Origin of the sequence: Pseudomonas sp. TWRC1-2, assembly GCF_049896685.1 — a bacterium.
In the GTDB taxonomy this organism is placed as follows: Bacteria; Pseudomonadota; Gammaproteobacteria; order Pseudomonadales; family Pseudomonadaceae; genus Aquipseudomonas.
This window is the reverse complement of sequence record NZ_JAFCUU010000005.1, coordinates 344,415-402,085: the sequence shown is the minus strand read 5'-3', so window position 1 is coordinate 402,085 and position 57,671 is coordinate 344,415. Positions and strand designations below refer to the sequence as shown.

Genomic DNA, 57,671 nt, shown 5'->3' with positions numbered 1-57,671 from the left:
AGGCCCGGCACATAAAACGGCCCGGTCTTCTGATCGGTGTAATTGACCACGATGCTGCCCAGCACCAGCAGCGCAATCGAGCCTCCAGGGCTGCGCCAGGTCACGCAAACGGCAAGGGCGAGGGCGATCGGCAGGCAGGCCAGGATGAAATACACCGCAGCGCCGGCATCGGTGTCCAGCATGCTGGTGAGCCAGTGCGGCGCTGCCCCGAAGACGTACCAGGTATTCAATGCGAGCAGCAACAGCCACCCTGCGCCGGCGAGTTTCTCCCGTGCGCTGACGGGAAATTCGCGCAGGTTGCTGTTCAGCACGTTCATGACCACAACGGTCGCAAAGAACACGCCGTTAACGCCAGACATCCAGTTGGTCATCAGCGTATGGGGTGATGTTTCCCCGGCCAGCATCAGCCAGCCCTTCCTGATCAGCGCCTGCACGCCACAAATGGCCACGGTCGCCAACAACCACAGCACGATGGCGTGCAGGTCGTCGCCACGGCGCGCGAAACGCCGTACCAGCCAGGCAATGGCAATCGAACCTGCCAGCGCCTCAGCCGAAAGCGCGATGGCGGCCGGTGACTCCTCCCAGCCGTGCGCACCGAGCAGCACCCGCGCGATCAACAACACAAGAAACAGCATCGGCCAGTGCGCACGGCGCGAGCTCAGGAAGGCCGACACCGAGACGCCCGCCGGAAACCAGATAATCGCCATCTTCGAGACGGGGTCATCAAAGGCCAGCGAGGCCATGCCGGTCACGTAGTAGGTCAACGCCCACAGGAGGAGAATGCCGCTGCGCCGTAAGACTCTGGGTATCGTCACTGTTCAGTATTCGTCAGGTTTTAAACATAGCGCTCATGTTACAGCGAAGCCGGCGCTGGCATTTGGCTAATATGCCGGGCGCACCATCCTGGAGCATGCACTTGTATGCACATGTCTAGCGCCGACAGTCCATCAGTCTTATCCCCTTCGATGTTTCTGTTTAGCGCCCGCGCCCCTATAATGGCTGCCTTTTTCGCCCAATGATTTTGCGGAGCTGGTGATGGCCGAACGTAAGGCGTCCGTCGAGCGCGACACTCTGGAAACCCAGATCAAAGCCTCGATCAACCTGGATGGCACCGGAAAGGCCCGATTTGATATCGGTGTACCTTTTCTTGAGCACATGCTGGACCAGATCGCCCGTCACGGGCTGATCGACCTGGATATCGTCAGCAAGGGCGACCTGCATATCGACGACCACCACACGGTGGAAGACGTCGGTATCACGTTGGGCCAGGCGTTTGCCAAAGCCATCGGCGATAAGAAAGGCATCCGTCGCTACGGCCATGCCTATGTCCCGCTGGACGAAGCACTGTCGCGTGTGGTCATCGACTTCTCCGGCCGCCCAGGCCTGCAGATGCACGTGCCCTACACCCGCGCCACCGTGGGCGGCTTTGACGTTGACCTGTTCCAGGAATTCTTCCAGGGCTTCGTCAACCACGCACTCGTCAGCCTGCACATCGACAACCTGCGCGGCACCAACACCCACCACCAGATCGAAACCGTGTTCAAGGCTTTCGGCCGCGCGCTGCGCATGGCCGTGGAGCTGGATGACCGCATGGCCGGGCAAATGCCCTCGACCAAGGGCGTTCTGTAATGCAGACGGTCGCGGTTATCGATTACGGCATGGGTAACCTGCACTCGGTGGCCAAGGCCCTCGAGCACGTAGGGGCCGGCAAGGTGCTGATCACCAGTGATGCCAACGTGATTCGCGAAGCTGACCGGGTGGTATTTCCTGGGGTTGGCGCGATTCGCGACTGTATGGCCGAGATCCGCCGCCTGGGCTTTGACAGCCTGGTGCGCGAAGTCAGCCAGGACCGCCCGTTCCTCGGCATCTGCGTGGGCATGCAAGCCTTGCTCGACAGCAGTGAGGAAAACGACGGCGTTGACTGCATCGGCCTGTTTCCAGGCCAGGTGAAGTTCTTTGGCAAGGACCTGCACGAAGACGGTGAACACCTGAAAGTCCCGCACATGGGCTGGAACGAGGTGCGCCGCACCGTCGACCACCCGCTGTGGCACGAAATCCCGGACATGGCGCGTTTCTACTTTGTGCACAGCTACTACATCGCCGCCGGTAACCCGCGCCAGGTGGTCGGTGGCGGGCACTACGGCGTCGACTTCGCCGCAGCGCTGGCCGAAGGTTCGCGTTTTGCCGTGCAATTCCACCCGGAGAAGAGCCATACCCATGGCCTGCAGTTGCTGCAGAACTTCGCCGCCTGGGATGGGCGCTGGTAAATGGCCAGGAAGCCGAAGCAGCCGATCTTGAACCTCACCCCCGAGCAGGAGAGTGAGGCTACCCTCAAGATCAAGCGCTTCATGGAGGACCGCTTCGAGCTCAAGTTGGGCTCGTTCGAGGTCGCCGAGATTCTTGAGTTGTTCACCACCGAAGTGGCGCCGCACTATTACAACAGGGCGATTTTCGACACGCAGACGCTCCTTAAAGAAAGGTTCGAAAGCATCGAAAGCGACTTGTGGTCGCTTGAGAAACCCTGATTTCCCAAGCATTGCTGAATATCGAATAAGGTTTGCCAGATGCTGATTATCCCCGCTATCGATCTCAAGGACGGCGCTTGTGTACGCCTGCGCCAAGGCCGCATGGAAGACTCCACCGTGTTCTCCGATGACCCGGTGAGCATGGCTGCCAAATGGGTAGAAGGTGGCTGCCGTCGTCTGCATCTGGTGGACTTGAACGGCGCCTTCGAAGGCCAGCCGGTCAACGGCGAGGTGGTGACCGCCATCGCCAAGCGCTACCCGAACCTGCCGATCCAGATCGGCGGCGGCATTCGCTCCCTGGAAACCATCGAGCACTACGTCAAGGCCGGCGTGAGCTACGTGATCATCGGCACCAAGGCCGTGAAAGACCCGGCGTTCGTTGCCGAGGCCTGCCGCGCGTTCCCGGGCAAAGTGATTGTCGGCCTGGACGCCAAGGACGGTTTTGTCGCCACTGACGGCTGGGCTGAAATCAGCACCGTGCAAGTGATCGACCTGGCCAAGCAGTTCGAAGCCGACGGCGTGTCCGCCATCGTTTATACCGACATCGCCAAAGACGGCATGATGCAGGGCTGCAACGTGCCGTTCACCGCCGCGTTGGCTGCCGCCACCAGCATTCCAGTGATCGCTTCCGGTGGTATTCACAACCTGGGCGACATCAAGTCGCTGCTGGACGCCAAGGCGCCTGGCATCATCGGCGCCATCACCGGCCGCGCGATCTATGAAGGTACCCTGGACGTCGCCGAAGCCCAGGCTTACTGCGATGCCTACAACGGCTGAGGACTGACCATGGCGCTGGCCAAACGCATCATCCCTTGCCTGGACGTCGACAACGGTCGCGTGGTCAAGGGCGTCAAGTTCGAGAACATCCGTGACGCCGGCGACCCGGTGGAAATCGCCCGTCGCTACGATGAGCAAGGTGCCGACGAGATTACCTTTCTCGACATCACCGCCAGCGTCGACGGCCGTGACACCACGCTGCATACCGTGGAGCGCATGGCCAGCCAGGTGTTTATCCCGCTGACCGTGGGCGGTGGCGTGCGCACCGTGCAAGACATCCGCAACCTGCTCAATGCCGGCGCGGACAAGGTCTCGATTAACACCGCCGCCGTGTTCAACCCGGAGTTTGTCGGCGAAGCCGCGCAGCACTTCGGTTCGCAGTGCATCGTGGTCGCCATCGACGCCAAGAAAGTCTCAGGGCCTGGCGAAACCCCGCGCTGGGAGATCTTCACCCATGGCGGTCGCAAACCTACCGGGCTGGATGCGGTGGAGTGGGCGATGAAGATGGAAGGCCTGGGCGCCGGTGAGATCCTGCTGACCAGCATGGACCAGGACGGCATGAAAAACGGCTTCGACCTCGGCGTGACCCGCGCCATCAGCGATGCGCTGGGCATTCCGGTCATCGCGTCCGGCGGTGTCGGCAACCTGCAGCACCTGGCCGACGGCGTGATCGAAGGCCACGCCAGCGCGGTGTTGGCGGCGAGTATTTTCCACTTTGGCGAATACACCGTTCCGGAGGCCAAGGCCTACATGGCGGCGCGCGGTATCGTCGTTCGCTAAACGCTGCTGGACACCATGGCGAGCGCGCGGCACTCTCTGCGCTTGCCATGGATTCCGGTAACTTTCATGTTCAAACACCTGCTGCTCGCCCTCGCCAGTTCTTCCATGCTTTTGGCAGGCTCGGCCCGTGCCGAAGAACCGTCTGACGCCTCTTTGGTGTTGCTGACGGAAAACTTCCCGCCGTACAACATGGCAAAAAACGGCAAGAACTTCGCCAAGGACGAGAACATCGAAGGCATCGCCGTGGACATCGTGCGCGAGACCTTCAAGCGTGCCGGCATTTCCTACAACCTGACCCTGCGTTTTCCTTGGGAGCGAATCTACAAACTCGCCCTGGAAAAACCTGGTTATGGCGTATTCGTGATGGCGCGCCTGCCGGACCGTGAAGCCCTGTTCAAATGGGTCGGCCCGATCGGCCCGGACGATTGGGTGTTGCTGGCCAAGGCCGACAGCAAGATCCAGCTGGGTGACCTGGAGCATGCGCGCCGCTACAAGATCGGCGCCTACAAAGGCGACGCCATTGCCGATACGCTGGAAAAGCAAGGCCTCAACCCACTGGTGGTATTACGCGATCAGGACAACGCGCAAAAGCTCCTGGATGGCCAGATCGACCTGTGGGCCACCGGTGATCCCGCCGGGCGTTACCTGGCGCGTCAGGTGGGCGTGACGGGGCTCAAGACCGTGTTGCGCTTCAATAGCGCGCAACTCTACCTCGCGCTGAACAAGGACGTGCCGGACGAACTGGTCGCCAAGCTTCAGGCCGCGCTGGATCAGCTGCGCAAAGACGGCGTGGTCGACGAGATCATGGCGCGCTACCTCTAAATACAGCTATGTAGCGCACGGTAATCAGCAGAATAAACACGGTCAAATGTGGGAGCGGGCTTGCTCGCGAAAGCGGTGTGTCAGCCACTCAATCTGCTGACTGACCCACCGCTTTCGCGAGCAAGCCCGCTCCCACACGGGAATGTCGCCATCTGATCTAACGGTACTGACCGTTCTTGCCATGCCCGGCCATGGCCTGATTGCCGCGCACGCTGATCATCAGCTTGATATCAATCCAGTCGATGCCCTGCGCCTTGAGCTTGGGCAACTCGCGCTCCAGCACCGCCAGCGTCTGCGGATAAGGGTGGCCGATCATCACCACCGAGCCCTGCTTGTGCGCCAGCTTGATCGCGGTTTGCAGTTGCGTGGTAATGGCCGCCTCGGTGCGCTCGTCATCAAGGAATACATCCCGCGAGACATGCGCCAACCCAATCTTTTGCGCTTCGGCGGCGGCAACGGTCTGCGCGCTGGTGCGGCTGTCGACAAAGAACTTGTTACGCCGCTGCAGCTCGCCCATCAACCAGGCCATGGCGTCCCGTTGGGCTGTCATGCGGCTGCCCATATGGTTGTTGATGCCAGCGGTGTAGGGCACGGCCTTGAACGCAGCGTCCAGGCGTTTGCCGAGTTCTTCGATCGGCAGCTCGGGGTGCCAGGCGAACGGGCCGGTGGCCGGGTCCATGGGCATGTGCAGGATCACAATCTTGCCGGCCTTGTGCGCTTCGCGGGCGAATTCGGCGGCGTGGGGCGTGTCCGGCATCACCGCCGTGGTCACCGGCCCGGGCAGGGCCAAGACGCGACGATCCCGAGGCAGGTTTTGCCCCAGGTCGTCGATGATGAGGGTCAGGTAGGCTTTGTGTGGCTCGCCGTCAGGCGTCGCGTGGGCGACGCCTGCCAGGCTGCACAGCAGGGCGATGATCAGGGCAAAACGCATATCAACGGCTGCGCGTGATGCTCAGGCCTTTCAGCAGGCTCAGCGCCTGGGCCAGTTGGTAATCGTCGTCCTGCGGCATCGGCTTGGCTTTGGCGCCGCTGCCGGTTGGCTGGTCGGCACCGCCGTTGCCATTGCCCAGGTGACCTTGCAGGTCGGCCTCTTTGTAGTACTCGCTGTCGATCTCGTTGGTGATCTTGGCTTTACGCACTTCGATGTCCGGGACGATGCCCTGCGCCTGAATCGAACGGCCGTTCGGCGTGTAGTACAGCGCCGTGGTGATCTTCAATGCGCGGTCATTGTTCAGCGGCAACACGGTTTGTACCGAGCCTTTGCCGAAGCTGGTGGTGCCCATCAGTACGCCGCGTTTCTGGTCCTGCAGGGCACCGGCGACGATTTCCGACGCCGAGGCGCTGCCGCCGTTGATCAGCACTGCCAGTGGCACGCCTTCGCTCAAGTCATTGCCGGTGGCCGAGAAGCGCAACTCGGAGTTGGCGATGCGGCCTTTGGTGTAAACGATCAGGCCCTTGGTGATGAAGTGGTCGACCACTTCCACCGCCGACTGCAGCACGCCGCCCGGGTTGTTACGCAGGTCGAGCACGATGCCGTTGAGTTTCTTGCCGTTGTCTTTGCGCAGCTTGGCCAGGGCCTTGGCCACTTCGTCGCCGGTCTTGACCTGGAACTGGGTGATACGGATGTAGCCGTAACCGGACTCCAGCAGTTGGCTCTTCACGCTCTTGACCGTGATGGTCGCGCGGGCCAGGGTCACGTCAAACGGGTTGCCGCCGTCGCGCACCAGGGTCAGGGTGATTTTCTGGCCGAGCTTGCCACGCATCTTGTCGACAGCTTCGGTCATGGTCTGGCCGCGAGTCGGTTGACCGTTGATCTTCACGATCAGGTCGCCAGCCTGAATGCCAGCTTTGGACGCCGGCGTGTCGTCGATCGGCGAGACCACTTTGATCTGGCCGTCTTCGGAGCCCACTTCGATGCCCAAGCCGCCGAACTCGCCGCTGGTGCTTTCCTGCAACTCGGCAAAATCTTCCGGGCCCAGGTAAGCGGAGTGCGGGTCGAGGTTGCTAAGCATGCCTTTAATGGCATTTTCCAGCAGGGTTTTATCGTCTACGGGTTCGACATAGGCTGCCTTGATCCGGTCCATGACCTCGGCAAAGGTGCGCAACTCGTCCAGCGGCAGCGGGGCCTTGGTGGTCGCAGCCGTGGTCGCGGTCGTGGCGGCGGGTGCAGCCCCAGCGGCCTGGTCGGCAAAAGCCAGAGGCGCGCCGATCACCAGGGCGATCGTCAGGGCCAGCGAAGTGAGGCGGGACAAATGCAGCATGTCGAACGAACTCCTAATGTAGATGCGGCCCTATCCTTGGGAACGGCACCATTGTGCAGGGTCGCTCGGGCGGCCCTGCTGACGAATAGCGAAGTACAGCGCCGGAGTGTCCTGGCCACCACTGTTACCGACAGTGGAGATGGATTCACCGGCTTTTACAACATCACCTGCCGACTTGAGTAAAGTCTGATTGTGGCCGTAAAGGCTCAAATAGCCATTACCGTGGTCAAGAATCACCAACAAACCGGCGCCGCGCAGCCAATCGGCAAACACCACGCGCCCACCGTGAACGGCATGAACCTGGCTGCCGGCGGCGGCGCTGATCATGACCCCGTCCCATTTGGCGCGGGTATCGTCACCTCGGGTTTCACCGAAGCGTGCCAGTAGTCGACCATCAACAGGCCATGGAAGTTTTCCACGCGCTGAAGCAAAAGGTCCGCCGAACGACTCGCCGGCGCTGGAAACCAGCGGGCCAGGCGCTGCGTGCGCCGGTTTGCGTGGGGCCGGAGCGTCGGTGGTGGCGGCCAGTTCGGCTTCACGCTGACGCTTTTTTTCCGCTTCCTGCTGGGCGATCAGCGCTTTCTGCCGCGCTTCTTCGGCCTCACGTGCCTGGCGAGCCAGGGTTTCCTCGATGGTTTTGAGCACTTTGCCCAGGTCAGCCTGGTCTTGCTCGCGGGCCTGCAGTTTGGCGTCGCGGGCCTTCACATCGTCGTTGAGCTTGGCCAGGGCGAGCTGGCGCTCTTTGCGGACCTTGTCCAGCTGGTCGCGCTGGGTGTCGAGGGCGGTTTTCTGGTCGAGCAGTTGCGATTGCTGGTCGGCAATTTCCTGCTCGACGTTGGCCAGCTGGCGCAGGGTTTCGTTAAAACCCTTCAACTGCGCCAGGCGTGCCTGGCTCAGGTAGTCGTAATAGGTGAGGGTGCGCGCGAATTTTTCCGGGTTCTGCTGGTTGAGCAGCAGCTTGAGGTATTCCTGGCGGCCGCTCTGGTACGCGGCGCGGGCCTGGATCGCAATCAGGCGTTGCTGTTCAACGCGTGCGCTCTGGAGTTTTTTTTTCTCAGCGTCGAGTCGCTCCAGTTCCGACTCGCTCTTCTTTAATTCTTTTTGTAGCTCCTGGACCTGCTTCTCGAGCTTGCCCATTTCGGTTTCGGTACCGCGCAGGTCTTTCTGCACCCCGGATTTCTCTTCCTGGAGCTTGCCGAGCAGTTTCTTCAGCTCGGTAATGTCCTGACGCGTAGCGTCCAACTGTTGTTGGGTTTGTGCGCGCTCATCGGCAAATGCCGGTTGGAGCAGGCAGACTAGAGCGAGGGTAATCAAGGCGCGAAGCATAGAGGCGGGCGACACCAGGGAAAGGGACGGCCTAGTATGCCCGCCAAGCGCCGCAAAAAAAACGCCCAATTCGGGCTGGAAGGCAAGATAGGTGCCGAGTGGCGCTGGTATGGCGAAAAGATATCTACCAAACACAGGAGATCCAATGTGGGAGGGGGCTTGCCCCCGATAGCGGTGTATCAGCCACCTCTGTGTCAGCTGACCCACCGTAATCGGGGGCAAGCCCCCTCTCACACTGTTTTGCGGTGATGCTGGGGATCAAACCAGAATCGACGTGCCGGTCATCTCTTTCGGCTTCTCCAGCCCCATCAGCATCAACATGGTCGGCGCCACGTCCGCCAGCACGCCGCCGTGCCGAACTTTGAAGTCGCGCTTGCCAACATAGATGAACGGCACTGGCTCGGTGGTGTGCGCGGTGTGGGCCTGGCCGGTGGATTCATCCGACATCTGCTCGCAGTTGCCGTGGTCAGCGGTGATCAGCGCTTCGCCGCCGACTTTGTCCAGGGCGTCGACGATGCGGCCGACACACAGGTCCAGGCATTCCACGGCTTTTACGGCCGCTTCCAGGTTGCCGCTGTGGCCAACCATGTCGCCGTTGGCGTAGTTGACCACGATCACGTCGTAACGCTGGTGCTCGATGGCATCGACGATCTTGTCGGTCACTTCCGGCGCGCTCATTTCCGGCTGCAGGTCATAAGTGGCGACTTTTGGCGACGGAATGAGGATGCGTTCTTCGCCCGGGAACGGTTCTTCACGCCCGCCGGAGAAGAAGAAGGTGACGTGAGCGTATTTTTCGGTTTCGGCGATGCGCAGCTGGGTCTTGCCGTTCTTGGCCAGGTAATCGCCCAGCACGTTTTCCAGGCTGCCTGGCGCGAACGCTGACGGGGCCGGGATGTTGGCGGCGTATTGGGTGAGCATCACGAACTCGACCTTCGGCTGGCGTGCGCGCTCGAAGTCTTTGAAGCCGGCATCGACGAATACATGGCTCAGCTCACGGGCACGGTCGGCGCGGAAGTTCATGAACACCACGGCGTCGCCGTCTTCGACTTTCACTGGCTCGCCGATGGTGGTGGCTTTGACGAATTCGTCGCTCTCGCCACGCGCATAGGCGGCTTGCAAGCCTTCCTGGGCGGTGGCCGCGTTGAATTCGGCCTGGCCGTCGACGATCAGGTTGTAGGCCTGGGCCACGCGGTCCCAGCGGTTATCGCGGTCCATGGCAAAGTAACGGCCGACCAGGCTGGCGATGCGGCCTTTGCCGAGGGCGGCGAAGGTGGCGTCGAGCAGTTCAATGGACGACTGGGCGCTTTTTGGCGGTGTGTCGCGGCCGTCGAGGAAAGCGTGCAGGTAAATTTTGTCGGCGCCGCGCTTGAAGGCCAGCTCGGCCATGGCGACCAGGTGGTCCTGGTGGCTGTGTACTCCGCCGTCGGACAGCAGGCCCATGAAGTGCACGGCCTTGCCGGCCGCAACTGCTTTATCCACCGCCGCGCAAATGGCCGGGTTCTCGAAGAACTCGCCGTCACGGATCGATTTGGTCACGCGTGTGAAGTCTTGGTATACCACTCGTCCGGCGCCGAGGTTCATGTGGCCGACTTCCGAGTTGCCCATCTGGCCGTCCGGTAGGCCTACGTCCATACCGGAACCGGAGATCAATCCGTTGGGTACTGTGGCGCTCAGGCGGTCGAGTACCGGCTTCCTGGCCGAGTACACGGCGTTGTCGTGGTGGCTTTCACTGTGTCCGAAGCCATCGAGAATTATCAGGACCAAAGGTTTAGGCGTAGTAGTCATAGATCCTCTCGCGGCGGTAATAAAGGAAGGCAATCTAAAAGGGAGTGGCAGTTTAAAGCGAAGTTCCGACCACGTCACCGCTTTACGGGGGTTGGCCCCCCCTGACGGCTGTGTATACTTACCGCCATTTTAACGCCCTGGAACCTCCTTGATGGTTGATCACCTGATTGCATTTGCCACTGCCCACTACCTGCTCGCGGGTGCCTTCGTCATCCTGCTGGCGCTGCTGATCGCTCATGAAATGAGCCGCGGTGGCCGCAGCCTGAGCACGTCGGAGCTGACCGCACTGGTCAACAAGGATGAGGCCGTTGTCGTGGATATTCGCCCGGCCAAGGATTTTGCCGCCGGCCATATCGTCGGCGCCCTGAACATTCCGCAGGACAAGCTGATCGCACGCTTGCCCGAGCTGGAAAAATACAAAGGCAAGACCATTATTCTGGTCGACGCCCAAGGCCAGCACGCCGGCACCCACGCCCGCGAGATGCTCAAGACCGGTTTCACCGCCGCCAAACTGTCCGGCGGTATCGGCAGCTGGAAGGCCGATAACCTGCCGCTGGTGAAGTGATATGAGCCAGGTTGTCGTTTATTCCAGCGATTATTGCCCTTACTGCATGCGAGCCAAGGCTTTGCTGGAGAAAAAGGGCGTTGCCTTCGAAGAGATCAAGGTCGATGGCAAGCCCCAGGTGCGCGCCGAGATGACCAAGAAAGCGGGACGCACGTCCGTGCCGCAGATCTGGATCGGCGACAAGCATATCGGTGGTTGCGATGACCTGTTCGCCCTGGAGCGCGCCGGTAAGCTTGATGCGCTGCTGCTCGTCTGACTCCTAACCCCTAAAAGACCCCAAGATCAAGAAGGATCTGCGATGACTGACCAACAGAACACCGAAGCAGCGCAAGACCAAGGCCCACAATTCTCGCTGCAGCGGATCTACGTGCGTGACCTGTCGTTCGAAGCGCCGAAAAGCCCGGCCATCTTCCGCCAGGAATGGACCCCAAGCGTTGCGCTGGACCTGAACACCCGTCAAAAGGCACTCGAAGGCGACTTCCATGAAGTCGTGCTGACCCTGTCGGTCACCGTCAAGAACGGCGAAGAAGTGGCCTTCATCGCTGAAGTGCAACAGGCCGGTATCTTCCTGATCCAGGGCCTGGACGAGGCTTCGATGAGCCACACCCTGGGCGCGTTCTGCCCGAACATCCTGTTCCCGTATGCCCGTGAGACCCTGGACAGCCTGGTCACCCGTGGCTCGTTCCCGGCGCTGATGCTGGCTCCGGTGAACTTCGATGCCCTGTACGCGCAAGAGCTGCAGCGCATGCAAACAGAAGGTTCGTCGACCGTTCAGTAATGGGCCCGACGCGGTAACCAATGTGGGAGGGGGCTTGTGTGGGAGCTGGCTTGCCTGCGATAGCGTCACCTGGGTATCACTGATACACCGAGGTGCCTGCATCGCGGGCAAGCCCAGCTCCCACACAAGCTCCCTCCCACATTTGCTATGTGTATTACTTGAAACCGAGCTGGCGCCAGCCTTCGTAGACGGCGACGGCCACGGTGTTGGACAGGTTCAAGCTGCGGCAGCCCTCACGCATCGGCAAGCGCAGGCGATGGCCGTCGGGCAGGGCGTCGAGCACCTCTGCCGGCAGGCCACGGCTTTCCGGGCCGAACAGGAAAGCGTCGCCTTCGGCAAAGCTGGCGTCATGAAATGGCCGGGAACCCTTGGTGGTGAACGCGAACAGCCGCGGGTGGCCCAGGCTTTCCAGGCAGCTGGCCAGGTCCGCATGGCGCTTGAGCGTGGCGTACTCGTGGTAGTCCAGCCCGGCGCGGCGCAGGCGCTTGTCGTCCATGTCGAAGCCCAGAGGCTCGATCAAATGCAGGTGGCAGCCACTGTTGGCGCACAGCCTGATAACGTTGCCGGTATTCGGCGGAATTTCTGGTTGAAAAAGGATGACGTGAAACATGCACGGCTCCGAAGGCAAAGATGCGCTGCATTCTACCCCCGAAGACGACCCAAGACCGAAGCTATTGCCCAGGGTTTTGGGCTCATTGGCGATTGTCGGTTTGATGATCGGCTTGATGATCGGCCGCCTCACAACGCCGGACCCGGTCGAACTGCAACAGTTCGAGACCGCGGCGGACGGCCTGGTGGTGTGGTTCAACAGCGAACCCAAGCTGCACGGCGAACATATCGACGGCACCGTGGCGCTGCTGTTTGACGCGCTGGGCAAGGCCGCCAGCGGGCAGCTCAAGGTCAATGACAAGGATGTGAACTGGCGCATCCGCAAGACCGATGGCGGCTTGCTGCTGAACCTGGTGGCGGCTCGGCCGTTGCGCGGGGAGTGGAAAGGGGAGAAGGCCGATGGCCGTTGGCGGTTGCAGATCCATCTGCGCGAGGAATAAAAGAGGGAATCCCCGGCCTGCCTGTACCAAGGTTCCCAAAACGGGCTGGGGCTACGGGCGCTGTGCCACATAAGCCCCGGGTGTAAAGAAGGGAGTTCCCGGCCTGCCTGTACCAGGGCTCCCAAAACGGGGTGAAGCCAAAGGCTTCGGTGTTAAAGAGGGAATCCCCGGCCTGCCTGTACCGAGGTTCCCGAAACGGGTGTGGGGCGCGACGCGATCCGCATCAAGCACCCCAGGTGTAAAGAGGGGATTCTCGGCCTGCCTGTACCAAGGTCCCCGAAACTGGGTAGTACAAGGGTTATTGCAGGGCGCGTGCCAGAACTTGCAATGTGTGCCAAAAAAAATGCCAGAAAGCGCAAAGCCCCGAAATACGGGGCTTTGGTGTTTTTGGCGATTCATTTTTTGTTAATGATTTGGTCGTTTCAGGGGTTGGAGCTGTGCCCGATGCCGGTTCATGGTGCATTGAAGCGGTGCACGGTCTGAAGCCTGGTGGAGATCCAAACGTGCAGGAGATTCAAATGTGGGAGGGGGCTTGCCCCCGATAGCAGTGTGTCAGCCAGCGAGTATGTGGCTGATACACCGCAATCGGGGGCAAGCCCCCTCCCGCATTTGATATTCAGTGGATGAGAAGGCTGTGATCAGCCTTCATCACCCTCATCATCATCGCCGCCATCGACCTTCATCCCCAGCTCCTTGATCTTGCGCGTCAAGGTATTGCGGCCCCAGCCCAACAGCACAGCGGCGTCGCGACGGCGGCCGGCGGTGTGCTTCAAGGCGGTTTCGATCATGATCCGTTCGAACGCCGGTACGGCGCTGTCGAGCAGGTTCGACTGGCCGCGTGCCAAGGCCTGATCGGCCCACTGGCGCAGCGCCTGTTCCCAGTTGGTCACCGGTGCCGAGTCCTGCGGCAGGCTCAGCAGCTCCGGCGGCAGGTCGCTGATATGCACTTCACGGCCGGAGGCCATGACGGTGATCCAGCGGCAGGTGTTCTCCAGCTGCCGCACGTTGCCCGGCCACGGCAGATTCTTGAGATATTCCTCGGTCTCGCTTTTGAGCAACTTCGGCTCGACGGCCAGCTCTTGAGCGGCGCGGCTGAGGAAGTGACGAGCCAGGGTCGGAATGTCTTCGCGGCGATCCGACATGCGTGGGATGTGGATACGGATCACGTTCAGACGGTGGAACAAGTCCTCACGGAATTTGCCCGCGTGCACCAGGGTTTCGAGGTTCTGGTGGGTCGCCGCGATGATGCGCACATCGACCTTGACCGGCGTGTGCCCGCCCACGCGATAGAACTCACCGTCAGCCAATACGCGCAGCAAGCGGGTTTGGGTGTCTGCCGGCATGTCGCCGATTTCATCGAGGAACAACGTGCCGCCGTCCGCCTGTTCAAAGCGCCCGCGACGCAGGTTGGCCGCGCCGGTAAACGCGCCTTTTTCATGGCCGAACAGCTCGGATTCCATCAAGTCCTTGGGAATCGCCGCCATGTTCAGCGCGATAAACGGCGAAGCCGCCCGCGGGCTGTGGCGGTGCAAGGCATGAGCCACAAGCTCTTTGCCGGTGCCCGATTCGCCGTTGATCAGCACGGTGATGTTGGAGTGGCTCAAGCGCCCGATGGCGCGAAACACTTCCTGCATCGCCGGCGCTTCGCCGATGATTTCCGGGGTACGGGTCAGGGCCGGTGGGGCTTCCTGGTTCTGTTGTTCCTGGGCGTGCTGGTTGGCGCGCTTGACCAGCGCCACGGCCTCGTCCACGTCGAACGGCTTGGGCAGGTATTCAAAGGCACCGCCCTGATAGGACGCGACAGCGCTGTCCAGGTCCGAGTGCGCGGTCATGATGATCACCGGCAGGCGCGGGTGCTGCTCGCGGATGCGCGCGAGCAAATCCAGGCCACTGGCACCGGGCATGCGGATGTCGGAGATGATCACGTCCGGCTGCTGGCGCGCCAGGCGGCTCATCACCCCGTCGGCGCTGTCGAAGCTCTGGGTGGTCATGCCTTCCTGTTGCAAGGCTTTCTCGAGGACCCAGCGGATAGAACGGTCGTCATCGACGATCCAGACAGTTTCACTACGGCTCATGTCGATGGGGCTCCTTGTTCCAGAGGCAGAAAGATCGAGAAGGTGGTGTGACCGGGATGGCTCTCACACTCGATCAAACCCTGGTGCTGGCTGATGATGTTCTGGGTAATGGCCAGGCCCAGCCCGGTACCGTCCGGGCGGCCGCTGACCATGGGGAAGAAGATGGTTTCCTGCAGTTCTGCAGGAATGCCCGGGCCGTTGTCGATGATCTCGACCTTGGTTACCAGGCGGTGGCGCACATGGCCGATGGTGAATTGGCGCAGGGCGCGGGTGCGCAGGCTGATGCGGCCCAGGCGCAGCTCGTTCTGGCTGCTGATGGCCTGCATGGCGTTGCGCACGATATTGAGCACGGCCTGGATCATCTGTTCGCGGTCGATCAACACGTCCGGAATGCTTGGGTCGTAGTCGCGTACCAGGGTGATGCAGCCTTGGCTTTCGGCCTCGACCAACTGGCAAACGCGTTCCAGCACTTCGTGCACGTTGGTCATCGCCAGCGACGGCAATTTGTTGGAGCCGAGCATGCGGTCCACCAGGTTACGCAGGCGGTCGGCTTCTTCGATGATGACGTTGGTGTAGTCCTTGAGGTTCTCGTCCGGCAGCTCGCGGGCGAGCAATTGCGCGGCGCCGCGAATCCCGCCCAGCGGGTTCTTAATCTCATGGGCCAGGCCGCGCACCAGCATCTTGCTGGTTTCCTGCTTGGACAGCTGCGCTTCTTCTTTAGTAATACGCAGCAGGCGGTCGCGCGGGTGCACTTCGAGCAGCAGCAAGGTGGCACCGTTGCTCAGGATCGGGGTTACTGCGTAGTCGACGGTCAGGGTCTGGCCGGTGAGGGCGGTGAGCATCGCTTCGCGCTTGGTGAACGGGTGTGCCTGCTCCACCGCCTGGCGCAACGAGCTCAAGGCTTCGGCCGACTCGGTGAACAATTCGCTGATGAACTGCCCATGGCTGCGCTGGCCGCTGATGGCCAGGAGCATCTCCGCCGCCGGGTTCATGTACTCAAGACGCAGGTCGTCATTGAGCAGAATGGTCGCGGTGGTCAGGTTGTCGAGTAATAAACGGTGCAGTGCATCGCTGATGGTCATCAGGACCTCTTTTGGAGCAAGGCGCGGGCTTGAGGCACACGCTGATACAAGGAAAATGCAAAAACCAAACCAAGGCTCCGAAAAGAAGCGTTAAAGCCCTGAAATAGGGGTTTAAGGCGCGAAACTGTGGCGTTCTGCCAGCTCACTCGGGAAGATTCGAACCAAAATGGGCTGTCTGGGTGGGAAGGGTGCGGCGCTACGCACCAATATAGTGCAGTTTTGCGAAGTTTGTTCAGGAAGGTTTTTTAGGCGTGCTTTTTCGATTGTTCAGGCAAGGCTTGATGACCTCGCGCAAGCCTGTGCTGTCTTTGGGCAGGATGAACTCGGCGCTCAGTGGCGAATCACCGGGAATGGCGGAGGGAATGGTCATCCTGATGCGCTGGCCACCCATGTCATCGGTGATCCACTCGCGCAGTTCTTGGCGGTTGGCGGGCATGGTGAGTTTGAACAGCACGCCGTGCTGCTGCGTGGGCTCGGCGCTGTAATAGCCGTTTACGCGGTAAGTGCGGGCTGGAAGCACGCCGGTGGTGAGGCTGAGCGGGCCGGTGGAGCGAGCGTCCGGGCCTTCATAAATACCGGGTTTGAAATGCAACTGGTCGGTGTGGGTGAGCAGCGAGATCATTGGGCGCAAGGGCGCGCTGTAGCACGCCACATGCAGGATCGCCATGCTGGAATTGCCGTCGTGGGCAGCGGTGCCATTGATGCGGGCATTGATAATCGTGCTTTGCGGGTAAGGCGCTTCTACCGTCCAGGCCGTGGGCTCAAGGTCGAGGGGCGTTGACGGTGTGGGTTTTTGCGCTGCGGCGATCGGGCTGAGCACGAGCGTCAGTGAACACAGGGTCTTACAGCTAAGGTTCATCGCAAAGACATCGGCGAGTGGCGGCAGGACGCTGCATCGTAGAGGCCCGATGGCCTGGGATGTATCAGACATTTCCGCGATTTAACCAAGGTGCGGGAAAGGGCCTTCAATGAAGCAGGCCCTTATCCTTCAAGGCGTGTAGACGCACAACTCGGCCGTGGCGCGGGTCATTGCGATCTGCACCAAGGGATCGTTAAGCGGTTCGTGCACGGCCAGGGCTACCCAGTGCGGGCACTGCGGGTTGCTGCGCTCGGGGCCGAAGTCGGCTAATTGTTGCAGCATGCGCTTTTGCAGTTGGTCCAGTTGAGGGCGAATCTTGCCGGTCAGGTCCGGGCGCGGCGTATCGGGCGCCTTGCCTTTAAACTGCCAGTCGGACAGTCGGGTGTATTGCACCAGTTTATTCGCCTCTATCTGCGCGGAGAAAAACTGCTCCGCCGCCTCGGGCGAGACTTTGTAGTCGGGGGCCTGGGCTCTCGCGCTGGCGATCACAGCCTGTTCGCGAGGGCGATCTTCCACGGCTTTGTGGCTGTCCCATTTGCTCAGTGCGACCTGGTCGGCGATGGTCAGGCGCTCGGCGATGCTGTTGAGCAGCGGTTCGAGTGTCGGCGGCGCGGCAGTGGCGGTGGCGCTGGCGAACAGCAAGGCAAGTACGAGTCGATGTTTCAAAGGCGGTCCCCTGTAGGCACGAGCGTGTTCGAAGGTCGCCAACGATAACGCGTAATTATTGAAGGCGCGCGGCACGCTTGAGATTTTTTGCGCGCGCCTGCGCCCGGCAGTTAGTGGCGCAGGCCACCATCAATCGGTGTGGGAGAGCGGCATGCCGAGGCTGCCGGCATAAAACACCAGTAACTCCACCGGCGTATCCCCTGTGACGCCTCGATGGACGATGTTGACCATCTCGGCGAGTGTCTGCCCTTGTCTGAAAACCTGAGCGTGCCCGCTGTCGCGGCTTTGCACCGTGAGTTCGCCGCTGAGTATGTAAGCCGCATTGGGCATCGGGTGTGTGTGCCAGGCGAGGGTTGTGTGTGGCGCAATCTTGAGCTTCAACAGCGTCAGCTCCGGGGCGCTTTGGGGGTAGCCGGTATAAGGCGTACCGTCCCAGGATGCGCTGCTTTGCAGCAGGATTTGCCTTTCGATCGGCGCAGGGGCTTTGGGCGGGGTGCCACACCCGTGCAGGAACAGGCAGGCGATGAGCGCGAGCGAGCGGTTGTACATGATTTGATCCGTTGAGCAGAGTAGTGCCTCAGGCTACGGGCGTTAGATCGGGATGGATGTCGGGCGAGGCGGTGAGTCTGCGCAGTTATCTGCCGGTGTGGTGTAAGAGGTGGGCGTGGCAGGTGTCGCAACGCCGCCAGAAACACGATGGCTTTGACGGGTACCGACGGCGGCCTTATCTCGCGCCGCGCGGGTAGCTTCGATATTTTCAGGCATAAAAAAAGGCCTCCCGAAGGAGGCCTTTTTTGTCACGCCGCTTTAAGCGGCGCTACCGGATCAGCAGCTGTAGTACAGCTCGTATTCCAGTGGGTGTACGAAGGTGCGTACTTTGATTTCTTCTTCGCTTTTCAGCTCGATGTAGGCATCGATGAAGTCGTCGCTGAATACGCCGCCTTTGGTCAGGAACGCACGGCCCTTGTCCAGCTCTTCCAGGGCTTCTTTCAGGCTGCCGCACACTTGTGGGATCTCTTTGGCCTCTTCAGGCGGCAGGTCGTACAAGTTTTTGTCGGCGGCGTCGCCTGGGTGGATCTTGTTCTGGATACCGTCCAGGCCGGCCATGACCAGGGCAGCGAAGGCCAGGTACGGGTTGGCTGCTGGATCCGGGAAGCGCGCTTCGATACGGCGAGCGCGAGGGCTGGACACGTAAGGAATACGGATCGAGGCGGAACGGTTACGCGCCGAGTAAGCCAGCATTACAGGTGCTTCGAAACCTGGGACCAGACGCTTGTAGGAGTTGGTCGACGGGTTGGTGAAGCCGTTCAGGGCCTTACCGTGCTTGATGATGCCGCCGATGAAGTACAGGGCGGTGTCGGACAGGCCGGCATAACCTTCGCCAGCGAAGGTGTTTTTGCCTTCTTTAGCGATGGACAGGTGAACGTGCATACCCGAGCCGTTATCGCCGTACAGCGGCTTAGGCATGAAAGTAGCGGTACGGCCGTAGGCATCAGCCACGTTGTGTACGCAATACTTGAGGGTCTGAACTTCGTCAGCCTTGGCAACCAGGGTGTTGAACTTCACGCCGATTTCGTTCTGGCCGGCAGTCGCCACTTCGTGGTGGTGAACTTCGATGACCAGGCCCATTTCTTCCATGGCGTTGCACATGGAGGTACGGATTTCATGGTCGTGGTCGAATGGCGGAACTGGGAAGTAGCCACCTTTGATGCCTGGACGGTGGCCTTTGTTGCCGCCTTCGATGTCCTGGTCGGACATCCACGAACCTTGTTCAGAGAAGATTTTGAACATGGAACCGGAGATGTCGGACTTGAACTTGACCGAATCAAAGATGAAGAATTCTGGCTCTGGGCCTACGAATACGGTGTCGCCGATACCGGTCGACTTCAGGTATTCCTCGGCACGCTTGGCGATCGCACGTGGGTCGCGGTCGTAGCCTTGCATGGTCGAAGGCTCGATCACGTCGCAGACGATGATCAGGGTTGGGTCTTCGGTGAACGGGTCGAGAACGGCAGTGCTGTCGTCCGGCATCAGGATCATGTCGGAGGCTTCGATGCCTTTCCAGCCAGCAATGGAGGAACCGTCGAACATTTTGCCTTCTTCGAAGAAAGCATCATCCAGCGCGTCGCGAGCCGGCATGGTCACGTGGTGCTGAGTACCTTTAGTGTCCGTGAAGCGCAGATCAATCCATTTAACGTCATGATCTTTGATGAGTTGAACCGACTTCGACATGGTGTCCTCCGGGTGGCTTCGGGCTGGGGTAGTGGAGTTAGCCCTTAGAATGTGGGTGATGCCGGCGCGAATACTCGACCAAGGCAACCTGCCTCACAAGAGAGCAAATTGCATGCCAGTGCGCCAACATGGCCTTATTGCCTCAAAATGGCCCCTATAAAGGTGCAATCCGCTGAAGCGTAATAAATAACGCACTGCAATGTAGCGTTAATTTGCGCAAATGACCCGTTTTGGTGCGCGTTGTGTCTGATGCATATTAACTGGTTAAACCTTGAGCGATTTCCGCTATAATCCGCGCCCCCCTTTTTCAGCAGGCCCGGCGCGCGCTGTTTCCATGAAATTAATCGTTAAAGTGTTCCCCGAGATCACCATCAAAAGCCGACCGGTACGGACGCGTTTCATCCGTCAGTTGGCCAAGAACATCCGTGCCGTGCTCCGTGACCTGGACCCGGCTGTGGTGGTGAACGGCGTGTGGGACAACCTCGAGCTGGAAACCCGTGTCACCGACGTCAAAGCCTTGAAGGACATGACTGAGCGCCTGAGCTGCATGCCGGGCATCGCGCATTTCCTGCAGGTGGATGAGTACCCGCTGGGCGACTTCGACGACATCACCGAAAAGTGCAAACAGCACTACGGTAGCGAGCTTGAAGGCAAGATCTTTTCGGTGCGCTGCAAGCGCGCCGGCAAGCACACCTTCAGCTCCATGGACGTCGAGAAATACGTCGGCAGCAAGCTGCGTCGCGAGTGCGGCGCTGCCGGAATTTCCCTGAAAGCGCCGCAAATTGAAGTGCGCATGGAAATTCGCGACCAACGGTTGTTTGTGATCCACAGCCAGCACAACAGCATCGGCGGCTACCCGCTGGGTGCCCTGGAACAGACCCTGGTACTGATGTCTGGCGGTTTCGATTCCACGGTGGCGGCCTACCAGATCATGCGCCGCGGCCTGATGAGCCACTTCTGCTTCTTTAATCTGGGCGGGCGTGCACACGAATTGGGCGTGATGGAAGTCGCGCACTTTATCTGGAAGAAGTACGGCAGCTCCCAGCGCGTGCTATTCGTAAGCGTGCCGTTTGAGGAAGTGCTGGGCGAAATTCTCGGCAAAGTCGATAACAGTCATATGGGCGTAGTATTGAAGCGTATGATGTTGCGCGCTGCGTCGCGGATTGCCGATCAGCTGCAGATCGACGCGCTGGTGACCGGTGAAGCGATTTCCCAGGTCTCCAGCCAGACGCTGCCGAACCTGTCGCTGATCGACTGCGTGACCGAGAAGCTGGTGCTGCGCCCGCTCATCGCCAGTCACAAGCAGGACATCATCGACCAGGCCGAAGAAATTGGCACGGCGGCGTTTGCCAAACACATGCCTGAATATTGCGGGGTCATCTCGGTGAACCCCAAGACCCACGCCAAGCGCAACCGCGTGGAGTACGAAGAACAACAGTTCGACATGGCGATTCTGGAGCGTGCGCTCGAGAACGCCAAAATGGTCCCGATCGATCGCGTCATCGACGAATTGGGCCAGGATGTGCAAATCGAAGAAGTCAGCGAAGTCCTGGCCGGCCAGATTGTCGTCGACATCCGTCATCCGGATGCCGCCGAAGATGAGCCGCTGGAAATCGCTGGCATCGACGTGCAAACGCTGCCGTTCTACGCATTGAACGCGCGTTTCAAGGAACTGGATAACAGCCGTCAGTACCTGCTGTATTGCGACAAAGGCGTGATGAGTCGCCTGCATGCCCACCATTTGCTCAGTGAGGGGCATGCCAATGTGCGCGTTTATCGACCGAGCTAAGAGCCCGGGGCTGTTTGCCTGTGGCCTGCGTCACCGGCCCCCCGACTCTGCCGTCAAGCTGTAACGGCAAGGCCTGACTCTACTGTTAATCGCTGCCACGACCTGTCAGCACACCGAATCCTCTGATCGAGATACACAAGTGATCGAAAATCTACGTAACATCGCCATCATTGCTCACGTTGACCATGGTAAAACCACCCTGGTAGACAAACTCCTGCGTCAATCCGGCACCCTGGAGCGCAACGAGCTCAACGACGAGCGCGTGATGGACTCCAACGACCAGGAAAAAGAGCGCGGTATTACCATCCTGGCTAAAAACACCGCTATCAACTGGAACGGCTACCACATCAACATCGTGGACACCCCGGGCCACGCCGACTTCGGCGGCGAAGTTGAACGTGTAATGTCGATGGTTGACTCCGTTCTGCTGCTGGTTGACGCTCAAGACGGCCCTATGCCGCAAACCCGTTTCGTGACCAAGAAGGCGTTTGAAGCCGGCCTGCGTCCGATCGTGTGCATCAACAAGGTTGACCGTCCAGGCGCGCGTCCGGACTGGGTTCTGGACCAGATCTTCGACCTGTTCGACAACCTGGGTGCTACCGAAGAACAGCTGGACTTCAAAGTCGTCTACGCCTCGGCCCTGAACGGCATTGCCGGTCTGGAACACACCGACATGGCTGAAGACATGACCCCGCTGTACCAGTCGATCGTCGACAACGTACCGGCGCCAAAAGTTGACCGTGACGGTCCGTTCCAGATGCAAATCTCGGCACTGGACTACAACAGCTTCCTGGGTGTTATCGGTGTTGGCCGTATCGCTCGTGGTAGCGTCAAGCCGAACACCCCGGTTGTCGCCATCGGCGCCGACGGCAAGAAACGCAACGGCCGTATCCTGAAGCTGATGGGTCACCACGGTCTGCACCGTATCGACGTTGAAGAAGCATTTGCCGGTGACATCGTGTGCGTGAGCGGTATGGACTCGCTGTTCATCTCCGACACCCTGTGCCAGCCGGACAACGTCGAGGCGATGAAGCCTCTGACCGTTGACGAGCCAACCGTTTCCATGACCTTCCAGGTAAACGACTCGCCTTTCTGCGGTAAAGAAGGCAAGTTCGTGACGTCCCGTAACATCAAGGAACGTCTGGACAAAGAGCTGCTGTACAACGTTGCTCTGCGCGTTGAAGAAGGCGACTCGGCTGACAAGTTCAAGGTTTCCGGCCGTGGTGAGCTGCACCTCTCGGTACTGATCGAAACCATGCGTCGCGAAGGCTTCGAAATGGGCGTTGGTCGTCCAGAAGTGATCATCCGTCAAGTTGACGGCGTGAAGCAGGAACCGTTCGAAAACGTCACCATCGACACCCCTGAAGAATCCCAGGGCAAGGTCATGGAAGAGATGGGCCTGCGTAAGGGCGACCTGACCAACATGGTGCCGGATGGCAAAGGCCGTGTGCGTCTGGAATACAACATCCCTGCTCGTGGTCTGATCGGTTTCCGTAACCAGTTCCTGACCCTGACCAACGGTGCTGGCATCCTGACCTCGATCTTCGATCGCTACGACACCATGAAGTCCGGCGACATGTCCGGCCGTCAGAACGGTGTTCTGGTATCGGTAGAAACCGGCAAGGCACTGACCTACTCCCTGGAAACTCTGCAGGCGCGTGGCAAGCTGTTCGTTGAACACGGTCAAGAGATCTACAACGGTCAGATCGTTGGTCTGAACAGCCGTGACAACGACATGGGCGTCAACCCAACCAAAGGCAAGAAGCTCGACAACATGCGTGCTTCGGGTAAAGACGAAACCATCGCTCTGGTTCCACCTGTTCGCTTCACCCTGGAACAGGCTCTGGAATTCATCCAGGACGACGAGCTGTGCGAAGTCACGCCTAAGTCGATCCGCCTGCGTAAGAAGATCCTGGACGAAGGCGAGCGTACCCGCGCTGCCAAGAAAGCCAAGAACTGAGTTAACTCAGGCTGAATGAAAAACGCCCCCGGTCGAAAGGCCGGGGGCGTTTTTTTGTGCCTGCAATTTTTGTGGTGGCTGTACCGGCCCTATCGGGGGCAAGCCCCCTCCCACCTTTGATCTGTGAGCACATTCAAGTGTGGGAGGGGGCTTGCCCCCGATAGGGCCCTCAAAGCCCCACAAAAACCGGATCAGAACTTATCGAGCGTCTTGAACTTGGTCTCGCGCACCACTTCCTTGGGCTTATACGCGCAGTACCCCGGCCGCGGCCCGATTTTGGGGTGGTTGCGGCACGTATCCGGACGCTTGTCATAAATAGTGCAGAAGCGCGTCTTACGATCCAGGTACAGGCAATCGTTGTTGCTCATGCGCTGCAAGGTAAAAATCTCGGATTTGGAATTGAAACGCTCGACGATGCCTTCTTTCTGCAAGCGCTTGGCGATGTTCTTGGGCGGGTCGCCGCGCTCGAATTCATCAACGATGCCAATGCGGATCAGGTCCTTGATCTTCACCTCAACCGGCAGCGTGCAGCAGCTGGACACGCAGCCACCGCACATGTGGGCGGAATATTTCTGCCAGGTCTCGAGACGGTCGAGTTCCGCGGCGGCGATCAGTTGAGGCTTCATCAGGGTTCCAAGGTGGGGCTGTATCCGGGCGCGCGATCATACCGGGATTGATGGTTTTTTGAACAATATTTTGTGGTTTTCAGCCCGAAGGCTGCTCAAGCACCGATTGGGCACGACCCCTGCATCAATTTCCCGCAAAGGTGAATGAGTAAAAATACTGCCGAACCAGAGCGTCTACCGTCTGTCAGACCGACTAGGCTCTAGCAACTCCTTCAATCTCGCCCGAGGTCGCACCGATGTCTCAGGAACCGCTTGCACGAGAAGCAGAGGTAGCCGCATTCCGCGATGCTGTCTTGACCAAACTCACCTACGCGGTGGGCAAGGACCCCGACCACGCCTTCGACCACGACTGGTTCGAAGCCATTGCCCTGGCCGCCCGCGACCAGATGGTCGATCACTGGATGGACCACACGCGGCGCATTTACCGCAAAGGCCAGAAGCGGGTTTATTACCTTTCCCTGGAATTTCTTATTGGCCGTTTGCTCTACGACAGCCTGAGCAACCTCGGCGTGCTGGAGATCGCGCGCGAAGCGCTGTCCGAACTCGGTGTGGACCTGGAGCGCATCCGCCTGCTGGAGCCCGACGCGGCGCTTGGCAACGGTGGCCTGGGCCGCCTGGCCGCATGCTTTATGGAAAGCATGTCGACCTTGGGCATTGCCGGCCACGGTTATGGCATTCGTTACGAGCACGGTTTGTTTCGCCAGGCGATCGTCGATGGCTGGCAACAGGAGCAGACCGAGCGCTGGCTGGACTTTGGCAACCCGTGGGAATTCGAACGGGCCGAGGTGATTTACCCCATCGGCTTTGGCGGCAGCGTCGAAACCCTGGCGGACGCTTCCGGCAAGATGATCCAAGTGTGGTCGCCGAATGAAACCGTGCGCGCGGTGGCTTATGACACCCCCGTCGTCGGCTGGCGCGGCGCCAGCGTCAACACCCTGCGCCTGTGGCGTGCACGCGCCGTGGAAGACTTGCACCTGGAGCGTTTCAACGCGGGTGACCACTTGGGTGCCGTCGCCGAAGTCGCCCGCGCCGAAAGCATCTCCCGTGTGCTTTACCCGGCCGACAGCACCGAAGCAGGGCAGGAACTGCGTCTGCGCCAGGAATACTTCTTCGTCTCCGCCTCGCTGCAGGATCTGCTGCGCCGCCACAAAAACATGCACGGCTCGGTATTGAGCCTGGGCGAACACGCCGCCATCCAGCTCAACGACACGCACCCCTCGATTGCCGTCGCCGAGCTGATGCGCCAACTGGTCGACCTGCATGACATTCCGTGGGAAGCGGCGTGGGACGTGACGGTTGAAACCCTTTCCTACACCAACCACACCTTGCTGCCCGAAGCGCTGGAAACCTGGCCTGTAGGTTTGATGGAACGCATGCTGCCGCGGCACATGCAGATCATCTACCTGATCAACGCCCAGCACATCGACTCGCTACGGGCCAAAGGCATTCACGACTTCGACGTGCTGCGCGCCGTGTCGCTGATCGAAGAAGACAACGGCCGCCGCGTGCGCATGGGTAACCTGGCGTTCCTCGGCTCCCACAGCGTCAACGGCGTGTCCGGCCTGCATACCCAGCTGATGCGCAGCACGGTGTTCTCCGAGCTGCACAAGCTGTACCCGGAGCGCATCAACAATAAAACCAACGGCATTACCTTCCGCCGCTGGCTGTACCAGGCCAACCCCAAGCTCACCGATATGCTGGTGGACGCGCTGGGCCCGGACATTCTCGACACCATGGAAACGCGCCTGACGGAGCTGGAGACCTTCGCCGAGAAGCAATCCTTCCGTAAAGCCTTTGCCGATCAGCGCCTGCACAGCAAGCGTGCACTGGCCGAGATCATCCATGAGCGCCTGGGTATTTCAGTGAACCCGGCGGCGATGTTCGACGTGCAGGTCAAACGCATCCACGAGTACAAACGCCAACTGCTCAACCTGCTGCACACCGTGGCGCTGTACCAGGCGATCCGCGCCGAGCCGGGCACCGACTGGGTGCCACGGGTGAAGATCTTCGCTGGCAAGGCGGCGGCGAGTTACCACCAGGCCAAGTTGATCATCAAGTTGACCAACGACATCGCCCGCACCGTGAACAACGACCCGACCGTGCGCGGTTTGCTCAAGGTGGTGTTCCTGCCCAACTACAACGTCAGCCTGGCGGAAAGCATCATTCCGGCGGCGGATTTGTCGGAGCAGATCTCCACGGCCGGCTTTGAAGCCTCGGGCACCAGCAACATGAAGTTCGGCCTCAACGGCGCGCTGACCATCGGCACCATGGACGGCGCCAACGTGGAGATGCACGAGCGCGTGGGCGCCGATCACATGTTCATTTTCGGCCTCAGTGCTCAGCAGGTCGAAGCCCGCAAGCACGCTGGCGAATTCAACGCCGGGCCGGAAATTGCTGCCTCCCATCGTCTCAACGACGTGTTGCAAGCGATTCGGGGCGGGGTGTTCTCGCCGGATGATCCCGGTCGCTATGTGGGCCTGATCGACGGGCTGATCGACTACGACCGCTTCCTGGTGTGTGCCGACTTCGATTCCTACTGGGACGCCCAGGCGCGGGTCGAAGCGCATTGGCATGACTCCAAAGCGTGGTGGCGCTCGGCTGTGCTGAATACGGCGCGGATGGGCTGGTTCTCGTCCGACCGCACCATCAGGGAGTACGCGACCGAAATCTGGAAAGCGCTCGACTAATCACCGCAATACAAAAATGTGGGAGGGGGCTTGCCCCCGATAGCGAATTGCCAGTTTGCAGATATGTCGACTGGCACACCGCTATCGGGGGCAAGCCCCCTCCCACATTGGCCCCGCGTCGATATACTAGGCCCCGGTTTGCCCGCCTCGGGCTGCTTAGGGATATCAACCATGCAATGGATTTTCATGCTGATTGGCCTGGTGCTCGGCTGGACACTCGATGAGTCGTTCAGTGACGCGGGTATCGGTGCGCTGCTGGGCTTGGGCATTGGCCAGGCCATTCGCCTGGCGAAGCTGTCGGCGCAAGCGGACCAGCAGGCGCGTCAGTTGGAAACCACCCAGAAGGCGCTGATTGCGCTGGGTGAGCGCCTGCGGCAACTGGAGGTGCCCGCGCCGACGAACAGCGTGATTGTCGAACCCTCCGTGCCTGAACCTCCTCCTGTCGTTGCAAAGCCCGAACTTGTCTGGGAGCTGCCCGCCGAACTGGCGCCTGTCGCCGTGGTTGCCGAGGCGAGCCAGCCGCTGCCGGATGACGTCTGGGCCCCAGCGCCGACGCCAGAACCTAAAGAGCCTGCTATTGCCCGCGGCCCCAACCTGATCGAGCGCGCCATCAGTGGCGCACGCAATTGGCTGTTTGGCGGTAACACCGTGCTGCGCGTCGGCGTGGTGTTGTTGTTCCTGGGCCTGGCCTTTTTGCTGCGCTATGCCACCGAAGGCGTGGTGGTGCCGATCGAGTTGCGTTACTCCGGGGTTGCCGCTGCCGCCATCGGCCTGTTGGGCCTGGGGTGGTGGTTGCGGCTGCGTAACAGCAATTACGGCCTGATGCTGCAAGGCACCGGCATCGCCGTGTTGTACCTGACGGTGTTCGCCGCGATGCGTTTGCACCCGTTGATCGACCCGGGCGCCGCGCTGGGCCTGCTGGTGGCGGTCACGGTGTTCTCGGCAATCCTGGCGATCACCCAGGATGCCCTCGGCCTGGCTTGCGCGGCGGCGTTAGGTGGCTTTGCCGCGCCGATTCTCACGTCAACCGGCGCCGGCAATCACGTGGCGTTGTTCAGCTACTTCGCATTGCTCAACGCCGGCATCTTGGCCATCGCCTGGTTCAAGGCCTGGCGCTTGCTCAACCTAATCGGGTTCGTGGGTACTTTCGGCATTGGTTTCGCCTGGGGCATGCGTTCCTACACACCGGAACTGCTGTGGAGCACCGAGCCGTTCCTGATCCTGTTTTTCCTGATGTATTTGGCCATCGGCCTGTTGTTCGCCCGGCGTAAACTGCTTGAGATGAGCGACGCACCCGAAGACGACAGCCGGGGTGCGCTGCTGCGCTGGTCGGCGGCCAAGGGTGATTACGTCGATGGCAGCATGCTGTTCGGCCCCCCGTTGGTGGGCTTTGGTTTGCAGTTCGCGCTGGTGCAGCACCTGGAATTTGCCGCCGCATTCAGTGCGCTGGGCCTTGGCATCCTCTACATGGGGCTGGCGCAATGGCTGCGTGGCGGGCGCGCCTTGCTGCTGGCGGAAACCTGCCTGGCGTTGGGCGTGATCTTTGCCAGTTTGGCGATTCCGCTGGGCCTCGACGCACGCTGGACGGCTGCGGCGTGGGCGGTGGAGGGCGCGGGGATTTTCTGGCTCGGCTTGCGTCAGCAGCGGCCACTGGCGCGCGCGTTCGGCCTGTTGCTGCAATTGGGCTCGGCGCTGGCGTTCCTCAGCGAACTGCGCGTAGGCGAACTGACCTTGCTTGACGGTGCGCCATTGGGCGCGCTGTTGCTGGGTGCGGCGCTGTTGTTCAGCTTTAATCAGTTGCGCAAGGCGTCGACCGAGCAGGCGGCGGATTGGGAGCGCAAAGGCCTGCCCGTGCTGGCGAGCCTGGGCCTGAGCTTTTTGTACCTGCTTGCACCGTTGCTGCTGCTGACCCAAGGCACTGCCATCAGTTGGGCAATCGCGGGTCTTGTGACGTTGTTTGTCGGCCTGCGCATCGGCTCGCGCACCTTCCTGTTCACCGCGTTTGGCGTGCAATTGCTCGGTGGCGCGTTGTTCCTGTTGCGCTTGCAGGGCGGTAACGGGGCGGCGGTATTCAGTGCGGGCTGGAGCGGTTTGTTGACCGCCTCGCTGATCGGCCTGGCGTTGGTCGGCGGCATGCTGCTGGCCGCGCGCGACGACAAGGTGCGCAGCGACGTAGGCCTGCTGCGCGGTCTGTCGGTGGTGCTGCTAGCCGGTCTGGTCCTGATCAACCTCGCGGTGCTGTTCGTGCTGCCGTGGGAAAGCGCCAGCGGCGTCTGGGCAGCCAGCGGTTTGCTGATCATCTGGTTGAGCCTGTACCTGCAACAACGCGTGAGTTTTGTGTTTGGGTTGCTGCTGCAACTGATCGGCGGCGCTTCGTTCCTGTTGGCGGTGCCACAGCTGCTCGGGCCGTTGAGCAGCGAAGGCTTGCACCCCTTGGCGCACAGCGGTTTCTGGACGCCAATGGTGTTGGGCCTGGCTGCCTTGGTCGGCGCCTGGCGCTTGCAGCGTGAGCCGCATGCGCCGGTGTTTGCCGTGTTGAAACTGCAACGCCTGTCTGACCTGCTGCTGGTGTGGGGCGCGGCCTGGTGGACGCTGGCGCTGATCGGTGAAGTGTTGCGGTTTATCCCGCAGGCGTTGCAAGGGCCATTTTTGCTCGGCATCGCGGCGGTGAGCGTGGCGATCTGGGCGCTGCTGGCCGAACGTTTGCGCTGGGCGTCGTTGGGCATGTTATGCGCCTTGCTGATGCCGGCGGCGGGCGTGGTGTTGCTGGCCTCAGCCGATGACTACTACCACCCGGCAGCGCAGTACGGCTGGCTGGCCTGGTTGGCAGTGTTTGTGGTGCATTTCATTTCGCTACGGCGTTTGGCGGCGGTGGTGCCGAGCAACGTGCTGAGCATCGCTCACGTACTCGGCTGCTGGATGCTGATCGGCGTGCTGGCGCTGGAGCTGCGTTACGGCCTGTTGCTGCTGTCGAGCGAATACAACGCCTGGCGCTGGCTGGGTTGGGCGATCCTGCCAAGTCTGTACCTCGTGTTGGCGGCTGCGCCGCGCCGCTGGCCATGGCCGGTGTCGGCGTATCCGAGTGAATACCGTGTGCTCGCCGCGTTGCCGCTGGCGGTGTTGATGCTCGGCTGGTTCTGGTTGGCCAATATCTTCAGCGACGGTACGGCCAAACCGCTGCCGTATGTGCCGCTGCTCAGCCCCCTGGACCTGGGCCTGCTGTTCGCGTTGCTGGGTATTTACCTGTGGTCGCGCAGCGTAGCGCCGCAGCGCGGTCCACGTGCCGAGCTGATCGCCCAAGGTGTCGCGGGTGTTTCGCTGTTTGCCTTTTTCACGGCCCTGGTGATGCGCGCTGCCCACCATTGGGCAGGCGTGCCGTTCCATCCGGAGGCGTTGCTGGAGTCGATGCTGGTTCAGGCCGGCCTGTCGATTGTCTGGACCCTGATCGCCCTCGGGCTGATGATCGGCGGCCATCTGCGCCATCGTCGCGAAGTGTGGTTGATCGGTGCGGCGCTGATTGCGGTGGTGGTCGCCAAGCTGTTCTTCGTCGAGCTGAGCAACCGTGGCGGGCTGGCGCGGATCGTGTCGTTTATCGGCGTGGGTGGGTTGCTGCTGGTGGTGGGTTACTTTGCGCCGCTGCCGCCCAAGCGTGCCGAACCTGTGTTGGAAACTGAAGGAGCATCCTCTTGATCGGTAAGTTGAGCGTGATCGCGGTGGGCGTGTGTATGACGTCGTCGGTGTGGGCGCAGGAAACGCCTGCCGACTTCACCACGCAAGTGCCGCTGGCGGTGAGTGGCAACGGCCCTTGGTATCGCCTGGAGCTGCCGCTGTCTGTGCAACTGAGCGCGCGTCAGGCGGATCTCGGCGATGTGCGCGTGTTCAATGCCGCCGGTGAGCCGCAGGCCTACGCGCTGTCACGCCAATCTGCGCAACGCACCGAAAGCCGCACTGTGACCGACGTGAAGTGGTTTCCGCTGTACGCCGCCGACACGCGCGAAAGCGTGCCGGATGTGGTGATGAAATCCACCGCCGAAGGCACGCTGCTCGAAGTGCGCCCGTCCAAGGCGGGCAAGCAAGTGCTGCGCGGCTGGGTGCTGGACGCCAGTGCGATCAAGGCGCCGTTGCAGCAACTGAGCCTGGACTGGAGCCACGAACAGGACGGCTTCCAGCGTTTCAGCATTGAGGCCAGCGACGACTTGCAGCACTGGGAGTCGTGGGGCGATGGCCAGGTGGCACGTCTGTCGTTTGCCGACGAGCGTGTCGAGCAACACGAGGTGAGTTTGCCGGGGCAACCGGCGCGTTACCTGCGCTTGGTGTGGCAGGGCCAGGTCGCGCCGACGCTGACCTCGGCCAAGCTGGTGAGCGCCACCAGCAGCAGCCTGCCGATGCCATTGGTGTGGTCGCAGCCATTGTCGGGTGCGTGGCTCAAGGCGGGGGAGTACAGCTGGCAGTTGCCGACGGGGCTGCATGTCGAGCGTCTGCGCATCGAGCTCAAGCAGCCGAACACGCTGGCGCCCGTCACCTTGGCGGGGCGCCGTGACGCCAATCAAGCCTGGCAGCCGCTGAGCAATGGCGTGTTGTACCGCTTGACCCAGAATGGCCAGGACGTGGTGCAGGATGAGTTGCAACTGCCGGGAGTGGCTGTCGGCGAGCTTAAATTGCAGGTGGATGAGCGCGGCGGCGGCCTGGGCGTTGAGGCGCCAGCCCTGCGTTTTGCCGTGCGCGCCACGCAGTTGGTGTTCCTGGCGCGGGGTGAGCCGCCGTTTACCCTGGCGTTGGGCAATGGCGCGGTCAAGGCGGCAAACCTGCCCTTGTCGACCTTGATTCCCGACTACAGCGCCGAGCGCCTCAAGACGCTGGGCCAGGCCAGGGTCAGCGGTGACGCAGTGGTTAAAAGCGCCAGCGTTGCCGCATCGCCCGAAGTGGGCACCGACTGGAAGAAACTCGGCCTGTGGGCCGTGCTCCTGTTGGGTGTGGCGGCGCTGGGGGCGATGGCCTACAGTTTGTTGCGTGCGCCTGCGGCCAAACCGTGAACTCTATTGGCGTTAAATCCTCTGATTAGAGGAAATAACCCTCGACTCGCGTTAAACTGCGCGGGTTTTTAAGCCCCCCATTCTCCGGAGCCTTACATGTCCCGCGTTACCCTGAGTCGCTATTTGATCGAGCAGACCCGCAGCAACAACACGCCTGCCGATCTGCGCTTCCTTATCGAAGTGGTGGCGCGTGCTTGCAAGGAAATCAGCCACGCCGTGTCCAAAGGCGCACTGGGTGGTGTTCTGGGCAGCATGGGCACTGAAAACGTCCAAGGCGAAGTGCAGAAGAAGCTCGACGTGATCTCCAACGAGATCCTGCTCGAAGCCAACGAATGGGGTGGTCACCTGGCCGGCATGGCGTCCGAAGAAATGGACAATGCCTACCAGATCCCGGGCAAATACCCGAAAGGCGCCTACCTGCTGGTGTTCGACCCACTGGACGGTTCGTCCAACATCGACATCAACGCGCCGGTCGGCACCATCTTCTCGGTACTGCGTTGCCCGAACGAATACCTGAGCCAGAACGAAGCCCTGAACGAAAAGGCCTTCCTGCAGCCAGGCACTGAGCAAGTGGCTGCCGGCTACGCGATCTACGGCCCACAGACCATGCTGGTGCTGACCCTGGGCGACGGCGTCAAAGGCTTCACCCTGGACCGTGAAATGGGCAGCTTCGTGCTGACCCACGAAGACATCACTATTCCTGCCTCTACCCAGGAATTTGCGATCAACATGTCCAACCAGCGCCACTGGGAAGAGCCGGTGACTCGCTACGTCGGCGAGTTGATGGCAGGTGAAGAAGGCCCGCTGAAGAAGAACTTCAACATGCGCTGGGTCGCCGCGATGGTAGCTGACGTGCACCGTATCCTGACCCGTGGTGGCTTGTTCATGTACCCGCGTGACAGCCGCGAGCCGTCCAAGCCTGGCAAGCTGCGTTTGATGTACGAAGCCAACCCGATGTCCTTCCTGGTTGAGCAAGCGGGCGGCGCGTCCACCGACGGCCACCAGCGCATCCTCGACATCCAGCCCGAAGGCCTGCACCAGCGCGTGGCGGTATTCCTGGGTTCCAAAGAAGAAGTTGAGCGTGTGACCGGTTACCACAAGAAGTAAGACGCGGCGATAACTTATCCGCGATGTTGTGAGGCTGTTCACTGTTGAAAAAGCCCCGAAACGTTTCAGCGTTTTCGGGGCTTTTTTGTTTTTGCTCATCGGGAACCAGACACCTCTTTTCCCTTCTAAGCTTCTGGCAGATACCCAAGCTGCTTCGTCCCTCCAGGAGTTTTTCCATGTCGTTACGCCGTCTCGCCCTGCTGGCTTTTTGCGTGCTATTGGCCGCTTGCAGCAAGGTCAACCAAGAAAATTACGCGAAGTTGTCGGCTGGCATGGCCAAGGCTGAGGTGGAGTCGCTGCTGGGCAAACCGACCGATTGTTCTGGCGCACTGGGCATGTCCAGTTGCACCTGGGGCGATAAAAACAGCTTTATCAGCGTTCAATATGCCGGTGACAAAGTTTTGATGTTTTCCGGGCAAGGCCTGAAGTAAACCGGGGCGCGAGCCTGCGGGAGAAGAAGAATGATGCGTTTTGTTTTTTGCCTTTGTGCCAGCCTGTTTTTGGCAGGCTGCGCCAGCCATTCTGGCGATGATCTGCAACCCAAGACAGCAAGCAACGTCAACCTCAAGCGTTACCAGGGCACCTGGTATGAGTTGGCCCGATTGCCCATGTACTTCCAGCGCAACTGCGCGCAGTCCGAAGCCCGCTACACGCTGCTGCCCGATGGCGACATGTCGGTGTTCAACCGCTGCCTGACGCCTGAATGGAAGTGGGAAGAAGCCAAGGGCACGGCCACGCCGCAAGTGCCGGGCAAGACCGACAAGCTTTGGGTGGAATTCAATAACTGGTTCACGGCGCTGCTGCCGGGCGTCGCCAAGGGCGATTACTGGGTGCTGTATGTCAGCGATGACTACAAGACCGCCATCGTCGGCAGCCCAAGCCGGCGTTACATGTGGATATTGTCACGTACGCCGACGGTGAATGCCGACACCCGCGAAGACCTGCTGAGCAGGGCGCGCCAGCAAGGGTATGACACCACGCGATTGATCTGGCGTACGTCGGACAAGCAGATGGCCAAAACCTCGCAGTAATCTGAGGTCACCCTCAATCTAATGTGGGAGTTGGCTGGCCTGCGATAGCATCACCCCGGTGTAACTGATACACCGAGGTGTCTGCATCGCAGGCAAGCCAGCTCCCACATTTGTTATGGGTTGTTGGTTAGCCGAGCAAGTCCCTCAAGACCTGCGTGAATGCCCGGCTGCTTTTCTCTTCACCGGCATGGCGCCCATCGCGCACCACCCACTTGCCGTTGACCAGCACATCACGCACTTGCCGATCACCGCCGGCGAACAGCCAGCGATTGAGAATCCCGTCCTCGGTCGCCGTTGCCAGGTACGGATCGTTGCCGTCCAGCACTATCCAATCCGCGCGTTTACCCACTTCCAACCGACCAATCGGCTGGCCCAGCGCCTGGGCGCCGCCGTCCAGCGCGGCATCAAACAGCGTGCGGCCGACCATCGGCTGATCACTGCGGTACACGCGGTTGCGCCGTTGATCGCGCAGGCGCTGGCCGTATTCCAGCCACCGTAATTCTTCCACCACACTCAACGACACATGGCTGTCGGAACCGATGCCCATGCGCCCGCCTTGAGCGAGGAAATCGACTGCGGGGAAAATCCCGTCGCCCAGGTTGGCTTCGGTGGTCAGGCACAGACCGGCAATCGCGCGGCTCTTGGCCATGCGCGCCACTTCGTCGGCATCAGCATGCGTGGCGTGCACCAGGCACCAGCGTTCATCCACCTCGACATTGTCATACAGCCATTGCAACGGGCGCTTGCCGCTCCAGGCCAGGCAGTCGTCGACCTCTTTTTGCTGCTCGGCGATGTGGATATGCACCGGGCACGCCTTGTCGCTGGCAGCCAGGACGTCATTGATTTGTTGCGGCGTGACGGCGCGCAGAGAGTGGAAGCACAGGCCCAACTGCTGCGCCGGTTGCGCGGCGAGAATTGGCTTCAAGCACGCTTGCAGGTCCAGGTAGTTCTCGGTGCTGTTGATAAACCGCCGCTGGCCTTCATTCGGCGCCTGGCCGCCAAACCCGGAATGGCTGTAGAGCACCGGCACCAGCGTCAGGCCAATCCCACTGCTGGCGGCCGCCTGGCTGATCTGCCGCGACAGCTCCGTGCGGTCGGCATACGGCTGGCCGCTGACGTCGTGATGCACGTAGTGAAATTCGGCCACCGAGGTGTAACCGGCCTTGAGCATCTCGATGTACAGCTGGCGCGCGATGATCTGGAGTTGGTCCGGGTTGATCTTGCCGACCATGCGGTACATCAGATCGCGCCAGGTCCAGAAGCTGTCATTCGGGTTGCCGGCCACTTCCGCCAGGCCCGCCATGGCGCGCTGGAATGCATGCGAATGCAGGTTCGGCATGCCCGCCAACACCGGGCCTCTGAGCCGTTCGGCGCCGTCTGCACTGGCGTTGGGCTCAACGTGGGTCAGCACGCCATCGGCGCTGACTTCAAAGCGTACATCGTTGGCCCATCCATTAGGCAGCAGCGCGCGTTCGGCAAAGAAAGCGGACATGATCAAGGCACTCCGGTCGTGTGTTTATTTGTATATACATATACAGACGTTTGCCTGCTCGGTAAACTCCGGCAATCTATGCATCTTTTCCCCCTGCAAGGATTCCCTGTGCCGACTCCGCCTGCCAAGTCTTCGCTGGCTGCCCACATGGACGAAAGTCCGGCGCCCTTGTATGCCCGCGTCAAACAGATGATCAGCCAGCAGATCCTCAACGGCAACTGGCCGCCGCATTACCGCGTGCCGTCCGAGAGCGAGCTGGTCAGCCAGCTGGGCTTCAGCCGCATGACCATCAACCGAGCCCTGCGCGAACTCACCGCCGAAGGGTTGCTGGTGCGCATGCAAGGCGTCGGCACGTTCGTCGCCGAACCCAAGAGCCAGTCGGCGCTGTTTGAAGTGCACAACATTGCCGATGAGATCGCCTCCCGCGGTCATCGGCATACCTGCCAGGTCATCCATTTGTGCGAAGAGGCCGCAGGCTCCGAGCGCGCCGTCGCCCTGGAAATGCGCGAAGGCGGGCGGGTATTCCACTCGCTGATCGTGCACTTTGAAAACGACATTCCGGTGCAAATCGAAGACCGTTTCGTCAACGCCCTGGTGGCGCCGGATTACTTGCAGCAGGATTTCACCCAGCAAACGCCATATGCCTACCTCAACCAGGTTGCACCGCTGACCGAAGGCGAGCACGTGGTTGAAGCGATCCTCGCCGATGCCGAGGAGTGCAAGCTGCTGCAGATCGAGCCGAGCGAGCCGTGCCTGTTGATTCGTCGGCGTACCTGGTCCGGTCGCCAGCCGGTGACCGCCGCGCGTTTGATCCACCCCGGTTCCCGCCATAGCCTGGAAGGACGTTTCAGTAAATGAGTGCAGTGAAAGTCTGGCGCGCCACCGATTACATCCGCATGCCGTGGAAAAACGGCGGCGGCAGCACCGAAGAAATTACCCGTGACGCCGGCACCGGCCTGGATGGCTTCGGCTGGCGCCTGTCGATTGCCGATATCGCCGAGTCGGGTGGGTTTTCCACCTTCGCCGGCTACCAGCGCGTGATCACCGTGATCAAGGGCGCAGGCATGGTCCTGACCGTGGATGGCGAAGAGCAGCGTGGTTTGTTGCCGCTGCAGCCCTTTGCGTTCAGCGGTGAAAGCGAGGTTTCGTGCCGCTTGATCACCGGGCCGATCCGCGATTTCAACCTGATTTATTCGCCGCAGCGTTATCAGGCGCGCTTTCAGTGGATTGATGGCGTGCAGCGGTTTTTCACGACGGCGCAGACGGTACTGGTGTTCAGCGTGGCGGATGAAGTGAAGGTGCTGGACCAGAAGCTGGGGCATCACGATTGTCTGCAGGTGGACGGTAACACTGGCCTGTTGGACCTCTCAGTCAGTGGCCGCTGCTGCGTCATCGAACTGACCGCACGCGGTTAAAAAATGTGGGAGGGGGCTTGCCCCCGATTAAGGTGTATCAGTACCCGATGGGCTGGCTGATACACCGCAATCGGGGGCAAGCCCCCTCCCACATTTGCTTCTGTGGCGCTCACAGAATCTGTTTCCAGTCCCGCACCAATTTGTTACCGAACGCCCCAGCGTGGCGCAAAGCCGCGCCATCGTGACAAATTTCCCTCGCTTAAAAACGCCTCTGTAAGAAATTTCACCAAACCTCCAAGCCTTAATTTTCAAGGCTTACACACGCCTTCCAAAAAATTCTCAACAGCTCACCCGCAAAGTTGGCCGCTTGATTGCATATGCTTGTATGTACAAGTAAAGATGTGTGCGTAAGACTCTCCTTCGCACCATCAATGTTCGCGCATCGATCGCCGAGGAGTCTGTTGTGACCAAGCCTACAAAGTACCGTGACGTCGAAATCCGTGCCGCTCGCGGTAACAAGCTCACCGCCAAAAGCTGGCTGACTGAAGCGCCGCTGCGCATGCTGATGAACAACCTCGACCCGCAAGTGGCCGAGAACCCGAAAGAATTGGTGGTGTACGGCGGTATCGGCCGTGCAGCGCGCAACTGGGAGTGCTACGACCAGATCGTCGAAAGCCTCACCAACCTGAATGACGACGAGACCCTGCTGGTGCAATCCGGCAAGCCGGTCGGCGTGTTCAAGACCCACAGCAACGCCCCGCGCGTGCTGATCGCCAACTCCAACCTGGTGCCGCACTGGGCCAGTTGGGAACACTTTAACGAGCTGGATGCCAAGGGCCTGGCCATGTACGGCCAGATGACCGCCGGCAGCTGGATCTACATCGGCAGCCAGGGCATCGTCCAAGGCACTTACGAGACCTTCGTCGAAGCCGGTCGCCAGCATTACAACAGCGACCTGACCGGCCGCTGGGTCCTCACCGCCGGCCTCGGCGGCATGGGCGGCGCGCAGCCGTTGGCGGCAACCCTGGCCGGCGCCTGCTCGCTGAACATCGAGTGCCAGCAGGTCAGCATCGACTTCCGCCTGAGCAGCCGCTATGTCGACGAGCAAGCCACCGACCTCGACGACGCCCTGGCCCGCATCGCCAAATACACCAAGGAAGGCAAGGCCATCTCCATCGCCCTGCTGGGTAACGCGGCGGAAATTCTGCCGGAACTGGTCAAGCGCGGCGTGCGCCCGGACATGGTCACCGACCAGACCAGCGCCCACGACCCACTCAATGGCTACCTGCCGGCCGGCTGGACCTGGGACGAATACCGCGCCCGCGCCAAGACCGAACCAGCTGCTGTAATCAAGGCCGCCAAGCAGTCGATGGCCGTGCACGTCAAAGCCATGCTGGAATTCCAGAAGCAATGCATCCCGACCTTCGACTACGGCAACAACATCCGCCAGATGGCTCAGGAAGAAGGCGTGGAAGATGCCTTCGCTTTCCCAGGCTTCGTACCGGCCTACATCCGCCCACTGTTCTGCCGTGGCATCGGCCCGTTCCGTTGGGCTGCACTGTCCGGCGACCCGCAAGACATCTACAAGACCGACGCCAAAGTCAAAGAGCTGATCCCCGACGACGCCCACCTGCACAACTGGCTGGACATGGCCCGCGAGCGCATCAGCTTCCAGGGCCTGCCGGCACGTATCTGCTGGGTTGGCCTGGGCCAGCGCGCCAAGCTGGGCCTGGCGTTCAACGAAATGGTGCGCAGCGGCGAGCTGTCCGCGCCGGTAGTAATCGGCCGTGACCACCTCGACTCCGGCTCGGTTGCCAGCCCGAACCGCGAAACCGAAGCCATGCAGGACGGTTCCGACGCCGTGTCCGACTGGCCACTGCTCAATGCCTTGCTCAACACCGCCAGCGGCGCAACCTGGGTGTCGCTGCACCACGGCGGCGGCGTGGGCATGGGCTTCTCGCAGCATTCGGGCATGGTGATCGTCTGCGACGGCACCGACGAAGCGGCGGAGCGCATTGCCCGCGTGCTGCACAACGACCCGGCCACTGGGGTGATGCGTCACGCCGATGCCGGTTACCAGATCGCCATCGACTGCGCCAAGGAACAGGGCCTCAATCTGCCGATGATCAAGTAACGAACGGCCAGGTTCCTGTGGGAGTGGGTTTGTGTGGGAGCAGGCTTGCCTGCGATGCGGGCGACTCGGTCTCTCGGCAGAACCGAGGGGATGCCATCGCAGGCAAGCCAGTTCCCACATTTGCCCTGCTGTTTACACAAAACCTGTTTCACCCGCACCACCGAAAAACAATCCATCAGAGGTTGAACACACATGGCTGCAAATGATGCACGTGCAAGCACCACCCCGTTGATCGAAAGGCGTTCGATCGACTACATCCCGGAAGCGGAAAGACACGGTCGTCTATTGAGTCAGTTCACCCTGTGGCTGGGTGCCAACCTGCAAATCACTGCGATTGTTACCGGGGCCTTGGCCGTGGTGTTGGGCGGTGATGTGTTCTGGTCGTTGATCGGTCTGTTGATCGGCCAACTGCTGGGCGGCGGCGTGATGGCGCTGCATGCGGCACAAGGCCCGCAACTGGGCTTGCCGCAGATGATTTCCAGCCGCGTGCAGTTTGGCGTGTATGGCGCGGTGATCCCGCTGGTGCTGGTGTGCCTGATGTACATCGGTTTTTCGGCCAGCGGCTCGCTGCTGGCGGGGCAGGCGGTGGCGCAGCTGCTGCACGTCGAAGACTGGGTCGGCATCGTGCTGTTCGCCGGGCTGATCATGGTGTTCACCGTCTTCGGTTACCGCGTGATCCACGGTATTGGTCGCGTCGCCAGCGTGCTTGGCGTGGTTGCCTTCATCTACCTGTTCTACAAATTGCTCGCCGGTAACGATGTTGGTGCGCTGCTGGGCGACAAGCATTTTTCGCTGAGCAGTTTCCTGCTGGCGATTTCGTTGTCGGCGTCCTGGCAGATCGCGTTCGGCCCGTATGTGGCGGACTACTCCCGCTACTTGCCGCGCAGCACGCAGGCGTCGAAAACCTTCTGGGCGGTTGGCCTGGGTTCGGTGATCGGGGCGCAGGCGTCGATGGTGTTCGGTGTGTTCGCGGCGGCCCTGGCCGGTGCGCAATTCGCCCACCACGAAGTGTCGTTTATCGTCGGCCTGGGCGGCACCGGCATTGTCGCGGCGCTGCTGTATTTCAGCATCGCCTTCGGCAAGGTCACGGTGACCACCCTCAATGCCTACGGCAGCTTTATGTCCATCGCGACGATCATCAGCGGCTTTCGTGGCAGCCGGCATATTTCCAGTGCGGTGCGCCTGCTGTACATCTTCCTGATGGTGTCGATTGCCGCCGCGCTGGCGTTGCTGGGCAAGGACTCGTTCCTCAAGGATTTCTCCGCGTTCATCCTGTTTCTGCTGGCGTTTTTCACGCCGTGGAGCGCGATCAACCTGGTGGACTTCTACTGCATCACCAAAGAGCGCTACGACATTCCGGCGCTGTCCAACCCCAATGGTCGCTACGGCCGCTGGAACTGGATGGGCATCAGCATCTACGTGCTGGGCGTGCTGATTCAGATGCCGTTCATCTCCACGCATTTCTACACCGGCCCACTGGTTGCCAGCCTCGGCGACACCGATATCTCCTGGATCATCGGCCTGGTGGTGCCCGCTGCGCTGTATTACTGGGCCGCGAAAAAGTGGCACAGCGCAATTCCTGAGCACCTGATCCTGCCGGTAGAGCAGGGCGCTATACCAACGACAAACGGGCTGGCCGCACAAGCCTGATGGGACGTGGACAGGGCAGGATGCCTACTGACTGCCGTAATCCATTTCAAGATTGGGAGCGTCACAACAATGAAAATGAATAAGACCCTGCTGGCCACGCTGCTCTCTGCAGGCTTGCTCGCCTCGGCTGGCGCACAGGCGGCCGGTTGGTGCGAATCCGGTAAGCCGGTGAAGTTCGCAGGCCTGAACTGGGAAAGCGGCATGTTGCTCACCGACATCCTGCAAACCGTGCTGGAAAAAGGCTACGACTGCAAAACCGACAGCCTGCCGGGTAACTCCATCACCATGGAAAACGCCCTGAGCAGCAACGACATCCAGGTGTTTGCCGAAGAGTGGGTCGGCCGCAGCGAAGTCTGGAACAAGGCCGAGAAGGCCGGCAAAGTCATCGGCGTTGGCGCGCCCGTTGTCGGTGCCGTCGAAGGTTGGTACGTGCCACGTTACGTGATTGAAGGCGACGCCAAGCGCAAGTTGGAACCCAAGGCGCCGGACCTGAAAAACATCGCTGACCTGGCCAAATACGCCTCGGTCTTCAAGGACCAGGAAGAACCTTCCAAAGGCCGCTTCTACAACTGCCCGGCCGGCTGGACCTGTGAGCTGGACAACAGCGAAATGCTCAAAAGCTACGGCCTGGAAAGCACCTACACCAACTTCCGCCCAGGCACCGGCCCGGCGCTGGATGCGGCGGTGCTGTCGAGCTACAAGCGTGGCGAGCCGATCCTGTTCTACTACTGGTCGCCGACGCCGCTGATGGGCCAGGTCGACCTGGTCAAGCTCGAAGAAAAGCCTGGTGTGGATAAAAGCGTGAGCATCAAGGTCGGCTTGTCCAATACCTTCCACGAGCAAGCGCCAGAGCTGGTGGCTGTGCTGGAGAAGGTCAACCTGCCGATCGATTTGCTCAACCAGAACCTGGGCCGCATGGCCAAAGAGCGAATTGAGTCGCCAAAACTGGCGAAAATTTTCCTCAAGGAACATCCTGAAGTCTGGCACGCATGGGTGAGCGACGACGCAGCCAAGAAAATCGACGCGGCCTTGTAGGTCAAGCGTGTCCGACTACCCTGAGGGGCTCGTCGGACACCCGGCCACAACCCACTGGATCGAGAGCACGCTATGTTTCCTGAGAGTTTTACGTTTTCCATCGCCGACTGGGTCAACGGTTGGGTGGACTCACTGGTCACCAACTACGGCGATGTGTTCCGGCACATCTCCGACACCCTGCTGTGGGCCATCGTCAACCTGGAAGGGTTGCTGCGCGCGGCGCCCTGGTGGCTGATGCTGGTCATCGTCGGCGGTATCGCCTGGCATGCCACCCGCAAGGTAGTGACCACGGCGGTGATCGTCGGCCTGCTGTTCCTGGTGGGCGCGGTTGGCCTGTGGGACAAGCTGATGCAGACGCTGGCGCTGATGATGGTCGCCACGGTGATCTCGGTGCTGATCGGCATTCCGCTGGGCATCTTGTCGGCGCGCAGTAATCGCCTGCGCTCGGTGCTGATGCCGTTGCTGGACATCATGCAAACCATGCCGAGCTTCGTGTACCTGATCCCGGTGCTGATGCTGTTCGGCCTGGGCAAGGTGCCGGCGATTTTCGCCACGGTGATCTACGCCGCGCCACCGCTGATTCGCCTGACCGACCTGGGCATTCGCCAAGTCGACGGCGAAGTCATGGAAGCCATCAACGCCTTCGGTGCCAACCGCTGGCAGCAACTGTTCGGCGTGCAACTGCCGCTGGCGCTGCCAAGCATCATGGCCGGTATCAACCAGACCACCATGATGGCGTTGTCGATGGTGGTCATCGCCTCGATGATCGGCGCGCGTGGCTTGGGTGAAGACGTGCTCGTCGGCATCCAGACCCTCAACGTCGGCCGTGGCCTCGAAGCCGGGCTGGCGATTGTGATTCTCGCAGTGGTCATCGACCGCATTACCCAGGCCTATGGTCGTCCACGGCATGAGGCGAGCAAATGACTACTGTCAGCAAAATTGAAGTTAAAAACGTCTTCAAGATTTTCGGCAACCGTTCCAAGGACGCCCTGGCCATGGTGGGCCAAGGCAAGACCAAGGATCAGGTACTGGCCGAGACCGGTTGCGTGGTCGGCGTCAACGACTTGTCCCTGAGCATCGGCACCGGCGAGATCTTCGTGATCATGGGCCTGTCGGGCTCCGGCAAATCCACGCTGGTGCGTCACTTCAACCGCCTGATCGACCCAACCAGCGGCGCGATCCTGGTGGACGGCGAAGACATCCTGCAACTGGACATGGAAGCCCTGCGCCAATTCCGTCGGCACAAGATCAGCATGGTGTTTCAGAGCTTCGGCCTGCTGCCCCACAAGAGCGTGCTCGACAACGTCGCCTACGGCCTGAAAGTGCGTGGCGAAACCAAGCAGGTGTGCGCCGAACGCGCGCTGCACTGGATCGAAACCGTGGGCCTCAAAGGCTACGAAAACAAATACCCGCACCAGCTGTCCGGCGGCATGCGCCAGCGTGTGGGCCTGGCCCGCGCCTTGGCAGCCGACACCGACATCATCCTGATGGACGAAGCCTTCAGCGCCCTCGACCCGCTGATCCGCGCCGAGATGCAGGACCAGTTGCTCGAGCTGCAAAAGACCCTGCACAAAACCATCGTGTTCATCACCCACGACCTCGACGAAGCCGTGCGTATCGGCAACCGCATCGCGATCCTCAAGGACGGCAAGCTGATCCAGGTCGGCACGCCGCGCGAGATTCTGCATTCGCCGGCGGATGAGTATGTGGACCGGTTTGTTCAGCGGCGGGCGGCGGTGGTTTGAGCCCGATTGTGTGGTGAGGCTGCGGGCCCTATCGGGGGCAAGCCCCCTCCCATAGGTTGAACTGTGAACACCTTCAAAGGTGGAAGGGGGCTTGCCCCCGAAGAGGCCGGTAAGGCTGCACAAGAATTGAAGAAGGTATGAAGATGTCCCAGGCAGCAAAAATCATCATCGCCGACGCCCCCCTGCGTTGGCAGGACGTGGTCGCCGTCGCCCGCTTTGGTGCGCAGCTCGAACTCTCGGGCCACGCCTGGGCGCGCATCGACAATGCCCAGGCCATCGTGCAGCGCATCGTCACCAGCGGCGAGCGCGCCTATGGCGTGAACACCGGCCTGGGCGCGCTGTGCAATGTGTCGCTCAAGGGCGAGCAACTCAGCCAGCTGTCGCGCAATACCTTGCTGAGCCACGCCTGCGGCGTCGGCCCGGTACTGAGTGACGAGCAAACCCGCGCGATTATTTGCGCGGCAATTATCAACTACAGCCACGGCAAATCCGGCCTGCACCCACAGGTGGTGCATTCGCTGCTGGCGCTGCTCAACCACGGCATCACGCCGCAAGTGCCGTCCCAGGGTTCGGTGGGTTACTTGACTCACATGGCCCACGTCGGCGTGGCGTTGCTCGGTGTCGGCACGGTGAGCTATCGCGGTCAGATCGTGACAGCGCAAGAAGCATTACACGCAGAAGGTTTGCAGCCGGTGATACTCGGCGCCAAAGACGGCCTGTGCCTGGTCAACGGCACGCCGTGCATGACCGGCCTGAGCTGCCTGGCCCTGGCCGACGCACATCATTTGCTGCAATGGGCCGACGTGATCGGCGCCATGAGTTTCGAGGCCCAGCGCGGCCAGATCGACGCTTTTGACGAAGCCATCATCGCCCTCAAGCCGCACCCGGGCATGCAGCAAGTCGGCATCAACCTGCGCGCCTTGCTCGATGGCAGTGAAGTGATCGCCAGCAGCCAAGGCATTCGCACCCAGGACGCTTTGAGCATCCGCTCGATCCCGCACATTCACGGCGCAGCGCGCGACCAGGTCGAACACGCCACCCGCCAGATCGAGACCGAACTCAACAGTGCCACCGATAACCCGCTGGTGCTCGGCACGCCAGACACCTACCGTGTGGTGTCCCAGGCCAACCCGCACGGGCAGTCCGTGGCCTTGGCGGCCGACATGCTCGCCATCGCCATGGCCGAAATCGGCTCGGTGGCCGAGCGCCGTCTGGACCGCCTGATCAACCCGCACGTCAGCGGCTTGCCGGCGTTCCTGGTCAGCAACCCCGGGGTCAACTCCGGGATGATGATCGTGCAATACGTCGCCGCCTCACTGTGCGGGCAGAACCGCCAACTGGCGCAACCGGCGGTGCTCGACAACTTCGTCACTTCCGGCCTGCAGGAAGACCACCTGAGCATGGGCACCAACGCCGCGCTCAAGCTGCACCAGTTGCTGGCCAACGTCACCCAGATTCTCGCCATCGAATACCTGCTGGCGGCCCAGGCCTTCGAGTTTCTCAAGGACCAGCGTTTCGGCGCGGGCACCGACAGTGCCTGGCGCCTGCTACGTGAAAAAGTCCCACCATACGAGCAAGACCGCTGGCTGGCGCCAGACATCGCCAGCGCCGCCGCGTTGCTCAAGGACACCGCTTTGCTGCACCACGTATTACCCCACTTGCACTGATTACTTATTCAAAAATATTCAGAAGAACAATTCAAAGGAGCATGAATGTGACTGCGCTAAATCTGATTCCAGGCCAACTGAGCCTTGCCCAACTGCGGGCCATCTACCAGCAGCCGGTAACCCTCAGTCTGGATGACAGCGCCACGGCGCAGATCGAGGCCAGTGTTGCCTGCGTGGAGCAGATTCTCGCCGAGAATCGCACCGCCTATGGCATCAACACCGGTTTCGGCTTGCTGGCCTCGACCCGCATCGCCAGCGAAGACCTGGAAAACCTCCAGCGTTCGCTGGTGCTGTCCCACGCCGCCGGCGTTGGTGAGCCGATCAGCGACGCGCTGGTGCGGTTGGTCATGGTGCTCAAGGTCAACAGCCTGAGCCGTGGTTTCTCCGGGATTCGCCGCCAGGTAATCGACGCGCTGATCGCACTGATCAACGCCGAGGTGTACCCGCACATCCCACTCAAAGGTTCGGTCGGTGCTTCGGGCGACCTGGCGCCGTTGGCGCACATGTCGCTGGTGCTGCTGGGCGAAGGCAAGGCGCGCTACAAAGGCGAATGGCTGGAAGCCACCGAGGCACTGAAAGTCGCAGGCCTGACGCCGCTGACCCTTGCCGCCAAAGAAGGCCTGGCCCTGCTCAACGGCACCCAGGTGTCCACCGCCTATGCGCTGCGCGGCCTGTTCGAGGGCGAAGACTTGTTCGCCGCTGCACTGGCGTGCGGCGGGCTGACCGTGGAAGCCGTGCTCGGCTCGCGCTCGCCGTTCGACGCGCGTATTCACGCCGCACGTGGCCAACGTGGGCAGATCGATTCGGCTGCGGCCTATCGCGACCTGCTCGGCGAAAGCAGCCAGGTCTCCCAGTCGCACCAGAACTGCGACAAGGTGCAAGACCCGTACTCCCTGCGCTGCCAGCCACAAGTCATGGGCGCCTGCCTGACCCAGTTCCGCCAAGCCGCCGACGTGCTGGTGGTAGAAGCCAACGCCGTGTCGGATAACCCGCTGGTGTTTGCTGCCGAAGGTGACGTGATTTCCGGTGGCAACTTCCACGCCGAACCGGTGGCCATGGCGGCTGACAACATGGCGTTGGCCATCGCCGAAATCGGCTCCCTGAGCGAGCGCCGTATCTCGTTGATGATGGACAAACACATGTCGCAATTGCCGCCGTTCCTGGTGGGCAATGGCGGGGTCAACTCCGGCTTCATGATCGCCCAGGTGACTGCTGCTGCACTCGCCAGCGAGAACAAGGCGCTGTCCCATCCGCACAGCGTGGACAGCCTGCCGACTTCGGCGAACCAGGAAGACCACGTGTCCATGGCCCCGGCTGCGGGCAAGCGCCTGTGGGAAATGGCTGAGAACACCCGTGGCATCCTGGCGGTGGAATGGCTGGCCGCGTGCCAGGGCCTGGACCTGCGCGACGGTTTGAAAACCTCGCCGAAGCTGGAAAAAGCCCGTGGCATCCTGCGCGCCAAGGTCGGCTTCTACGACAAGGACCGCTTCTTCGCCCCGGACATCAATGCCGCCAGCGAACTGCTCGCCAGCCGCTGCCTGAATGAGCTGGTGCCGGCCAAGTTGCTGCCGAGCCTCTAAGCTCGCCCTTGTCCAACTGTGGGAGCTGGCTCGCCTGCGATAGCTATCTGTCAGTTGAAACATGTGTGACTGACATACCACCATCGCAGCAAGCCAGCTCCCACAGGTTGAGCATTCGCCGATTTGAATTTTCTCGGGATAACAATAACTAGGGAAGAGAAATGCACCAGCAAGAAAAGGGTTTGAAACGCGGGCTGAACGCCCGACATATTCGCTTCATGGCACTCGGTTCCGCGATCGGCACCGGGCTGTTCTATGGCTCTGCCTCCGCCATTCAGATGGCCGGCCCCGCCGTGCTGCTCGCCTACCTGATCGGCGGCGCCGCCGTATTCATGGTGATGCGCGCCCTCGGCGAGATGGCTGTGCACAATCCGGTTTCCGGCTCCTTCGGCCAGTACGCCAGCACCTACCTGGGCCCGATGGCCGGGTTTATCCTCGGCTGGACCTATGCGTTTGAAATGATCATCGTCTGTCTCGCCGACGTCACCGCGTTTGGCATCTACATGGGCTTCTGGTTTCCCGAGGTCGCGCGCTGGGTGTGGGTGCTCGGCATTGTGTTTTTGATCGGCGGCCTGAACCTGTGCAACGTCAAAGTGTTTGGCGAGATGGAGTTCTGGCTGTCGCTGCTCAAGGTCGGCGCCATTGTGGCGATGATCCTCGGCGGTTTCGGCATCATGCTGTTCGGCATTCATTCGGCCGGCGATACCCAGGCCAGCGGCATCAGCAACCTGTGGGCCCATGGCGGCTTCATGCCCAACGGCGTTGGCGGCCTGATTGCCTCGTTCGCGGTGGTGATGTTTGCGTTCGGCGGCATCGAAATCATCGGCATCACCGCCGGTGAAGCCAAAGACCCGCAACGCGTGATCCCCAAGGCGATCAACGCAGTACCGTTGCGCATCCTGTTGTTCTACGTGCTGACGCTGTTCGTGTTGATGGCGATCTACCCGTGGCCGCAGATCGGCAGCCAGGGCAGCCCGTTCGTGCAGATCTTCAGCAACCTGGGCATCGGCTCGGCGGCGACCATCCTTAACATCGTGGTGATCTCGGCGGCCGTCTCGGCCATCAACAGCGACATCTTTGGCGCCGGCCGCATGATGTACGGCCTGGCCCAGCAAGGGCAGGCGCCCAAGGGCTTTGCGCAGCTGTCCAAACAGGGCGTGCCATGGATGACCGTGGTGGTGATGGGCGCGGCGTTGCTCGGCGGCGTGGTGCTCAATTACCTGATCCCGGAGAACGTGTTCCTGGTGATCGCCTCGATTGCCACCTTCGCAACTGTGTGGGTGTGGCTGATGATTCTGTTCACTCAGGTCGCGATGCGCCGCTCGATGACCAGGGAGCAGGTCGCCGCGCTGAAATTCCCGGTGCCGTTCTGGCCCTATGCGCCCGCAGCGGCCATCGTGTTCATGCTGTTCGTGTTTGGCGTGCTGGGTTACTTCCCGGACACCCAGGCCGCTTTGCTGGTCGGCGCCGTGTGGATTGTGCTGCTCGTCGTCGCTTACCTGCTGTGGGTCAAACCCGCTGCCGGGCAAGCGGCCACGGTTCATTACGACCCGGCTTTGTCTCATCGTTAACTTAGGGAGGCGTTGATGAAAACGCTTTGGCAACACTGCCACGTCGCAACCATGGCAGACGGCAAATACTCGATCATCGAGGATGCCGCCATGGTCACTGCCAATTCGCTCATCGAGTGGATTGGCCCCCGCAGCCAGGCGCCGACGGCGGATTACGCCCAGGTGCATGACCTGCAAGGCGCGTGGGTCACCCCCGGGCTGATCGACTGCCACACCCACACGGTGTTCGGCGGCAATCGCAGCGGCGAATTCGAGCAGCGCCTTGAAGGCGTGAGCTACGCCGACATCGCGGCCAAGGGAGGCGGTATTGCCAGCACCGTGCGCGCCACCCGCGCGGCCACTGAAGATGAGCTGTTTGCCAGCGCGCACAAGCGCCTGCGCAGTTTGCTGCGTGACGGCGTGACCACGGTGGAGATCAAGTCTGGCTACGGCCTGGACCTGGCCAGCGAGCGCAAACTGCTGCGGGTCATCCGTCGCCTCGGCGAAGCTCTGCCGGTCAGCGTGCGCGCCACGTGCCTGGCAGCGCACGCATTGCCGCCGGAGTACAAGGACCGCGCCGACGATTACATCGACCACATCTGCCACGAGATGCTGCCGGCCCTGGCAGCCGAAGGGCTGGTGGACGCGGTGGACGCCTTCTGCGAATACCTGGCGTTTTCCCCGGAACAGGTCGAGCGTGTGTTCAAGGTCGCCCAGCAACTTGGCCTGCCGGTGAAGCTGCACGCCGAGCAACTCTCTTCGTTGCATGGCTCAAGCCTGGCCGCGCGTTACCACGCGCTGTCGGCGGACCATCTGGAATTCATGACCGAGGACGACGCCATCGCCATGGCCGCGTCGGGCACTGTCGCCGTGTTGCTGCCGGGCGCGTTCTACTTTCTGCGTGAAACCCAGCTGCCGCCGATGGATGCGCTGCGCAAGCACGGCGTGAAGATTGCCATCGCCAGCGACCTCAACCCCGGCACCTCGCCGGCGCTGTCGGTGCGCCTGATGCTGAACATGGCCTGCACGCTGTTCCGCATGACCCCGGAAGAAGCCCTGGCCGGCGCCACGCAACACGCGGCTACCGCGCTGGGCATGGGCGACACCCACGGCTCGCTGGAAGTGGGCAAGGTCGCCGACTTTGTCGCCTGGCAGATTGACCGCCCCGCCGACCTGGCCTACTGGCTGGGCGGCGAACTGGATAAACGCGTGGTGCGCCACGGCGTCGATGTCACTGTTTAAGGAGCACTGCTGTGGATAAGGTTCTGAACTTCAAACAAGGCCGAGTGCCGCTGCTGATCAGCATGCCCCACGCGGGCCTGCGCCTGACGCCTGCGGTGCAAGCCGGGCTGATCCCCGAGGCACACAGCCTGCCGGACACCGACTGGCATATTCCCACGCTGTATGACTTTGCCGAAGATCTGGGCGCCAGCACCTTGTCGGCAGAGTACTCGCGGTTTGTGATCGACCTGAACCGGCCATCGGACGACAAGCCGCTGTATGTCGGCGCCACTACGGGGCTGTACCCGGCGACATTGTTCGACGGCGTGCCGTTATTTCGCGAAGGCCTGGAGCCTTCCGCCGAGGAGCGCGCCACTTACCTGCAGAAGATTTGGGGGCCGTACCACCGCGCCCTGCAAGAGGAACTGGCGCGGCTCAAGGCCGAGTTCGGCTACGCGCTGCTGTTTGATGCGCACTCGATCCGCTCGGTGATCCCGCACCTGTTTGAAGGTAAGCTGCCGGACTTCAACCTCGGCACCTTCAACGGCGCGGCGTGTGACCCGGAACTGGCCAGCCAGTTGGAAGGCATCTGCGCTCAGCATTCGCAGTACACCCATGTGCTTAACGGGCGCTTCAAGGGTGGGCACATCACTCGCCATTACGGCGACCCGGCGCAGGATATTCACGCGGTGCAGTTGGAGTTGTGCCAGAGCGCTTATATGGAGGAGTTTGAGCCGTTTCGTTATCGGCCGGATTTGGCCGAGCCGACACGGGTGGTGTTGAAGCAGTTGCTGGAAGGGTTGTTGGCCTGGGGGCAGAAGCACTACCGGTAATTTTTGGTACTGCTGAAATAGCTTTCGCGAGCAAGCCCGCTCCCACATTTGGCCGAGCTCCAGCAGGAGAACGCGGTCCCAATGTGGGAGCGGGCTTGCTCGCGAAGAGGCCCTCACAGTCGCCCCAGTGCAACTGCCGGTCGCCACAGGTCGTGTTGACAGAGGTCCCGCTGGGTAAGGTTGTGGGTAGGGCGCGCCAGACGCCACTCCCCACAATAAAGCTGCCGAGTGAGACCTCATCCATGAAAAGACTGTTGTTGATCCTCACCGGCGCCGCTTTGATCAGCGCCAACGCCATGGCCGCAGAACCTGCATCCTGCAAAGCCATACGCATGGGCGTGGTCAGCTGGACCGACGTGGTCGCCACCTCCGGCATGGCTGACGTGCTGCTCAATGGCCTGGGCTACGACAGCAAACAGACCAGCGCCGTGCAACAGATCATCTTTGCCGGCATCCGCGACAAGCGCCTGGATATCTTCCTCGGCTACTGGAAACCGGCGATGGACAACAACATCGCGCCATTCCTGGCCGCCAAGCAGGTCAAGGTCTTCGACACGCCCAGCCTGTCTGACGCCCAGGCCACTCTGGCGGTGCCGCAATACGTGGCCGATGCCGGGCTGAAAACCTTTGCCGACATTGCGCGTTTCAAGGACAAGCTCGGGGCCAAAATCTACGGCATCGAGCCCGGCAGTGGTGCGAATACCGATATCCAGAAAATGATCGACACCAACCACTTTGGCCTGGGCGGCTTCAAGCTGGTTGCCTCCGGTGAAGCGGGCATGCTCGCGGCCGTACAGCGTGCGGTGAACCGCAAGGAGTTTGTCGTGTTTGTCGGTTGGACCCCGCACCCGATGAACATCAACATGAAAATGGCTTACCTCACCGGCAGCGAAGATGTGTTTGGCGCTGACGAAGGTCGGGCCACGGTGTCCACCGTGACCGCGCCGGATTTCGCCGAGCGTTGCCCCAACGCCAACCGGCTGCTGACAAACCTGACCTTCACCGCCGCGCAGGAAAGCCAGTTGATGGTGCCGATCATGGGGCGCCAATCGCCGCAGGACGTCGCCAAGCAATGGTTGCGCGAGCACCCCGAGGATTTGCAGCGCTGGCTGGCTGGGGTGACAGCGTTTGATGGCGGCGATGGCGTCGCGGCCGTCCAGTCCAGCCTCAAACCCTAAGCCAGGCACGGTAGCTCAAACACACAGGGCAAATGTGGGAGCGGGCTTGCCCGCGATGGCGGCGTATCAGGTCATTCACAAGTGGCTGACACACCGCTATCGCAGGCAAGCCAGCTCCCACACTTGATCTACAGCGATTAGGGATATTTGCGCATGTATCCGATTTCTCCGCAGCTTGCGGCCTTCGTCACTAAAACCGAATCCTTCAGCAGCGACGACTCGTCGCTCGCAGGTTTACGCCGTAACTACGACCGCATGTGCCAGGCATTCACCCCGCCGAAGCCAGCAGGGCTGCAAGTCGCTGACTTTGCCCTCGGTGCAGTCGGCGTGCGCAGCTATCTCCCTTCGGCGCCCGCGCCAACCGAAGGCTGGCCATGCCTGCTTTATATGCACGGCGGCGGCTGGGTGGTCGGCGGGCTGGATTCCCATGACTTCATCTGCTTCGAGCTGGCCAGCACGCTTGAAGTACTGGTGATCGCCATCGACTACCGCCTGGCGCCGGAACACCCGTTCCCGGCGGCATACCAGGATTGCCGCGCAGTGTGGCAGGCCATCCAGGCCGGGCAGGGGCCGCACGCCATCAACCTGCAGCGCCTGGTGGTGATGGGCGACAGCGCGGGCGGCAATCTGGCTGCGGCGTTGTGCCTGGGTTTGCGCGATGACGGCCAGCCGCTGCCCCGCGCCCAAGTGCTGATTTACCCAGGTTTGGGCGGCGCGGCGGACCTGCCGTCGCGCCGTGACTGCATGGATGCGCCCTTGCTCAGTACCGCCGACACCGACTGCTACCTGGCGCTCTACCTGCCGGGCGCGGACACGCCATCGGCCTATGCCATGCCACTGCTGGCCAAGGACTTCAGCGGTTTACCCAAGGCGCTGATCGCCGTGGCGCAGTTCGACCCGCTGCGCGATGACGGCATGCTGTATGCCGAACGCCTGCGGGCGGCAACTGTGGAGGCGGTGTTGTATCCCGGCAAAGGCCTGGTCCACGGCTGCTTGCGCGCGCGCGGCCAAGTGGCGCAGGTGGATCAGCTCTACGACTATCTATTGGGCTACGTGCGGCGCTGCCTGGGGAGCGAAGGGCTGACACAGGTCTAAGTGCTCAAGGACATGCTCATTGCACAATTCGGGTTTATGATGCCAGACGGCAAAAATAATAGACGTCCCCTCAGGGATGAACCCGACACCCTATGGAGCGCGCAATGCAGACTTGGTACCCGCAGATCAAACCCTACGCCCGGCACGATCTGGCCGTCGATGACACCCACACCCTGTACGTCGATGAAAGTGGCTCCCCCGAAGGCTTGCCCGTCGTCTTTATCCACGGTGGCCCGGGCTCCGGCTGCGACGCCCAGAGCCGCTGCTACTTTGATCCGAACCTGTACCGCATTGTCACCTTCGATCAGCGCGGCTGCGGACGCTCCACGCCTCGCGCCAGCCTGGAAAACAACACCACCTGGGACCTGGTCGCCGACCTTGAGCGCATTCGCGAGCACCTGGGCATCGAAAAGTGGGTGCTGTTTGGCGGCTCCTGGGGCTCGACCCTGTCGCTGGCTTACGCGCAAACCCATCCCGAGCGCGTGCATGGCCTGATCCTGCGCGGGATCTTCCTGGCGCGCGACCAGGACATTCACTGGTTTTACCAGGAAGGCGCGAGCCGCATGTTCCCGGATTACTGGCAGGACTACCTGGCACCGATCCCGGCGGATGAGCGTCACGACCTGGTCGCCGCCTACCACAAACGCCTGACCGGCAACGACCAGATCGCCCAGATGCACGCCGCCAAGGCATGGTCCGGCTGGGAAGGCCGCATGCTGGGCCTGTGCCCGAGCCCGCAGCATGTCGAGCGGTTTTCCGAGCCGCAGCGCGCGCTGTCGATCGCACGTATCGAATGCCACTACTTCACCAACAACTCCTTCCTGGAACCCAACCAGCTGATTCGAGACATGCACAAGATCGCCCACTTGCCTGGCGTAATCATTCACGGGCGCTACGATATGATCTGCCCGCTGGACAATGCCTGGGAGCTGCATCAGGCGTGGCCCAACAGTGAGCTGCAGGTGATTCGCGAGGCCGGCCATGCCGCGTCCGAGCCCGGCATTACCGATGCCTTGGTGCGTGCAACCGGCGAAATGGCACGGCGCCTGCTTGATCTGCCGCCAGAAGAAGCATGAAGGGCCTGTTGCAACGGGTGCGTGGCGCCCGCGTCGAAGTGGCGGGCGAGGTCGTAGGCGCAATTGACCAGGGTTTGCTGGTGCTGGTCGCCGTTGAGCCTTCAGATACCCCAGAGAGCGCCGACAAACTGTTACACAAGCTGCTTAACTACCGGGTATTCAGTGATGACGAGGGCAAGATGAACCTGTCCTTGAAAGACATTGGCGGCGGTTTGCTGCTGGTGTCGCAGTTCACCCTGGCGGCGGATACCAAAAGCGGCCTGCGGCCAAGCTTCTCCACGGCGGCCCCTCCGGCGCTGGGAGCAGCGCTTTTTGATCACTTGCTGTTACAAGCGCAACAATTGCATGGCAAGGTGGCGTCAGGGCGTTTTGGGGCGGATATGCAGGTGCATTTGGTCAATGATGGCCCTGTGACCTTCCTCTTACAGACATGAATGTATTAAAAACGACGTTAATGCCTAAAAACGCAGGGTTTCGCTACAAATACTTCGTTGTCCCTGATGCGTTGTTTCGCGGGCTACTAGATAATCGCGCGCTACGGGGATCAGCGTTGTTTGGTCCATTTTTGACTTAGGTAGAGACTTGTCCGACAAACCAATGGGGAATCATTTTGACCCAAGGGAGTCGGAACAATGCTCGCCAACCTGGCATATAGATAGCTGGCCGTTGGTTTTTTGATCTGTTTTCGGCGAGGGTTGCTCGTGATTGTTAGTCCCTGTAATGCACCAAAATTGTCTGCCAAACGGTTACGAAACGCACTGGTAACGGGCTCTGCCCTGTTTTGCCTGTTCGGCGCGGGTCAACTGTGGGCATTCAGTCTGGATGATGTGTCGGCCAAGGCAAAAGAGCTGGCCGGGCAGAAATACGAAGCTCCGCGCAGCAATCTGCCGAACGAATTTCGCGAAATGAAATTCGCCGACTATCAGAAGATTCGTTTCCGTAACGAAAAAGCCGAGTGGGCCGATCAGAACACGCCGTTCAAGCTGTCCTTCTATCACCAGGGCATGCACTTCGACACGCCGGTGAAAATCAACGAAGTCACCGCCGACACCGTCCAGGAAATCAAATACGACCCGACGCGTTTCGATTTCGGCGACGTAAAATACGATCCCAAGTCCACTGAACAGCTGGGTTATGCCGGTTTCCGTGTGCTGTACCCGATCAACACGCCCGACAAGCAAGACGAAATCATGACCATGCTTGGCGCCAGCTACTTCCGCGTCGTCGGCAAAGGCCAGTCGTACGGCCTGTCTGCCCGTGGCATGGCGATCGACACTGCATTGCCGTCCGGTGAAGAATTCCCGCGTTTCACCGAATTCTGGATCGAGCGTCCAAAACCGGGTGAAAAGCAGTTGGTGATCTTCGCCTTGCTGGACTCCCCACGCGCCACCGGCGCCTATCGCCTGACCCTGCGCCCTGGCACCGACACCGTTGTCGACGTCAAGTCGCAGATGTTCCTGCGCGACAAGGTCAGCAAACTGGGCGTTGCCCCGCTGACCAGCATGTTCCTGTTCGGTGCGAACCAGCCGTCGAAGGTGCTCAACTACCGTCGTGAACTGCACGATTCCAGCGGCCTGTCGATCCATGCCGGCAATGGCGAGTGGATCTGGCGCCCTCTGAACAACCCTAAACACCTGTCGGTCAGCAACTTTGCCATCGAAAACCCGCGTGGTTTCGGCCTGCTGCAACGCGGCCGCGACTTCAGCCACTACGAAGACCTAGACGACAACTACGACAAGCGCCCAAGCGCCTGGATCGAGCCTGAAGGCGACTGGGGCAAGGGTTCGGTCGATTTGGTAGAGATTCCGACCGCCGATGAAACCAACGACAACATCGTTGCGTTCTGGAGCCCGGCCGAGCTGCCAAAAGTCGGCGAGCCGCTGGACATCAGCTACCGCCTGCACTGGACCATGGACGAGAAAGCCCTGCACCCGGCCGACAGCGCCTGGGTCAAGCAGACCCTGCGTTCGACCGGTGACGTGAAGCAATCCAACCTGATCCGTCAGCCGGACGGCAGCGTGGCCTACCTGGTTGACTTCGAGGGCCCGTCCCTCAAAGCCCTGCCGGCAGACGCCGCGGTGCGCAGCCAAGTGAGTGTCGGCGACAACGCCGAAATCGTTGAAAACAGCGTGCGTTACAACGAACACACCAAAGGCTGGCGCTTGACCCTGCGGATGAAGATCAAGGACGCAGGCAAACCGACTGAAATGCGTGCGGCCCTGGTCCAGGACATCCCGCAGCCGGAGCCTGAAAAAGCGTCGACCCAAGTGATCAAGGCCGACAAGCTCTTGGCCAAGCAACACGAGAAGCAGGCCAAGAAAGAAGCTAAAGAAGCTAAAGAAGCAAAAGACGCGAAAGAAGCCAAAGACAAGGAAGCCAAGCAGCCAGAAGCTGCCCCGGCCACGCCACTCTCTAATCCGGAGCCGGCCAAGACAGAACACGTCCTGACCGAAACCTGGAGCTATCAGTTGCCTGCCGATGAGTAATTCTCAAGCCACGCCCGAGACTCTGTCCGAGTACCTGGCGCACCTCCCGATGACCGCCGAGCAGCGCGCCGAGCTGGCGGGCTGCACGTCCTTCAGCGAGCTGCATGAGCGGCTTTCGTCCGCGACCTTCGATGCACCAACCGACGCTGCCCAAGCGTCGGTCGGCCGTCGGCTGACCCTCAACACCGCCGAAGAGCTGCAAGACGCGGAAATGCTTGCGCTCGACGCCAGCGGCCGGGTTTGCCTGAAGGCCACGCCGCCGATCCGTCGGACCAAAGTGGTGCCTGAGCCTTGGCGCACCAACATTCTGGTGCGCGGTTGGCGCCGGATGACCGGTCGCACCAACCCGCCGAAGCCGCCCAAGGACGATCGTGTACTGCCGGCCGCGCGCTGGCGTACCGTCGGTTCGATCCGCCGCTACATCCTGCTGATTTTGATGCTCGGTCAGACCATCGTTGCTGGCTGGTACATGAAAGGCATCATGCCGTACCAGGGCTGGTCACTGGTCGACTTCGACGAAGTACGCAACCAGACCTTGCTGCAAACCGCGACCCAAGTCCTGCCTTACGCCCTGCAAACCAGCATCCTGATCATGTTCGGGATCTTGTTCTGCTGGGTCTCGGCCGGTTTCTGGACCGCGCTGATGGGCTTTCTGGAACTGCTGACCGGTCACGATAAATACCGGATTTCCGGTAAAAGTGCCGGTGACGAGCCGATTCCCAAAGACGCCCGCACCGCGCTGGTAATGCCGATTTGCAACGAAGACGTGCCCCGGGTATTTGCCGGCCTGCGCGCCACCTTCGAATCGGTGGCCGCCACGGGCGATCTGGACCGTTTCGATTTCTTCGTCCTCAGCGACAGTAACGAAGCCGATATCTGCATCGCCGAACAGCAAGCCTGGCTTGACGTGTGCCGCGAAGCCGGGGGGTTCGGCAAGATCTTCTATCGCCGCCGTCGCCGTCGCGTCAAACGCAAAAGCGGCAACCTCGATGACTTCTGCCGTCGCTGGGGCGGTGACTACAAGTACATGGTGGTCCTCGACGCCGACAGCGTGATGAGCGGCGAATGCCTGACCAGCCTGGTGCGCCTGATGGAAGCCACGCCGGATGCCGGGATTATCCAGACCGCGCCGCGTGCGTCGGGCATGGACACCCTGTATGCGCGCATGCAGCAGTTCGCCACCCGTGTGTACGGCCCGCTGTTTACCGCTGGCCTGCACTTCTGGCAGCTGGGTGAATCCCACTACTGGGGCCACAACGCGATCATCCGCATGAAGCCGTTTATCGAGCACTGCGCCCTGGCGCCGTTGCCGGGTAAAGGCGCGTTTGCCGGTGCGATCCTCTCCCACGACTTCGTTGAAGCAGCGCTGATGCGCCGTGCCGGCTGGGGCGTGTGGATTGCCTACGACTTGCCGGGCAGCTACGAAGAACTGCCGCCGAACCTGCTGGACGAACTCAAGCGTGACCGTCGCTGGTGCCACGGTAACCTGATGAACTTCCGCCTGTTCCTGGTAAAAGGCATGCACCCGGTGCACCGCGCGGTGTTCCTGACCGGCGTGATGTCGTACCTGTCGGCGCCGTTGTGGTTCTTCTTCCTGGTGCTGTCGACGGCGTTGCTGGCGGTGAACACCCTGATGGAGCCGCAGTACTTCATGGCGCCACGCCAGTTGTACCCGCTGTGGCCGCAATGGCATCCGGACAAGGCGGTGGCGCTGTTCTCCACCACCATCGTGCTGTTGTTCCTGCCTAAGTTGCTGAGC

At 61.1% G+C, this 57,671-nt stretch carries 49 protein-coding genes and 1 pseudogene (2 of these 50 cut by a window edge); 36 read left to right on the top strand and 14 right to left on the bottom strand.

The features are described 5' to 3' along the window. Window positions 1-815, bottom strand: partial view of an MASE1 domain-containing protein gene (locus ACP7B3_RS17160; RefSeq protein ID WP_145159876.1) — the 5' portion only. Its footprint begins 442 nt before the window's first position; the window shows 815 of its 1,257 coding nt (coding positions 1-815); its start codon is at window positions 813-815; its stop codon lies off the left edge, out of view. Window positions 816-1,035: 220 nt separating this feature from the next. Between ACP7B3_RS17160 and hisB the strand changes: the two genes are divergently transcribed. From hisB to ACP7B3_RS17130, 6 genes are all read left to right on the top strand, one after another. Continuing rightward, window positions 1,036-1,629, top strand: coding sequence for an imidazoleglycerol-phosphate dehydratase HisB (gene hisB, locus ACP7B3_RS17155; protein WP_003218037.1), 594 nt, complete (start codon window positions 1,036-1,038; stop codon window positions 1,627-1,629). Continuing rightward, on the top strand, window positions 1,629-2,267 hold the full coding sequence (gene hisH / locus ACP7B3_RS17150; RefSeq protein WP_145159878.1) for an imidazole glycerol phosphate synthase subunit HisH: 639 nt from the start codon (window positions 1,629-1,631) through the stop codon (window positions 2,265-2,267). Before hisB ends, hisH begins: the two co-directional genes overlap by 1 nt. After that, on the top strand, window positions 2,268-2,525 hold the full coding sequence (locus ACP7B3_RS17145) for a DUF2164 domain-containing protein (RefSeq protein ID WP_010213888.1): 258 nt from the start codon (window positions 2,268-2,270) through the stop codon (window positions 2,523-2,525). Between the two features lie 39 nt (window positions 2,526-2,564). After that, window positions 2,565-3,302 carry a 1-(5-phosphoribosyl)-5-[(5-phosphoribosylamino)methylideneamino]imidazole-4-carboxamide isomerase gene (hisA, locus tag ACP7B3_RS17140; RefSeq protein ID WP_369301670.1) on the top strand — a complete coding sequence of 246 codons (738 nt, stop codon included), beginning with the start codon at window positions 2,565-2,567 and terminating at the stop codon, window positions 3,300-3,302. A 9-nt stretch (window positions 3,303-3,311) separates the two neighbouring features. After that, window positions 3,312-4,082 (top strand): imidazole glycerol phosphate synthase subunit HisF, encoded by a 771-nt coding sequence (gene hisF / locus ACP7B3_RS17135; protein ID WP_003171107.1) that lies wholly within the window; start codon window positions 3,312-3,314, stop codon window positions 4,080-4,082. 66 nt (window positions 4,083-4,148) lie between these two features. Further along, window positions 4,149-4,904: a substrate-binding periplasmic protein gene (locus tag ACP7B3_RS17130; protein WP_426179797.1), complete on the top strand. Its 756-nt coding sequence runs from the start codon at window positions 4,149-4,151 to the stop codon at window positions 4,902-4,904. A 157-nt stretch (window positions 4,905-5,061) separates the two neighbouring features. Here the strand turns inward: ACP7B3_RS17130 and ACP7B3_RS17125 are convergent, their stop codons facing one another. The 4 genes from ACP7B3_RS17125 to gpmI all read right to left on the bottom strand — a co-directional run bounded on the left by ACP7B3_RS17125 (window position 5,062) and on the right by gpmI (window position 10,276). Continuing rightward, window positions 5,062-5,835, bottom strand: a complete 774-nt coding sequence (locus tag ACP7B3_RS17125; protein ID WP_106577473.1) for a divergent polysaccharide deacetylase family protein — start codon at window positions 5,833-5,835, stop codon at window positions 5,062-5,064. Window position 5,836: 1 nt separating this feature from the next. Continuing rightward, window positions 5,837-7,165, bottom strand: a complete 1,329-nt coding sequence (locus ACP7B3_RS17120) for a S41 family peptidase (RefSeq protein WP_145159889.1) — start codon at window positions 7,163-7,165, stop codon at window positions 5,837-5,839. Between the two features lie 30 nt (window positions 7,166-7,195). Next, window positions 7,196-8,491, bottom strand: coding sequence for a murein hydrolase activator EnvC family protein (locus ACP7B3_RS17115; RefSeq protein WP_426179794.1), 1,296 nt, complete (start codon window positions 8,489-8,491; stop codon window positions 7,196-7,198). A 258-nt stretch (window positions 8,492-8,749) separates the two neighbouring features. Further along, the gene (gene gpmI, locus ACP7B3_RS17110; RefSeq protein WP_242198735.1) at window positions 8,750-10,276 is read right to left on the bottom strand and encodes a 2,3-bisphosphoglycerate-independent phosphoglycerate mutase; all 1,527 of its coding nucleotides are present in this window, start codon (window positions 10,274-10,276) and stop codon (window positions 8,750-8,752) included. 151 nt (window positions 10,277-10,427) lie between these two features. Between gpmI and ACP7B3_RS17105 the strand changes: the two genes are divergently transcribed. Genes ACP7B3_RS17105 through secB form a run of 3 tightly spaced genes read left to right on the top strand, consistent with a single transcriptional unit; the run spans window position 10,428 to window position 11,619 of the window. After that, a complete protein-coding gene (locus ACP7B3_RS17105; RefSeq protein WP_145159895.1) occupies window positions 10,428-10,841 on the top strand; it encodes a rhodanese-like domain-containing protein in 414 nt (137 codons plus the stop codon). A 1-nt stretch (window position 10,842) separates the two neighbouring features. Then, window positions 10,843-11,097, top strand: coding sequence for a glutaredoxin 3 (gene grxC / locus ACP7B3_RS17100; RefSeq protein ID WP_106577477.1), 255 nt, complete (start codon window positions 10,843-10,845; stop codon window positions 11,095-11,097). A gap of 42 nt (window positions 11,098-11,139) precedes the next feature. Then, window positions 11,140-11,619 (top strand): protein-export chaperone SecB, encoded by a 480-nt coding sequence (gene secB, locus ACP7B3_RS17095; protein ID WP_106577478.1) that lies wholly within the window; start codon window positions 11,140-11,142, stop codon window positions 11,617-11,619. 154 nt (window positions 11,620-11,773) lie between these two features. Here the strand turns inward: secB and ACP7B3_RS17090 are convergent, their stop codons facing one another. Then, window positions 11,774-12,229: a tRNA (cytidine(34)-2'-O)-methyltransferase gene (locus ACP7B3_RS17090; RefSeq protein WP_003171120.1), complete on the bottom strand. Its 456-nt coding sequence runs from the start codon at window positions 12,227-12,229 to the stop codon at window positions 11,774-11,776. On the opposite strand from ACP7B3_RS17090, the gene ACP7B3_RS17085 reads away from it, so the two are divergent. Beyond that, entirely contained in the window at window positions 12,228-12,668 is a 441-nt protein-coding gene (locus ACP7B3_RS17085) for a hypothetical protein (RefSeq protein WP_426179792.1), read from the top strand. The two genes, ACP7B3_RS17090 and ACP7B3_RS17085, sit on opposite strands and share 2 nt — an antisense overlap. 638 nt (window positions 12,669-13,306) lie before the next feature. Here the strand turns inward: ACP7B3_RS17085 and ntrC are convergent. The 6 genes from ntrC to glnA form a co-directional block, all read right to left on the bottom strand. Further along, window positions 13,307-14,743 (bottom strand): nitrogen regulation protein NR(I), encoded by a 1,437-nt coding sequence (ntrC, locus tag ACP7B3_RS17080; RefSeq protein ID WP_003218003.1) that lies wholly within the window; start codon window positions 14,741-14,743, stop codon window positions 13,307-13,309. Continuing rightward, the gene (gene glnL, locus ACP7B3_RS17075) at window positions 14,740-15,825 is read right to left on the bottom strand and encodes a nitrogen regulation protein NR(II) (RefSeq protein WP_016979130.1); all 1,086 of its coding nucleotides are present in this window, start codon (window positions 15,823-15,825) and stop codon (window positions 14,740-14,742) included. Before glnL ends, ntrC begins: the two co-directional genes overlap by 4 nt. 232 nt (window positions 15,826-16,057) lie before the next feature. Next, the gene (locus ACP7B3_RS17070; RefSeq protein ID WP_426179790.1) at window positions 16,058-16,684 is read right to left on the bottom strand and encodes a hypothetical protein; all 627 of its coding nucleotides are present in this window, start codon (window positions 16,682-16,684) and stop codon (window positions 16,058-16,060) included. Between the two features lie 129 nt (window positions 16,685-16,813). Beyond that, window positions 16,814-17,350: a chorismate mutase gene (locus ACP7B3_RS17065; protein WP_145159903.1), complete on the bottom strand. Its 537-nt coding sequence runs from the start codon at window positions 17,348-17,350 to the stop codon at window positions 16,814-16,816. A 129-nt stretch (window positions 17,351-17,479) separates the two neighbouring features. Further along, complete coding sequence (locus ACP7B3_RS17060; protein ID WP_426179788.1) at window positions 17,480-17,899, bottom strand: cupin domain-containing protein; 420 nt, start codon at window positions 17,897-17,899, stop codon at window positions 17,480-17,482. Between the two features lie 276 nt (window positions 17,900-18,175). Next, window positions 18,176-19,582 (bottom strand): glutamate--ammonia ligase, encoded by a 1,407-nt coding sequence (glnA, locus tag ACP7B3_RS17055; RefSeq protein WP_034117297.1) that lies wholly within the window; start codon window positions 19,580-19,582, stop codon window positions 18,176-18,178. Window positions 19,583-19,916: 334 nt separating this feature from the next. On the opposite strand from glnA, the gene thiI reads away from it, so the two are divergent. Together thiI and typA are read left to right on the top strand one after the other, a co-directional pair. After that, window positions 19,917-21,371 (top strand): tRNA uracil 4-sulfurtransferase ThiI, encoded by a 1,455-nt coding sequence (thiI, locus tag ACP7B3_RS17050; RefSeq protein ID WP_426179785.1) that lies wholly within the window; start codon window positions 19,917-19,919, stop codon window positions 21,369-21,371. A gap of 139 nt (window positions 21,372-21,510) precedes the next feature. Then, window positions 21,511-23,331, top strand: coding sequence for a translational GTPase TypA (gene typA / locus ACP7B3_RS17045; RefSeq protein ID WP_032890153.1), 1,821 nt, complete (start codon window positions 21,511-21,513; stop codon window positions 23,329-23,331). Window positions 23,332-23,522: 191 nt separating this feature from the next. On the opposite strand, the gene ACP7B3_RS17040 is transcribed toward typA, so the two are convergent. Next, window positions 23,523-23,957 (bottom strand): YkgJ family cysteine cluster protein, encoded by a 435-nt coding sequence (locus ACP7B3_RS17040; RefSeq protein WP_017529542.1) that lies wholly within the window; start codon window positions 23,955-23,957, stop codon window positions 23,523-23,525. A 236-nt stretch (window positions 23,958-24,193) separates the two neighbouring features. Between ACP7B3_RS17040 and ACP7B3_RS17035 the strand changes: the two genes are divergently transcribed. From ACP7B3_RS17035 to ACP7B3_RS17010, 6 genes are all read left to right on the top strand, one after another. Further along, on the top strand, window positions 24,194-26,644 hold the full coding sequence (locus ACP7B3_RS17035) for a glycogen/starch/alpha-glucan phosphorylase (RefSeq protein ID WP_262208047.1): 2,451 nt from the start codon (window positions 24,194-24,196) through the stop codon (window positions 26,642-26,644). A 171-nt stretch (window positions 26,645-26,815) separates the two neighbouring features. Further along, window positions 26,816-30,334: a DUF2339 domain-containing protein gene (locus ACP7B3_RS17030; protein ID WP_426179783.1), complete on the top strand. Its 3,519-nt coding sequence runs from the start codon at window positions 26,816-26,818 to the stop codon at window positions 30,332-30,334. Continuing rightward, window positions 30,334-31,677 carry a DUF3999 domain-containing protein gene (locus ACP7B3_RS17025; RefSeq protein ID WP_426179946.1) on the top strand — a complete coding sequence of 448 codons (1,344 nt, stop codon included), beginning with the start codon at window positions 30,334-30,336 and terminating at the stop codon, window positions 31,675-31,677. Before ACP7B3_RS17030 ends, ACP7B3_RS17025 begins: the two co-directional genes overlap by 1 nt. Window positions 31,678-31,773: 96 nt before the next feature. Beyond that, window positions 31,774-32,784 carry a class 1 fructose-bisphosphatase gene (locus ACP7B3_RS17020; RefSeq protein ID WP_053253909.1) on the top strand — a complete coding sequence of 337 codons (1,011 nt, stop codon included), beginning with the start codon at window positions 31,774-31,776 and terminating at the stop codon, window positions 32,782-32,784. A gap of 176 nt (window positions 32,785-32,960) precedes the next feature. After that, window positions 32,961-33,215, top strand: coding sequence for a hypothetical protein (locus tag ACP7B3_RS17015; protein WP_017849914.1), 255 nt, complete (start codon window positions 32,961-32,963; stop codon window positions 33,213-33,215). A 30-nt stretch (window positions 33,216-33,245) separates the two neighbouring features. Next, window positions 33,246-33,815, top strand: a complete 570-nt coding sequence (locus ACP7B3_RS17010; RefSeq protein ID WP_145159912.1) for a lipocalin family protein — start codon at window positions 33,246-33,248, stop codon at window positions 33,813-33,815. A 127-nt stretch (window positions 33,816-33,942) separates the two neighbouring features. Here the strand turns inward: ACP7B3_RS17010 and ACP7B3_RS17005 are convergent, their stop codons facing one another. Continuing rightward, window positions 33,943-35,307 carry a formimidoylglutamate deiminase gene (locus ACP7B3_RS17005; RefSeq protein WP_426179780.1) on the bottom strand — a complete coding sequence of 455 codons (1,365 nt, stop codon included), beginning with the start codon at window positions 35,305-35,307 and terminating at the stop codon, window positions 33,943-33,945. A gap of 147 nt (window positions 35,308-35,454) precedes the next feature. Here ACP7B3_RS17005 and hutC point away from each other — a divergent pair, with 147 nt between their 5' ends. The 18 genes and pseudogenes from hutC to mdoH all read left to right on the top strand — a co-directional run. Next, entirely contained in the window at window positions 35,455-36,165 is a 711-nt protein-coding gene (hutC, locus tag ACP7B3_RS17000; protein WP_232000148.1) for a histidine utilization repressor, read from the top strand. Further along, the gene (locus tag ACP7B3_RS16995; protein WP_106577489.1) at window positions 36,162-36,722 is read left to right on the top strand and encodes a HutD/Ves family protein; all 561 of its coding nucleotides are present in this window, start codon (window positions 36,162-36,164) and stop codon (window positions 36,720-36,722) included. The genes hutC and ACP7B3_RS16995 overlap by 4 nt, the downstream gene beginning before the upstream one ends. A gap of 403 nt (window positions 36,723-37,125) precedes the next feature. Next, window positions 37,126-38,796, top strand: a complete 1,671-nt coding sequence (gene hutU, locus ACP7B3_RS16990; protein ID WP_426179778.1) for a urocanate hydratase — start codon at window positions 37,126-37,128, stop codon at window positions 38,794-38,796. Between the two features lie 192 nt (window positions 38,797-38,988). Beyond that, a complete protein-coding gene (locus ACP7B3_RS16985; protein ID WP_426179776.1) occupies window positions 38,989-40,446 on the top strand; it encodes a purine-cytosine permease family protein in 1,458 nt (485 codons plus the stop codon). 69 nt (window positions 40,447-40,515) lie between these two features. Next, complete coding sequence (locus tag ACP7B3_RS16980) at window positions 40,516-41,481, top strand: ABC transporter substrate-binding protein (RefSeq protein ID WP_426179774.1); 966 nt, start codon at window positions 40,516-40,518, stop codon at window positions 41,479-41,481. A gap of 72 nt (window positions 41,482-41,553) precedes the next feature. After that, window positions 41,554-42,405, top strand: coding sequence for an ABC transporter permease (locus tag ACP7B3_RS16975; protein ID WP_145159921.1), 852 nt, complete (start codon window positions 41,554-41,556; stop codon window positions 42,403-42,405). Continuing rightward, window positions 42,402-43,226 (top strand): quaternary amine ABC transporter ATP-binding protein, encoded by an 825-nt coding sequence (locus ACP7B3_RS16970; RefSeq protein ID WP_106577492.1) that lies wholly within the window; start codon window positions 42,402-42,404, stop codon window positions 43,224-43,226. Before ACP7B3_RS16975 ends, ACP7B3_RS16970 begins: the two co-directional genes overlap by 4 nt. A gap of 143 nt (window positions 43,227-43,369) precedes the next feature. Continuing rightward, on the top strand, window positions 43,370-44,893 hold the full coding sequence (locus ACP7B3_RS16965; RefSeq protein ID WP_426179772.1) for an HAL/PAL/TAL family ammonia-lyase: 1,524 nt from the start codon (window positions 43,370-43,372) through the stop codon (window positions 44,891-44,893). A 41-nt stretch (window positions 44,894-44,934) separates the two neighbouring features. After that, a complete protein-coding gene (hutH, locus tag ACP7B3_RS16960) occupies window positions 44,935-46,473 on the top strand; it encodes a histidine ammonia-lyase (protein ID WP_369301656.1) in 1,539 nt (512 codons plus the stop codon). 161 nt (window positions 46,474-46,634) lie between these two features. Further along, window positions 46,635-48,044, top strand: a complete 1,410-nt coding sequence (locus ACP7B3_RS16955) for an amino acid permease (protein ID WP_426179769.1) — start codon at window positions 46,635-46,637, stop codon at window positions 48,042-48,044. Window positions 48,045-48,059: 15 nt separating this feature from the next. Beyond that, on the top strand, window positions 48,060-49,265 hold the full coding sequence (gene hutI / locus ACP7B3_RS16950) for an imidazolonepropionase (RefSeq protein ID WP_145159929.1): 1,206 nt from the start codon (window positions 48,060-48,062) through the stop codon (window positions 49,263-49,265). A gap of 11 nt (window positions 49,266-49,276) precedes the next feature. After that, entirely contained in the window at window positions 49,277-50,077 is an 801-nt protein-coding gene (hutG, locus tag ACP7B3_RS16945; RefSeq protein WP_426179767.1) for an N-formylglutamate deformylase, read from the top strand. 242 nt (window positions 50,078-50,319) lie between these two features. Next, window positions 50,320-51,255, top strand: a complete 936-nt coding sequence (choX, locus tag ACP7B3_RS16940; RefSeq protein WP_426179765.1) for a choline ABC transporter substrate-binding protein — start codon at window positions 50,320-50,322, stop codon at window positions 51,253-51,255. Between the two features lie 153 nt (window positions 51,256-51,408). Continuing rightward, a complete protein-coding gene (locus ACP7B3_RS16935; RefSeq protein WP_426179763.1) occupies window positions 51,409-52,350 on the top strand; it encodes an alpha/beta hydrolase in 942 nt (313 codons plus the stop codon). Between the two features lie 104 nt (window positions 52,351-52,454). Beyond that, window positions 52,455-53,426, top strand: coding sequence for a prolyl aminopeptidase (pip, locus tag ACP7B3_RS16930; RefSeq protein ID WP_119738084.1), 972 nt, complete (start codon window positions 52,455-52,457; stop codon window positions 53,424-53,426). Continuing rightward, window positions 53,423-53,860 carry a D-aminoacyl-tRNA deacylase gene (dtd, locus tag ACP7B3_RS16925; protein ID WP_078740275.1) on the top strand — a complete coding sequence of 146 codons (438 nt, stop codon included), beginning with the start codon at window positions 53,423-53,425 and terminating at the stop codon, window positions 53,858-53,860. Before pip ends, dtd begins: the two co-directional genes overlap by 4 nt. 267 nt (window positions 53,861-54,127) lie before the next feature. Further along, window positions 54,128-55,912, top strand: a complete 1,785-nt coding sequence (locus ACP7B3_RS16920; RefSeq protein WP_369301650.1) for a glucan biosynthesis protein G — start codon at window positions 54,128-54,130, stop codon at window positions 55,910-55,912. Beyond that, window positions 55,905-57,671, top strand: a pseudogene (gene mdoH, locus ACP7B3_RS16915) (glucans biosynthesis glucosyltransferase MdoH) (it continues 842 nt past the right edge of the window). Before ACP7B3_RS16920 ends, mdoH begins: the two are co-directional and overlap by 8 nt.

Coding starts and splice junctions, on each gene's coding strand:
- ACP7B3_RS17105 (WP_145159895.1), top strand. CDS start 10,428: ATGGTTGATCACCTGATTGCATTTGCCACTGCCCACTACCTGCTCGCG.
- ntrC (WP_003218003.1), bottom strand. CDS start 14,743: ATGAGCCGTAGTGAAACTGTCTGGATCGTCGATGACGACCGTTCTATC.
- hutH (WP_369301656.1), top strand. CDS start 44,935: ATGAATGTGACTGCGCTAAATCTGATTCCAGGCCAACTGAGCCTTGCC.
- ACP7B3_RS17145 (WP_010213888.1), top strand. CDS start 2,268: ATGGCCAGGAAGCCGAAGCAGCCGATCTTGAACCTCACCCCCGAGCAG.
- dtd (WP_078740275.1), top strand. CDS start 53,423: ATGAAGGGCCTGTTGCAACGGGTGCGTGGCGCCCGCGTCGAAGTGGCG.
- glnL (WP_016979130.1), bottom strand. CDS start 15,825: ATGACCATCAGCGATGCACTGCACCGTTTATTACTCGACAACCTGACC.
- grxC (WP_106577477.1), top strand. CDS start 10,843: ATGAGCCAGGTTGTCGTTTATTCCAGCGATTATTGCCCTTACTGCATG.
- ACP7B3_RS17125 (WP_106577473.1), bottom strand. CDS start 5,835: ATGCGTTTTGCCCTGATCATCGCCCTGCTGTGCAGCCTGGCAGGCGTC.
- ACP7B3_RS16995 (WP_106577489.1), top strand. CDS start 36,162: ATGAGTGCAGTGAAAGTCTGGCGCGCCACCGATTACATCCGCATGCCG.
- ACP7B3_RS17030 (WP_426179783.1), top strand. CDS start 26,816: ATGCAATGGATTTTCATGCTGATTGGCCTGGTGCTCGGCTGGACACTC.
- ACP7B3_RS17035 (WP_262208047.1), top strand. CDS start 24,194: ATGTCTCAGGAACCGCTTGCACGAGAAGCAGAGGTAGCCGCATTCCGC.
- ACP7B3_RS16975 (WP_145159921.1), top strand. CDS start 41,554: ATGTTTCCTGAGAGTTTTACGTTTTCCATCGCCGACTGGGTCAACGGT.
- ACP7B3_RS16980 (WP_426179774.1), top strand. CDS start 40,516: ATGAAAATGAATAAGACCCTGCTGGCCACGCTGCTCTCTGCAGGCTTG.
- glnA (WP_034117297.1), bottom strand. CDS start 19,582: ATGTCGAAGTCGGTTCAACTCATCAAAGATCATGACGTTAAATGGATT.
- hutI (WP_145159929.1), top strand. CDS start 48,060: ATGAAAACGCTTTGGCAACACTGCCACGTCGCAACCATGGCAGACGGC.
- hisH (WP_145159878.1), top strand. CDS start 1,629: ATGCAGACGGTCGCGGTTATCGATTACGGCATGGGTAACCTGCACTCG.
- ACP7B3_RS17070 (WP_426179790.1), bottom strand. CDS start 16,684: ATGAACCTTAGCTGTAAGACCCTGTGTTCACTGACGCTCGTGCTCAGC.
- hisA (WP_369301670.1), top strand. CDS start 2,565: ATGCTGATTATCCCCGCTATCGATCTCAAGGACGGCGCTTGTGTACGC.
- ACP7B3_RS17060 (WP_426179788.1), bottom strand. CDS start 17,899: ATGTACAACCGCTCGCTCGCGCTCATCGCCTGCCTGTTCCTGCACGGG.
- ACP7B3_RS17040 (WP_017529542.1), bottom strand. CDS start 23,957: ATGAAGCCTCAACTGATCGCCGCCGCGGAACTCGACCGTCTCGAGACC.
- ACP7B3_RS17090 (WP_003171120.1), bottom strand. CDS start 12,229: ATGTTTCACGTCATCCTTTTTCAACCAGAAATTCCGCCGAATACCGGC.
- ACP7B3_RS17115 (WP_426179794.1), bottom strand. CDS start 8,491: ATGCTTCGCGCCTTGATTACCCTCGCTCTAGTCTGCCTGCTCCAACCG.
- ACP7B3_RS16955 (WP_426179769.1), top strand. CDS start 46,635: ATGCACCAGCAAGAAAAGGGTTTGAAACGCGGGCTGAACGCCCGACAT.
- choX (WP_426179765.1), top strand. CDS start 50,320: ATGAAAAGACTGTTGTTGATCCTCACCGGCGCCGCTTTGATCAGCGCC.
- hisF (WP_003171107.1), top strand. CDS start 3,312: ATGGCGCTGGCCAAACGCATCATCCCTTGCCTGGACGTCGACAACGGT.
- ACP7B3_RS16970 (WP_106577492.1), top strand. CDS start 42,402: ATGACTACTGTCAGCAAAATTGAAGTTAAAAACGTCTTCAAGATTTTC.
- pip (WP_119738084.1), top strand. CDS start 52,455: ATGCAGACTTGGTACCCGCAGATCAAACCCTACGCCCGGCACGATCTG.
- ACP7B3_RS17010 (WP_145159912.1), top strand. CDS start 33,246: ATGATGCGTTTTGTTTTTTGCCTTTGTGCCAGCCTGTTTTTGGCAGGC.
- ACP7B3_RS16935 (WP_426179763.1), top strand. CDS start 51,409: ATGTATCCGATTTCTCCGCAGCTTGCGGCCTTCGTCACTAAAACCGAA.
- hisB (WP_003218037.1), top strand. CDS start 1,036: ATGGCCGAACGTAAGGCGTCCGTCGAGCGCGACACTCTGGAAACCCAG.
- gpmI (WP_242198735.1), bottom strand. CDS start 10,276: ATGACTACTACGCCTAAACCTTTGGTCCTGATAATTCTCGATGGCTTC.
- ACP7B3_RS17085 (WP_426179792.1), top strand. CDS start 12,228: ATGCACGGCTCCGAAGGCAAAGATGCGCTGCATTCTACCCCCGAAGAC.
- ACP7B3_RS17130 (WP_426179797.1), top strand. CDS start 4,149: ATGTTCAAACACCTGCTGCTCGCCCTCGCCAGTTCTTCCATGCTTTTG.
- thiI (WP_426179785.1), top strand. CDS start 19,917: ATGAAATTAATCGTTAAAGTGTTCCCCGAGATCACCATCAAAAGCCGA.
- ACP7B3_RS16965 (WP_426179772.1), top strand. CDS start 43,370: ATGTCCCAGGCAGCAAAAATCATCATCGCCGACGCCCCCCTGCGTTGG.
- secB (WP_106577478.1), top strand. CDS start 11,140: ATGACTGACCAACAGAACACCGAAGCAGCGCAAGACCAAGGCCCACAA.
- ACP7B3_RS16985 (WP_426179776.1), top strand. CDS start 38,989: ATGGCTGCAAATGATGCACGTGCAAGCACCACCCCGTTGATCGAAAGG.
- ACP7B3_RS17120 (WP_145159889.1), bottom strand. CDS start 7,165: ATGCTGCATTTGTCCCGCCTCACTTCGCTGGCCCTGACGATCGCCCTG.
- hutC (WP_232000148.1), top strand. CDS start 35,455: ATGGACGAAAGTCCGGCGCCCTTGTATGCCCGCGTCAAACAGATGATC.
- ACP7B3_RS17015 (WP_017849914.1), top strand. CDS start 32,961: ATGTCGTTACGCCGTCTCGCCCTGCTGGCTTTTTGCGTGCTATTGGCC.
- ACP7B3_RS17020 (WP_053253909.1), top strand. CDS start 31,774: ATGTCCCGCGTTACCCTGAGTCGCTATTTGATCGAGCAGACCCGCAGC.
- ACP7B3_RS17005 (WP_426179780.1), bottom strand. CDS start 35,307: ATGTCCGCTTTCTTTGCCGAACGCGCGCTGCTGCCTAATGGATGGGCC.